Origin of the sequence: Dehalogenimonas sp. THU2, from assembly GCF_039749495.1 — a bacterium.
Classification (GTDB): Bacteria; Chloroflexota; Dehalococcoidia; order Dehalococcoidales; family Dehalococcoidaceae; genus Dehalogenimonas.
In genome coordinates this window covers 111,545-156,832 of sequence record NZ_JBDLLU010000004.1, presented here as the reverse complement: position 1 = coordinate 156,832, position 45,288 = coordinate 111,545, and the positions used below count along the sequence as shown (strand labels likewise).

Annotated in this window: 50 protein-coding genes (1 of these 50 running past the window's edge); 30 read left to right on the top strand and 20 right to left on the bottom strand. The window is 56.4% G+C overall.

All coding sequences use genetic code 11. The features are described 5' to 3' along the window. The 6 genes from ABFB09_RS03580 to argH all read left to right on the top strand — a co-directional run. Nucleotides 1-1,189, top strand: a 1,189-nt coding sequence (locus ABFB09_RS03580) for an RHS repeat-associated core domain-containing protein (RefSeq protein ID WP_346999929.1), incomplete at its 5' end; no start/stop codon positions are given. 23 nt (nucleotides 1,190-1,212) lie between these two features. Next, on the top strand, nucleotides 1,213-1,578 hold the full coding sequence (locus tag ABFB09_RS03575) for a hypothetical protein (RefSeq protein ID WP_346999927.1): 366 nt from the start codon (nucleotides 1,213-1,215) through the stop codon (nucleotides 1,576-1,578). Between the two features lie 345 nt (nucleotides 1,579-1,923). After that, nucleotides 1,924-2,118, top strand: coding sequence for an RHS repeat domain-containing protein (locus ABFB09_RS03570; RefSeq protein ID WP_346999926.1), 195 nt, complete (start codon nucleotides 1,924-1,926; stop codon nucleotides 2,116-2,118). A 916-nt stretch (nucleotides 2,119-3,034) separates the two neighbouring features. Beyond that, nucleotides 3,035-3,784, top strand: coding sequence for an isoprenylcysteine carboxylmethyltransferase family protein (locus ABFB09_RS03565; protein ID WP_346999925.1), 750 nt, complete (start codon nucleotides 3,035-3,037; stop codon nucleotides 3,782-3,784). Nucleotides 3,785-3,932: 148 nt separating this feature from the next. Then, nucleotides 3,933-5,141, top strand: a complete 1,209-nt coding sequence (locus ABFB09_RS03560) for an argininosuccinate synthase (protein WP_346999924.1) — start codon at nucleotides 3,933-3,935, stop codon at nucleotides 5,139-5,141. Between the two features lie 102 nt (nucleotides 5,142-5,243). Further along, nucleotides 5,244-6,611, top strand: coding sequence for an argininosuccinate lyase (gene argH, locus ABFB09_RS03555; RefSeq protein ID WP_346999923.1), 1,368 nt, complete (start codon nucleotides 5,244-5,246; stop codon nucleotides 6,609-6,611). An 87-nt stretch (nucleotides 6,612-6,698) separates the two neighbouring features. Here the strand turns inward: argH and rpmB are convergent, their stop codons facing one another. Beyond that, nucleotides 6,699-6,881 (bottom strand): 50S ribosomal protein L28, encoded by a 183-nt coding sequence (rpmB, locus tag ABFB09_RS03550; RefSeq protein WP_346999922.1) that lies wholly within the window; start codon nucleotides 6,879-6,881, stop codon nucleotides 6,699-6,701. Between the two features lie 138 nt (nucleotides 6,882-7,019). Between rpmB and ABFB09_RS03545 the strand changes: the two genes are divergently transcribed. The 6 genes from ABFB09_RS03545 (at nucleotide 7,020) to ABFB09_RS03520 (ending at nucleotide 15,431) form a co-directional block, all read left to right on the top strand. Next, entirely contained in the window at nucleotides 7,020-8,651 is a 1,632-nt protein-coding gene (locus ABFB09_RS03545; protein WP_346999920.1) for a DAK2 domain-containing protein, read from the top strand. A 166-nt stretch (nucleotides 8,652-8,817) separates the two neighbouring features. Then, on the top strand, nucleotides 8,818-9,660 hold the full coding sequence (locus ABFB09_RS03540) for a DegV family protein (RefSeq protein WP_346999918.1): 843 nt from the start codon (nucleotides 8,818-8,820) through the stop codon (nucleotides 9,658-9,660). Between the two features lie 61 nt (nucleotides 9,661-9,721). Beyond that, nucleotides 9,722-10,576, top strand: coding sequence for a DegV family protein (locus tag ABFB09_RS03535; protein WP_346999917.1), 855 nt, complete (start codon nucleotides 9,722-9,724; stop codon nucleotides 10,574-10,576). 80 nt (nucleotides 10,577-10,656) lie between these two features. Continuing rightward, nucleotides 10,657-13,140, top strand: coding sequence for an ATP-dependent DNA helicase RecG (gene recG, locus ABFB09_RS03530; RefSeq protein WP_346999916.1), 2,484 nt, complete (start codon nucleotides 10,657-10,659; stop codon nucleotides 13,138-13,140). Between the two features lie 99 nt (nucleotides 13,141-13,239). Beyond that, nucleotides 13,240-14,913 (top strand): arginine--tRNA ligase, encoded by a 1,674-nt coding sequence (gene argS, locus ABFB09_RS03525; protein ID WP_346999914.1) that lies wholly within the window; start codon nucleotides 13,240-13,242, stop codon nucleotides 14,911-14,913. Nucleotides 14,914-14,990: 77 nt separating this feature from the next. Further along, entirely contained in the window at nucleotides 14,991-15,431 is a 441-nt protein-coding gene (locus tag ABFB09_RS03520; RefSeq protein ID WP_346999913.1) for a flavodoxin family protein, read from the top strand. 81 nt (nucleotides 15,432-15,512) lie between these two features. Here the strand turns inward: ABFB09_RS03520 and ABFB09_RS03515 are convergent, their stop codons facing one another. Then, a complete protein-coding gene (locus ABFB09_RS03515; protein WP_346999911.1) occupies nucleotides 15,513-17,795 on the bottom strand; it encodes a hydrophobe/amphiphile efflux-3 (HAE3) family transporter in 2,283 nt (760 codons plus the stop codon). Between the two features lie 193 nt (nucleotides 17,796-17,988). Here ABFB09_RS03515 and ABFB09_RS03510 point away from each other — a divergent pair, with 193 nt between their 5' ends. Continuing rightward, complete coding sequence (locus tag ABFB09_RS03510) at nucleotides 17,989-19,137, top strand: acyl-CoA dehydrogenase family protein (RefSeq protein ID WP_346999909.1); 1,149 nt, start codon at nucleotides 17,989-17,991, stop codon at nucleotides 19,135-19,137. Between the two features lie 152 nt (nucleotides 19,138-19,289). Here the strand turns inward: ABFB09_RS03510 and purF are convergent, their stop codons facing one another. From purF to ABFB09_RS03480, 6 genes are all read right to left on the bottom strand, one after another. After that, complete coding sequence (purF, locus tag ABFB09_RS03505) at nucleotides 19,290-20,777, bottom strand: amidophosphoribosyltransferase (RefSeq protein WP_346999907.1); 1,488 nt, start codon at nucleotides 20,775-20,777, stop codon at nucleotides 19,290-19,292. Nucleotides 20,778-20,965: 188 nt separating this feature from the next. Beyond that, nucleotides 20,966-21,700: a hypothetical protein gene (locus tag ABFB09_RS03500; protein ID WP_346999906.1), complete on the bottom strand. Its 735-nt coding sequence runs from the start codon at nucleotides 21,698-21,700 to the stop codon at nucleotides 20,966-20,968. A 92-nt stretch (nucleotides 21,701-21,792) separates the two neighbouring features. Beyond that, nucleotides 21,793-22,389, bottom strand: coding sequence for a DUF1508 domain-containing protein (locus ABFB09_RS03495; RefSeq protein ID WP_346999904.1), 597 nt, complete (start codon nucleotides 22,387-22,389; stop codon nucleotides 21,793-21,795). A 48-nt stretch (nucleotides 22,390-22,437) separates the two neighbouring features. After that, nucleotides 22,438-22,587, bottom strand: coding sequence for a lmo0937 family membrane protein (locus ABFB09_RS03490; RefSeq protein WP_346999902.1), 150 nt, complete (start codon nucleotides 22,585-22,587; stop codon nucleotides 22,438-22,440). 170 nt (nucleotides 22,588-22,757) lie between these two features. Then, on the bottom strand, nucleotides 22,758-22,931 hold the full coding sequence (locus ABFB09_RS03485; RefSeq protein ID WP_346999901.1) for a DUF5670 family protein: 174 nt from the start codon (nucleotides 22,929-22,931) through the stop codon (nucleotides 22,758-22,760). Between the two features lie 38 nt (nucleotides 22,932-22,969). Then, nucleotides 22,970-23,215 (bottom strand): hypothetical protein, encoded by a 246-nt coding sequence (locus tag ABFB09_RS03480; RefSeq protein WP_346999899.1) that lies wholly within the window; start codon nucleotides 23,213-23,215, stop codon nucleotides 22,970-22,972. A gap of 474 nt (nucleotides 23,216-23,689) precedes the next feature. Between ABFB09_RS03480 and ABFB09_RS03475 the strand changes: the two genes are divergently transcribed. From ABFB09_RS03475 to acpP, 7 genes are all read left to right on the top strand, one after another. Next, nucleotides 23,690-24,418: a response regulator transcription factor gene (locus ABFB09_RS03475; protein WP_346999898.1), complete on the top strand. Its 729-nt coding sequence runs from the start codon at nucleotides 23,690-23,692 to the stop codon at nucleotides 24,416-24,418. A gap of 170 nt (nucleotides 24,419-24,588) precedes the next feature. Further along, nucleotides 24,589-25,020: a DUF177 domain-containing protein gene (locus tag ABFB09_RS03470; protein ID WP_346999896.1), complete on the top strand. Its 432-nt coding sequence runs from the start codon at nucleotides 24,589-24,591 to the stop codon at nucleotides 25,018-25,020. A 134-nt stretch (nucleotides 25,021-25,154) separates the two neighbouring features. Next, entirely contained in the window at nucleotides 25,155-25,376 is a 222-nt protein-coding gene (gene rpmF, locus ABFB09_RS03465) for a 50S ribosomal protein L32 (RefSeq protein WP_346999895.1), read from the top strand. A gap of 41 nt (nucleotides 25,377-25,417) precedes the next feature. Then, nucleotides 25,418-26,350: an ACP S-malonyltransferase gene (fabD, locus tag ABFB09_RS03460; RefSeq protein WP_346999894.1), complete on the top strand. Its 933-nt coding sequence runs from the start codon at nucleotides 25,418-25,420 to the stop codon at nucleotides 26,348-26,350. Then, complete coding sequence (fabG, locus tag ABFB09_RS03455; protein ID WP_346999892.1) at nucleotides 26,341-27,093, top strand: 3-oxoacyl-ACP reductase FabG; 753 nt, start codon at nucleotides 26,341-26,343, stop codon at nucleotides 27,091-27,093. The genes fabD and fabG overlap by 10 nt, the downstream gene beginning before the upstream one ends. A 21-nt stretch (nucleotides 27,094-27,114) precedes the next feature. Then, nucleotides 27,115-27,525 carry a transcription antitermination factor NusB gene (nusB, locus tag ABFB09_RS03450; protein WP_346999890.1) on the top strand — a complete coding sequence of 137 codons (411 nt, stop codon included), beginning with the start codon at nucleotides 27,115-27,117 and terminating at the stop codon, nucleotides 27,523-27,525. 20 nt (nucleotides 27,526-27,545) lie between these two features. Then, a complete protein-coding gene (acpP, locus tag ABFB09_RS03445; protein ID WP_346999889.1) occupies nucleotides 27,546-27,803 on the top strand; it encodes an acyl carrier protein in 258 nt (85 codons plus the stop codon). An 11-nt stretch (nucleotides 27,804-27,814) separates the two neighbouring features. Here the strand turns inward: acpP and ABFB09_RS03440 are convergent, their stop codons facing one another. From ABFB09_RS03440 to proB, 3 genes are all read right to left on the bottom strand, one after another. Beyond that, complete coding sequence (locus tag ABFB09_RS03440; RefSeq protein WP_346999888.1) at nucleotides 27,815-28,210, bottom strand: hypothetical protein; 396 nt, start codon at nucleotides 28,208-28,210, stop codon at nucleotides 27,815-27,817. Beyond that, nucleotides 28,207-28,479: a hypothetical protein gene (locus ABFB09_RS03435; protein WP_346999886.1), complete on the bottom strand. Its 273-nt coding sequence runs from the start codon at nucleotides 28,477-28,479 to the stop codon at nucleotides 28,207-28,209. Before ABFB09_RS03435 ends, ABFB09_RS03440 begins: the two co-directional genes overlap by 4 nt. An 85-nt stretch (nucleotides 28,480-28,564) precedes the next feature. Then, the gene (gene proB / locus ABFB09_RS03430) at nucleotides 28,565-29,689 is read right to left on the bottom strand and encodes a glutamate 5-kinase (protein ID WP_346999884.1); all 1,125 of its coding nucleotides are present in this window, start codon (nucleotides 29,687-29,689) and stop codon (nucleotides 28,565-28,567) included. 134 nt (nucleotides 29,690-29,823) lie between these two features. Between proB and ABFB09_RS03425 the strand changes: the two genes are divergently transcribed. Then, on the top strand, nucleotides 29,824-31,086 hold the full coding sequence (locus ABFB09_RS03425; protein WP_346999942.1) for a glutamate-5-semialdehyde dehydrogenase: 1,263 nt from the start codon (nucleotides 29,824-29,826) through the stop codon (nucleotides 31,084-31,086). A 140-nt stretch (nucleotides 31,087-31,226) separates the two neighbouring features. Then, nucleotides 31,227-31,946 carry a ribonuclease PH gene (gene rph, locus ABFB09_RS03420; protein WP_346999882.1) on the top strand — a complete coding sequence of 240 codons (720 nt, stop codon included), beginning with the start codon at nucleotides 31,227-31,229 and terminating at the stop codon, nucleotides 31,944-31,946. 60 nt (nucleotides 31,947-32,006) lie between these two features. Here the strand turns inward: rph and ABFB09_RS03415 are convergent, their stop codons facing one another. Next, on the bottom strand, nucleotides 32,007-32,489 hold the full coding sequence (locus ABFB09_RS03415; protein WP_346999881.1) for a nicotinamide-nucleotide amidohydrolase family protein: 483 nt from the start codon (nucleotides 32,487-32,489) through the stop codon (nucleotides 32,007-32,009). Nucleotides 32,490-32,681: 192 nt separating this feature from the next. Here ABFB09_RS03415 and ABFB09_RS03410 point away from each other — a divergent pair, with 192 nt between their 5' ends. After that, nucleotides 32,682-32,954: a DUF167 domain-containing protein gene (locus tag ABFB09_RS03410; protein WP_346999879.1), complete on the top strand. Its 273-nt coding sequence runs from the start codon at nucleotides 32,682-32,684 to the stop codon at nucleotides 32,952-32,954. Here the strand turns inward: ABFB09_RS03410 and ABFB09_RS03405 are convergent. Further along, entirely contained in the window at nucleotides 32,951-34,468 is a 1,518-nt protein-coding gene (locus ABFB09_RS03405; protein ID WP_346999877.1) for an ATP-binding protein, read from the bottom strand. The two genes, ABFB09_RS03410 and ABFB09_RS03405, sit on opposite strands and share 4 nt — an antisense overlap. A gap of 42 nt (nucleotides 34,469-34,510) precedes the next feature. After that, nucleotides 34,511-35,050: a response regulator gene (locus ABFB09_RS03400; protein ID WP_346999876.1), complete on the bottom strand. Its 540-nt coding sequence runs from the start codon at nucleotides 35,048-35,050 to the stop codon at nucleotides 34,511-34,513. Nucleotides 35,051-35,291: 241 nt separating this feature from the next. Between ABFB09_RS03400 and ABFB09_RS03395 the strand changes: the two genes are divergently transcribed. Further along, complete coding sequence (locus tag ABFB09_RS03395) at nucleotides 35,292-35,918, top strand: DOMON domain-containing protein (protein WP_346999874.1); 627 nt, start codon at nucleotides 35,292-35,294, stop codon at nucleotides 35,916-35,918. A 96-nt stretch (nucleotides 35,919-36,014) separates the two neighbouring features. Next, nucleotides 36,015-37,100 (top strand): dienelactone hydrolase, encoded by a 1,086-nt coding sequence (locus tag ABFB09_RS03390; RefSeq protein ID WP_346999873.1) that lies wholly within the window; start codon nucleotides 36,015-36,017, stop codon nucleotides 37,098-37,100. Here the strand turns inward: ABFB09_RS03390 and ABFB09_RS03385 are convergent. The 3 genes from ABFB09_RS03385 to ABFB09_RS03375 form a co-directional block, all read right to left on the bottom strand. Further along, entirely contained in the window at nucleotides 37,076-37,420 is a 345-nt protein-coding gene (locus tag ABFB09_RS03385) for a DUF190 domain-containing protein (RefSeq protein WP_346999872.1), read from the bottom strand. The genes ABFB09_RS03390 and ABFB09_RS03385 overlap by 25 nt on opposite strands. After that, nucleotides 37,420-37,806, bottom strand: a complete 387-nt coding sequence (gene crcB / locus ABFB09_RS03380; protein ID WP_346999870.1) for a fluoride efflux transporter CrcB — start codon at nucleotides 37,804-37,806, stop codon at nucleotides 37,420-37,422. The genes ABFB09_RS03385 and crcB overlap by 1 nt, the downstream gene beginning before the upstream one ends. Nucleotides 37,807-37,894: 88 nt before the next feature. Next, complete coding sequence (locus tag ABFB09_RS03375; RefSeq protein WP_346999868.1) at nucleotides 37,895-38,200, bottom strand: zinc-ribbon domain containing protein; 306 nt, start codon at nucleotides 38,198-38,200, stop codon at nucleotides 37,895-37,897. Between the two features lie 254 nt (nucleotides 38,201-38,454). Between ABFB09_RS03375 and ABFB09_RS03370 the strand changes: the two genes are divergently transcribed. Continuing rightward, nucleotides 38,455-39,066 carry a hypothetical protein gene (locus ABFB09_RS03370; protein ID WP_346999866.1) on the top strand — a complete coding sequence of 204 codons (612 nt, stop codon included), beginning with the start codon at nucleotides 38,455-38,457 and terminating at the stop codon, nucleotides 39,064-39,066. On the opposite strand, the gene ABFB09_RS03365 is transcribed toward ABFB09_RS03370, so the two are convergent. Further along, complete coding sequence (locus ABFB09_RS03365; RefSeq protein WP_346999864.1) at nucleotides 39,063-39,707, bottom strand: nucleoside monophosphate kinase; 645 nt, start codon at nucleotides 39,705-39,707, stop codon at nucleotides 39,063-39,065. The two genes, ABFB09_RS03370 and ABFB09_RS03365, sit on opposite strands and share 4 nt — an antisense overlap. Before the next feature lie 148 nt (nucleotides 39,708-39,855). On the opposite strand from ABFB09_RS03365, the gene ABFB09_RS03360 reads away from it, so the two are divergent. After that, the gene (locus ABFB09_RS03360) at nucleotides 39,856-40,962 is read left to right on the top strand and encodes an aminopeptidase (RefSeq protein ID WP_346999863.1); all 1,107 of its coding nucleotides are present in this window, start codon (nucleotides 39,856-39,858) and stop codon (nucleotides 40,960-40,962) included. 82 nt (nucleotides 40,963-41,044) lie between these two features. Here ABFB09_RS03360 and ABFB09_RS03355 read toward each other — a convergent pair whose 3' ends face one another. Continuing rightward, nucleotides 41,045-41,242 carry a hypothetical protein gene (locus ABFB09_RS03355; RefSeq protein WP_346999862.1) on the bottom strand — a complete coding sequence of 66 codons (198 nt, stop codon included), beginning with the start codon at nucleotides 41,240-41,242 and terminating at the stop codon, nucleotides 41,045-41,047. A 155-nt stretch (nucleotides 41,243-41,397) separates the two neighbouring features. After that, on the bottom strand, nucleotides 41,398-42,693 hold the full coding sequence (locus tag ABFB09_RS03350; protein WP_346999861.1) for a phosphoglucosamine mutase: 1,296 nt from the start codon (nucleotides 42,691-42,693) through the stop codon (nucleotides 41,398-41,400). A gap of 164 nt (nucleotides 42,694-42,857) precedes the next feature. Between ABFB09_RS03350 and ABFB09_RS03345 the strand changes: the two genes are divergently transcribed. From ABFB09_RS03345 to ABFB09_RS03335, 3 genes are all read left to right on the top strand, one after another. After that, nucleotides 42,858-43,367 carry a hypothetical protein gene (locus tag ABFB09_RS03345; protein WP_346999860.1) on the top strand — a complete coding sequence of 170 codons (510 nt, stop codon included), beginning with the start codon at nucleotides 42,858-42,860 and terminating at the stop codon, nucleotides 43,365-43,367. A 131-nt stretch (nucleotides 43,368-43,498) separates the two neighbouring features. Beyond that, nucleotides 43,499-44,182, top strand: coding sequence for a response regulator transcription factor (locus ABFB09_RS03340; protein WP_346999941.1), 684 nt, complete (start codon nucleotides 43,499-43,501; stop codon nucleotides 44,180-44,182). Continuing rightward, a protein-coding gene (locus ABFB09_RS03335) for an ATP-binding protein (protein WP_346999859.1) crosses the window boundary here: on the top strand, nucleotides 44,179-45,288 show its 5' portion. It continues 291 nt past the right edge of the window; 1,110 of the gene's 1,401 nt are visible here — the first part of the coding sequence; its start codon is at nucleotides 44,179-44,181; its stop codon lies beyond the right edge, outside the window. Before ABFB09_RS03340 ends, ABFB09_RS03335 begins: the two co-directional genes overlap by 4 nt.

The following is a 45,288-nucleotide window of genomic DNA, read 5'->3' as shown; positions in this document are numbered from 1 at the left end:
GTCCGGGGCTTCGGCCACGGCCACACTGACAGCTATCGCCCCATATCAAACCCTCACCTGGGATGTGGAGAACAGGGTAGTGTCCATCACCGGCAACGGCGCCGATGCCCAGTACGTCTACGACGGCGATGGCAAACGGGTCAAGGAGATAGAGAACGGGGAGACCATCCTCTACATCAACCAGTACTATGAGAAGAACCTGACCACCGGGGTGTTTACTACCTACTACTATCTGGGAAGCAAGCTCGTTGCCGAACGCGAAGGCACAACTCTAAGTTTCCTTCACCAGGACAGCTTGAACAGCACTTCTTTAGTCACGGACAGCAGCGGGGGCTCTTTAGGCTCTACGACAACCTATCCTTACGGTGACACCCGCACTGGTTCAGTTCCAACGGACGAGAAATTCACCGGCCAGAGGTTAGACTCCACCGGGCTGTATTACTACAACGCCAGATACTATGACCCGGCTATTGGGCGGTTTATTAGTGCGGATACGGTGGTGCCCAGTTTTTCGAATCCCCAGGCTCTGAACCGATATTCCTATGTGTTCAACAATCCGCTCAAGTATATAGACCCTAGTGGTCACAAGCCTATTTACGATGCCGATGATCCCTGGACAGGGGCCGGGACCCAACCGTCGAATCCTCCAGGTGGCTCCCAACCTGATCCGGGTGATGATTTGCCGATTGCCCCTTCACAGTCGGTTACCCCGGAAGCGCCGCAGCCTGGTGGTAATAATCTTTCCTATACGATACTATGGGGATACTCTGAAAATGTTGGTTTGTTGATCACTTATAATCATACAAAAATTGTCGTTAAGCGCTCAGACGGCAAGCATTATATAATTGAAACCCACGGTGGTGGTCTCACCTTGGGTTTAGGTGGGACTTGGAATGTGTTTTCACCTGATCAACCATTAGATATAAATAGTATTGATAACTGGACGGCGGAAGCCTCTTTCGTCGTGACCCTTTTCGATACAGAAATGAAGGGGTCGTTAGGGTTATCTTCGCAAGGCCCTATAGGTGGACTAGGTCAAAATGATATTTATGTTGGGTTTGATTTGGGATTGTCAATTGATTTTGGTAAAACGTCAATAAAAGAAATTTCAAGTATCAATGCTTATGACGCCATGCCCGGTTGGGTCGAAACCGCATATAGGCGCGGAAGGGACAACGATTGGCCGTAATTATCAACAGAGGAAATGCTCATATGAAGTTAAATATCTTCGCTAGAATTGTGTTAGGTGTATTAAATCTATTGCCATTTATCCTGTTTTTGCTTCTATTGGTATTTGTGGGTGAAGGAGTGAGAGCCACAAGCCAATTCTGGGTAAACTTAGGGTATATCACATTCATTTCTATTCCAGTTATGGTTATTTTCAATATTGTTCACTTGTTAAATAATAGACATATCATGAATAAGAACCAAAAACGACTTTGGATATTTGGCCTGATAACTGGGAATTTTGGAATTAATCCTTTCTATTGGTATTTTCATATTTGGCGCGAACGTAAATACAATTATGAAATAATGCCTAATAATATCGCACAAGACCATGGAAATAATAAACTATGAACAAATTTTTCAAACTTATCCTCGGAATTGGGAGTGTTTTGCCCTCTATTCTTTTATCAACATTAATAGTTACTGTTGTAATAATGGCTATTGATCCATATGAAAACATCTTCATCATGGGGTTTTATTGGGTCACACTTATCACGATACCCCTTTTACTGATATTCTATATTATTGATGTACAAAATAATCCATCAATAGCCAAAGGTAATAAAACCATATGGACCATCATTCTCATTTTAGGTAATGCTGTAGTGTTCCCAATTTATTGGTTCATTTACATCTTACATAGGCCTAAGATCATTCCAGGTTAAAAATACTTAAAGCGCAATGTCACCTTAACAATTGAATTTCCAAACCCTCGAATGGGACGCCGAAAACCACCTGATCTCCATCAGCGACGGCACCGGCGTCATAGCCCAGTACGTCTATGACGGCAACGGCAAGCGGGTCAAGGAGATAAAGAACATGGAGGACACGGCTCGCCGTGTCCCTACACGACCCGGGAGAATATCGTCAGGAAAACCCATTTTGGACTAGAGCGCCCGTTTCCGGGTTTAACCGTGTCTGTCAGGTGACTCCATCGTTTCATAGGAATATATATTTCTAAAACCCGCCAAATCCCCTTGACAACCTACGAGTGACGGTATGGTATCATATGTTCTCCTTGGTCAAACCCCAGTCTGCCCTATGCCTGTTCGCCTCACTCCGTAGCGGTTCCAGGCAAGGCTGATAGTGGAAAACGGATTCGTTTCCTTCGTTTTCGCAAAGCATACGAATCAGGCAGCCCGGTTCCCCGCTGAAGCGTTGACCGTTGCCTGGCTGACTCGCACTGAGCGGAGCCGAAGTGTTCCCTGCTCTTTTAAAACTGAATAACGGGAATTGAATTCAAACAATTCCGAAACAATACCCCCCGGCGGCCTTTGGCAGCTTTGACCGGAGGATAATTGTTTTTTGATTCAATTATTGTTTTGGAACAATCTCACGATTGGACACCCGGGTGCCTAATCGTGAAAACGGAGATTGTTTCCAAAAAATGCATTGTGAAAAAACAAAAAACAATTCCGGGCGGCCTTCCTTCATTCTGCTCATAGCGGCATTGAGATCGTTTCGCCGTAGGCTCACGATGACGGTTGATTTATGTTGGGAAAGCCGCCGTGGAATCCGCGCAGGTGGCGATGAGATTGCCATCCATTCGACTTCGCTCAGGACAGGCTAAGCTTCGCTCCTCGCAAAGACGGTTAAGGGTTGGCTCCCGCTTCGTCGGGACAAGCACGATGACGGTTTGTGGGGGGGGGATAGGACCCTGAAAGAGAATGACAACCCGTAAATTACTATCCAAACGGCCAGTCAATTTCCCGCCAGATGCCGAGCGTATATCCTATAGCCAGGGTCTATGATGGGTCCGTAAACACCGGAAACCGTTCCGGTATATCACTGAACCGGGAGGATCATCATGGACGAGCATTTCGGGCACTGGTGGGCGGTTATCGCCTGGATCGTAACTTTCGGGCTGTTCCTGCTCTTCATTCCCTTTTATAAGAAAAGCCAGCGCAAACCGGCCAGTGTTTATCTGGCATTTGTCGTCGCCCTGGCACTGGAGATGTTTGGTGTGCCGCTGACGATGTATATCGTTTCCGGGGTTATCGGCGCCTCGCTGCCGGAGGGGGTGCTGTGTGGTCACACGCTCGTTTCCCTGATCGGCGAATGGGGCATGCTCGCCGGTATCTTCTGCTATCTCATCGGCATCGGGCTTATCGTCTGGGGCTGGCGCGACATCTACAAGCACTACTGGAGCAAGGAAGAAGGCAAGGGCGAACTGGTGGACAAGGGCCTGTACCGGTTCATCCGTCATCCGCAATACACCGGCTTCCTTCTGATCACCCTCGGCATGCTCCTGGAATGGGCCACCCTGCCGATGCTCGTCATGTGGCCGATGCTGGTGGTTCTCTACTACCGGCTGGCCAAACGGGAGGAGAAGGAGATGGAACTGCACTTCGGCGATCGTTATGTAGCATGCCGGCAGCGGACATCGATGTTCCTGCCTGTGGCTGCGGTTAAAAGGCTGTTCTCCGGCAAAAAGACCATGCCCGCCGCGGATATCAAAACCACCGATCCGGCACTTCGAGGACATACCGGGGCGGGCGGGTCTGAGACCCGCCCCTACAGCGAAACCCTCCAACAAGAACCGGTGAGGTTTTCGTAGCAAAGGCGGGGCAGGCATCCCTGACTGTTCTGGTACGGGCAAGACGCCCGGACTACCGCGGGGAATGCCTCCGAAGCCCCGCCCCTAGCATCCCCACCCCTCTTTGTAGCATAATATAGCTACTTCTCGATTATAAGAAAGGCCTCCTATGACTGAAAAAGTTGTCCTGGCATATTCCGGCGGTATCGATACTTCCGCGGCCATCCCGTGGCTGAAGGAACATTACGGCATGGACGTCATCGCCCTCACTATAGACGTGGGCAACGAGCGTGATTTCACCGTCATCCGCAATAAAGCGCTCAAGGTAGGCGCCATCGACGCTATCGTCATCGACGCCAAAAAAGAGTTCGTCAACGATTATATCTTCCCGGCGCTGGCAGCCGGCGCGCTGTATGAGAACGAGTACCCGCTGGCCACGGCGCTAGGCCGGCCGCTGATCGCCAAGCTGATGGTGGACGTGGCCCTGGAAAAGGGCGCCACCGCCATCGCCCACGGCTGCACCGGCAAGGGCAACGACCAGGTGCGCCTGGACGTGGCCACCGCCGCCCTGGCGCCGCACCTCAAGGTTATCGCCCCGGCGCGGGAATGGGGTATGACCCGGCAGGAAACCATTGAATACGCCAAAAAGTTCAAGATCCCCCTGCCGGTAACGGCCAAGAGCCCCTATTCCATTGACGAGAACCTGTGGGGCCGGTCCTGCGAGTGCGGCGTGCTGGAAGATCCATGGGTGGAGCCCCCAGCTGATGTTTTCGCCTGGACACGTGAGGTCAAGGACACGCCGGAGAAGCCGGCCTACGTCACCATCGGTTTCCGCAAGGGTGTGCCGGTGTCCTTGAACAACCACCGCATGGACGGCATCACTCTTATTTCTACATTGAACGAGATCGCCGGGGCGCACGGCATCGGCCGCATTGACCATGTGGAGAACCGGCTGGTCGGTATCAAATCCCATGAGATCTACGAGGCCCCGGCCGCCGTGGTGCTCCTCAAAGCCCACGCCGCCCTGGAGTCCCTGACCCTGGCCAAGGACCAGGCGCGGTTCAAGGCAAAGATCGCCCAGGAATACAGCGACCTGGTTTACAACGGTTTATGGTTCTCCGCCCACAAAGCCGACCTGGACGCCTACATCAAGAGCACCCAGACCTACGTCACCGGCACGGTCAGGCTCAAGCTGGAACGCGGCGGATTCCGGGTGGTGGGGCGCAAGTCCCCGTATTCCCTTTACGCTCACAACCTGGCCACCTACGAGACCGGAGATCAGTTCGACGCCTCGGCGGCGGTGGGGTTCATCAAGCTGTGGGGACTGCCGGTCAGGACGCAGGCGAGGGCACAATTCTTAAAAAAAGAAAACAAGTAAGGAAGAGTTGGTAGCCCCCTCACCTTTCATTCCTCTCCCCTCGTGGGGAGAGGAGAATAGGACAGAGGCGATAGTTCGACGATTGGGAGAATAAAACACTCGATGAGTCATGTGAGAAGCCGTTTCGACAAGCCCGCGGATGAACTGGTGATCAAGTATACCACGTCATTGCCATTCGACTCGCGGCTTTACCGTGAAGATATCCGCGGTTCCGTGGCTCATGCCAGAATGCTGGCGAAGCAGAGTATCATCGAATCGGCAGACGCCCTGGACATTATCAAAGGTCTTGTCGAGATCGAACTTGAGATCACCGACGGTAACTTCGCCTTCAAGCCGGAGATGGAAGACATCCACATGGCTGTCGAAGCCCGGTTAAAGGAGAAGATCGGAGAGGCGGGGGGTCGGCTGCATACCGCCCGGTCACGGAACGATCAGGTGGCCACCGACCTGCGGATGTATATGAAGGATGTCATCGCCGAGACAGATGCGTCGCTCAAAGAATTGCAGACCGCACTGGTCGAACTGGCTGAAAAGCATATCGACGTGGCTTTACCCGGCTACACCCACCTCCAGCCCGCCCAACCGGTACTGTTAGCCCATCATTACCTGGCCTATTTTGAGATGTTTCAGCGGGACCGGGAACGCCTCAGCGACTGCCTGAAGCGCACCGACGTTCTGCCGCTGGGCAGCGGGGCGCTGGCCGGCGTGGCTTACGACACCGACCGGGAATTCGTCGCCCGGGAACTGGGCTTCGCCGCCATCAGCCGCAACAGCCTGGACGCGGTATCCGACCGGGATTTCGTCGTCGAGTACCTGGCGGCGGCGGCGCTCGCCATGATGCACCTGTCCCGGCTAGCCGAGGAGACCATCATCTGGAGCGGCGCTGAGTTCGGTTTCATCGAGATCGACGACGCCTACGCTACCGGCTCATCGATAATGCCCCAGAAGAAAAACCCTGACGTGGCCGAACTGGGCCGCGGCAAGACCGGCCGGGTTTACGGCCACTTAATGGGGCTGCTGACGACACTGAAGGGGCTGCCGCTGGCCTACAATCGCGACCTCCAGGAAGACAAAGAAGGTCTTTTCGACGCCGTCGATACTCTCTTGCTGTCGCTAAAGGTCTTCGCAGGTATGATGCGGACTATAAAGGTCCGGCCGGAGAAAATGCTCAGGAGCGTCGATAAAAGCTACCTGCTGGCCACCGACCTGGCGGACTACCTGGTGAAAAAAGGGGAGAGCTTCCGGAACGCCCACGGAGTCGTCGGACGGCTGGTCAGCCACTGCGCCAAAGAGGGCAAAACCTTCCCGGAACTTTCCATCGAAGAGTACCGGGAATTCTCGCCGTTGTTCGGCAGCGATGTTTTCGAGATCACCGTGACTTCGTCGATCGACTCGAAAAACAACCCCGGAGGCACGGCGCGGCGGCGGGTGGCGGAAGCGCTTGCGACAGCCAAATCGTCGCTGGCCTGATCACAGACGAAGACCCACATAAAAAGAAAAACTACCGCCGAAATCGGCGGTAGTTTCTAAAACCAGTTTTCGAGATCCGTAAAGGGTTTATGCTGGTGTGCGGGCTAGTGTGCGGATGCAGCGGGTGCACAGAGACAGCCGGGTCGACTTGCCGTCCAAGAGAACCCGAACCGGATGACAATTGGGCTGGGAACGTTTGTTGGTAAGCCGGTGAGAATGGCTGACGTTATGGCCGTATTGAGGGGTTTTACCGCAATAATCGCATTTCATGACCTTGGATCGGGACTCCTTTGACTATTCGTTTGACGATAATATACAATCCATCGGTAAATATAGCACAACGGCCCCTTCGTGACAAATTGGTGAACTACAGCGCCGGCACCCGGTGCTCTTTTTGAGGTGTGAAATATGTCTGCTCAAACAACCATGACCGGTCAGGAGATGCGCGACATGCTCGCCGCCACCGCCGCCTGGCTTGAAAAAAGTGCTTCCGATATCGATGCCTTGAACGTGTTCCCGGTGCCCGACGGGGACTGCGGCACCAACATGCTGCTGACCCTCCGATCCGCCGTGGAAGAGTCCTACCGGGTCACCGTCAACAATGCCGGCGCCACAGCCGCCGCGGTGGCCAAAGGGGCGCTCATGGGCGCCCGCGGCAACTCCGGCGTCATATCCTCTCAGATCTGGCGCGGCGTCGCCCAGATCTTCAAAGACAAAGAGACGGTCTCAGCCGCCGACTGGGCAGATGCCTGGACGCAGGCGGTGGAAACGGCCTACAAGGGGCTCTCAAACCCTGTGGAAGGTACTATTCTGACCGTTCTCAAAGATGTAGCCGCCGCGGCCCGGACGGCCGCCGATAATGAAGCCTCGATCCCTCAACAAGTTGAGGCGGCCATGAACGCCGCCTCGGAGTCGGTGGCGCGGACGCCCAGTTTGCTGCCCACCCTGCGCGATGCCGGAGTGGTGGATGCCGGTGGACAGGGCCTCTTCACCATTTTAGAAGGCATGCTCCATTATCTTCGCGGAGAAACGGAGCAGATGCAGTTCAAGAAATCCCGGGTTATCGCCAGCACGGTGCCGGTGACGGCCAAATCAGCCCGGCTGTCAGCCACCGATGAGGAACCCTTCGGTTACTGCACCGAGTTCTTGCTCAAAGGCGAAGACCTTGATCCGGAGAAGATCCGCGCCCGCCTCAAGCGCAAGGGTGAGTCCCTGATCGTGGTCGGCGACAACACGACCATCCGCGTCCATATCCACGCCGTGGCCCCGGGCAGGGTGCTGAACTACGCCACCCGCCTGGGCACCGTGCATAAAGTCAGCATCCGCAATATGGATGAGCAACATGAGGATTTCCTGGCACTGCAGAAAGACCGCCAGCCCACTATGGACATTGCGATCGTGGCAATCGTGGCCGGCGACGGCTTCGCCGATGTTTTCTGTTCGCTCGGCGCCGCCACCACCGTTCCCGGCGGTCAGACGATGAACCCCTCCACCAAGGATATTTTACAGGCGGTGGAACACGCCGCCTCGGATAAGATCATCATCCTGCCCAACAACAACAATATCGTCCCGGCGGCGGAGCAGGTCAAGCACCTCACCGGCAAGACTATAGCCGTGATCGCCACGGAAACGTTGCCACAAGGTGTGGCGGCGCTGTTGGCCTTCGACTATGAGGCCGACTTCGAGACCAACGTCCAGCGTATGACCGACGCCGGGGCGGGCGCCCGTACTATCGAGATCACCCATGCCGTCCGAGACACCAAGATCAATAAACTGGTCATCAAGAAAAACCAGGCCATAGGCCTCCTCGACGGCCACCTGGCGGCGGTGAATGACGATTCGGACAAAGTACTCGCCGACCTCCTGGAAAAGACAAATCTTTCCAAGGTAGAGGTGATGACCCTATATTACGGGGCCGATACGACAGAGGATACGGCCAGGGCTCTGGCGGCCAGCCTCAACGCAAAATATCCTTCGGTGCAAATAGAAGTGGTCAACGGCGGTCAACCGCACTATGATTACATCGTTTCACTGGAATAATAGATTCCAAGATACAAGATACAAGACACAAGATACAAGATACAATTACCAAACAGAAACCAATAACCAAATTCGAATGACCAAACGTTTGGGTATTGGTGATTAGATTTTGGGATATGTTTGGTGCTTGTCTCTTGGTCATTGGTTATTGTAGAAGGAGACCATCATGACCGTCCGCATAGTCACCGACTCCACCTCGGATCTCACGCCGGCGCTGGCCAAAGAGTTCGGTATCAGCGTGGTGCCGCTTACCGTTTCTTTCGGACGTGAGTCTTTTCTCGATCGAGTTGATATCTCCACCGACGAGTTCTACAAGCGGCTGGCGACGCAGGACATCTTTCCCACCACCACCCAGCCCTCGCCCAACGCCTTTTTGAGCGTCTACAAAAAACTCAGCCGGGAAACCTCCGAGATACTGGTGATCGCCATCTCCAAAAAGCTCTCCGGGACCTATGACTCCGCCCTGGCGGCGGTGCAACTACTGGAGAGTCCCAAGTGCCGGGTGGAAGTGGTCAACTCCGAGACCACCGCCGCGGCGCTGGGACTGCTGGCCATCTGGGCAGCCAAACAGGCGGCCACGGGACTGTCGCTCGACGAACTCAAAAAAGAGGTCGAGAGCCGCGTCCCGGACACCCGCCCGGTCATGGCCTTCGATACCCTGAAATACCTGGCCAAGGGCGGCCGTATCGGCCGGGCGCAGGGGCTTGTCGGCTCCCTGCTCTCCATCAAGCCCGTGCTGACCATCAGGAACGGTGAAGTGGCGCCGCTCACCCGGGTCCGCTCCATGGCCGGGGGCATCGACGTGCTGTACAACTTCGCCGCCGATCACAAGAGCATCGACGAGATGGCGGTGGAGCACGCCACCACCCCGGACCTGGCCGACGCCCTGGTGGAACGGCTGGCCGCCCTGCATCCGGCGAACAAGATCTACCGCACCACGGTCAGCCCGGTGCTGGGCGCCTACATGGGCCCTAACGTGCTATCGGTATCGGTGCTGGGAAAAACTTAGCCTCCGAGCTTCGCACCCTGGCGCGACGGCGTCCGGGTTTTCGTGATTTTGATAAGCTATTATGTCAATTATAATCGTCACCGATTCAACCGCCGATATTCCGCCGGAGCTGGTGAAAAAGCTCGGCATTACCGTCGTGCCGGTGTACGTGCGCTTCGGCGAGGAAGTATTCCGGGACGGGATAGATATCTCCCAGGATGAGGTCTACCGGCGCATGCTTGTCGAAGGCGCTATTCCCGCCACCTCCCAGCCCTCCCCCAGCGACTTCGCGGAAGTGTATCACGAACTGCTCAAGAACGATGATGAAATTGTTTCCATTCATCTTTCGGGCAAGCTCTCCGGCACCTATAACTCGGCAATGAACGGGCGTGATCTAATCGCCGAGAAAAACCGCATAGTGGTGATAGATTCTATGTCCATTTCCATGGGCCTCGGGCTTAGTGTGATGGCCGCGGCGCGGCTAGCCCAGGCTGGCGCCGGAACGCAAGCAGTTATTCAATCGGTTAACGAAGCTCCCGCGGCAACGCGCATCGTCGCCGCTTTCGACACCCTGAAATACATCCTCCGTAGCGGGCGGCTGGGGGCGGCCAAATCCCTTATCGGTGGCATCCTGAACGTGAAACCGATGCTGACGCTGAGAGACGGAGCCTTCTGGCCAGCGGGTATCGCCCGCACCCGTAGCCGGGCGCTGGATAGCCTGGTGGAGATGGTAAGAAAAACGCCGGATGTCGAAGAAATCGCCATCGTCTACAATACCGTGCCGGAGGAAGCCCAAGGCCTGAGAGAGCGACTGAGTGAATTCGTCGACGCCAGCAGGCTCCACGTCTCACGCCTCGGTCCGGCTCTCGGCGCCCACGGTGGACCCGGCGCCATCATCGTGGCCTTCCGGCAAAACCTGTCCCCAATCCGTCACTGAACCGGCACCGGCCGTCGATTCGCGCCGCGGGCGACCTCATTCCGTGTTTAGAACGCCCCTTTTGAGTTATAATCTAAACGATGCCTCTTGCTTTAGATAAACTACGCGCCGTCGTCGCGCTTGAGCGTCAGAAACTTTTTCAGAACACCGCCGTCATCGGCGGGCTGGATAAGTTCCTGTCCAATTGGGCTGTCGAAGCCACGGCGGGAATAACTGATAAAAGCCGCCTGGCCAAATTCAAAAAATTCACGGCCTCTTTCAACTATGCGGCAGTGCCAATGGCGGAGCGCACCGCGGCTCTCGACAGGTTCGTTGCCGCTGCCGAAGCCCTCGAAGCACCTGATGTCACATCGACTCCGATAGTCGCCGAGGTATCTGACCCGGGGTATTCTGTGGCAGCATCGTCGCCAAAGAGATCCACGCCCAAACCCAAAATAACCGCCCCCCTTCGCCCCGGCTCCCTCGAACTCCCGGTCACCGCCTTCAAAGGCATCAACGATACCACCGCCGTCAAGTTTAAAAAACTCGGCATAGAGAACGTCCGCGACCTGCTGTACCACTTCCCCGCCAGGCACGTGGACTACTCCCGCACTAAGCGGATCGCCGATCTGTCGCCCGGCCCGGAGCAGACCATCGTCGCCAACATCTGGGAGGTGCGCCTGACCACCCCCGGCGGCCGCCGCTCCACCGAAACGGTGCTGGGCGATGAAACCGGCAACATCCGCGCCGTATGGTTCAATAATCACTTCCTGGCCAGGCAACTGCACACCGGCGACCGGCTGGTGATCTCCGGCAAAGTGACGGTCTTCAGGAACACGCTGGTCTTCGAATCCCCCGAGTGGGAGAAACTGGAAGACAAGGAACTGGTGCACACCGGGCGGCTGGCGCCGGTCTATCCGCTGACCGCCGGACTCTATCCGCGCGTCGTGCGCAAACTGATGAAAGAAGTGGTAGACGGCTTCGCCCCATCGCTGCCCGATTATCTCCCCGAGGAGATACGGCAAAGGCGAGGTCTCATCGACCTGCCGCAGGCCGTCACCCAAGCCCATTTCCCGTCTGACGAGGCATCGAAAGACGCCGCGAGGGTGCGCCTGGCCTTCGACGAATTATTCTTCTTGCAGCTCGGCGTGCTGGCCCGCAAGCGCGCCTGGCAATCATCCCAACCCGGCGCGGCCATACCCACCGACCAGGCGCTGCTCGATCGATTCCTTAGGTCGCTGCCTTTCCAGCTTACCAAAGCCCAGGAAAAATCGCTCAACGAGATACTCTCCGACCTGAACCGTACTGAGGCCATGAGCCGCCTGCTGCAAGGGGAAGTCGGTTCCGGTAAAACGGTGGTGGCCACCGCCGCCATCATTATGTCCATTGCCGCCGGGTTCCAGGCGGCCTTCATGGCGCCGACCGAGATACTGGCCGAGCAGCACTTCCGCTCCGTAACCCGCATGCTGGAACTGCTGGCGACTGAGACACAAGCGGGCGACAAGACGGTCAGCCACCTCGGCATCCTGCCCGACCGCCCGCTGACCGTCGCCCTGCTCATCGGCGACGCCAAGGAGTCCGGCAAGACGGTGACCCGCAACCGGGTGAAAGGCGGCGAGATTGACCTGGTCATCGGTACCCATGCCCTCATCCAGAAAGCAATGAAGTTCAAGAAGCTGGGACTGGCCGTCATCGACGAGCAGCACCGTTTCGGCGTGGAGCAGCGGCAGAACCTGCGGCAGAAGGGCACCAATCCGCATATCCTGGTCATGACGGCAACGCCGATACCAAGGACGCTGGCGCTGACCCTCTATGGCGACCTCGATCTCTCCGTCATCAACGAACTGCCCCCCGGCCGCCAGACCATCAAGACCCGGTGGCTCAAGCCGGAACAGCGGGGCAGCGCTTACAATTTCATCAGAAAACAGGTCGAACTGAAGCAACAGGCCTTCATCATCTGCCCGCTGGTCGAGGAATCGGAGACGGTCCAGGCCAGGGCGGCCATCGCTGAATATGAGTCACTGAAGCTGGAGACCTTCTCGCAGTACCGCCTGGGACTGCTGCACGGGCGCATGTCCGCCGCGGAGAAGGACTCCGTCATGGGCGCGTTCAGCGCCGGCACCCTCGACATACTCGTTTCGACACCGGTCATCGAAGTGGGCATCGACGTACCCAACGCCACGGTCATGCTCATAGAGTCCGCCGACCGCTTCGGATTGTCGCAGTTGCACCAGTTTCGGGGCCGGGTGGGGCGGGGCAAAGAACAGAGCTACTGCATGCTGCTAGCCGAAAACCCGTCAGAAGTGGCCAATGCCCGCCTGTCAGTCATCGAAAGCACCCAGGACGGTTTCATCCTAGCCGAAGAAGACCTGAAACTCCGCGGCCCCGGCGAATTCTTCGGCACCCGGCAAAGCGGCCTGCCGGATCTTAAAATGGCTAAGCTCTCCGATGTCCCGATTCTGGAAATGGCCCGCGAAGAAGCCACCCGCCTCTTTGCCGATGATCCGAAGCTGAAGAAACCGGAGCACCGGGCGCTGTACGAAGAACTCATCCGCGTCTGGCCGCAGACGGGGGAGTGGAGTTAGGGCTGTCCGGCGTTCGGAAGATACCTAAAAACATCTCAACTAAACCCGACTATGCTATAATCTAGCCTATTCAAACGACTCAAACTTGGAGTAGCCGACTTGAACGGAATTCTATCTGTTAAAAAAGTAATTATCGACCTTTTGGCCAAAGCCGCCGCACAGGCGCAGGAAGCCGGCAAACTGCCGGCCGTCAGCCTGCCACCCATCATCATCGAGCACCCCCAGAACACTGCCCACGGCGACTACGCCGCCTCCCTGCCCCTCAAAATGGCGCGTTCCACCGGCATGAAGCCCCTGGATATCGCCGCGGTGCTGGTTGAATTCATCCCGCGGATACCGGAGGTCAAGAGCGTCACCGTGGCGCCGCCCGGATTTATCAATTTCACTCTGTCCGATGCCTGGATCACCGAGCAGGTGGAAGCGGTTATCGAGTCAGGTGAATGCTACGGCAACATTGACACCGGTGCCGGAAAGAAAGTCCAGATAGAATACGTCTCCGCCAATCCCACCGGCCCCATCCACGTCGGTCACGGCCGCGGCGCCGTTCTGGGCAGCGCCCTGGCGGCAGCGCTAAAAGCGGCCGGCTTCGATGTTCAACAGGAATATTATGTCAATGACGCTGGCAACCAGGTCATGTCCTTCAAGCGGTCGCTGTATACCCGCTACCTGCAGCAGTTGGGCAAGGACGTTGAGATGCCGGCCGAGGGTTACTTCGGCCATTATATGAAAGACCTAGCCCGCGACATCCTGCAGGAAGAGGGGGAACGATTCCTCGACCTGCCGGAAGCCGAGGCGCTGGAACAACTGGGGTTGGTCGGTCTGAAAAAGATGTTGGATGTCATACGTCAGGACCTTTCAAGCCTGGGCGTCAGCTTCGACCGCTGGTTCTCCGAGCAGAGCCTGTACGATAGTGGTGAATACGACGCCGTTATCGAAATGCTTAACAAAGCGGGTTTTGTCGTGGAGAAGGAAGGCGCCGTGTGGTTCACCTCCACCGCCCTCGGCGAGAGCAAGGATAACGTCATCGTCCGCTCCGACGGCACGCCGACCTATTTCGCCTCGGACATCGCTTACCACTACGACAAGTTCGTCCGCCGCGGCTTCGATAAGGGCATCAACATCTGGGGCGCCGATCATCAGGGTCATATCTCCCGGATGAAGGCGGTGCTCCAGGCACTGGATATCGACCCGGCACGCCTCCACATCATCATCTCTCAGCTGGTGACGCTGCGCCGCGGCGAAGAGATGGTCCGGCTGTCCAAGCGCACCGGTGAGATCATCACCCTACGGGAAGTCCTCGACGAGGTCGGCGCCGACGCCTGCCGCTTCAATTTCCTGGCTCGCAGCGCCGATTCCCAGATGGACTTCGACCTGGAACTGGCCAAGAAACAGTCCGCGGAGAACCCAGTGTACTACGTCCAGTACGCCCACGCCCGAATCTGCTCCATCATCGGTCTGGCCCGCGACCGGCAGATCGATTACTCCGACGGTGACGTGACCAAACTGGTCGAACCGGCGGAACTGGAACTCCTGCGCAAGATGCTGCTTCTGCCGGAGATCATCGCCCAGGTGGCTGATACCATGGAACCGCACCACCTGGCCTATTACGCCCAGGTGCTGGCTACCGCCTTCCACTCCTTCTACAAAGACTGCCGCGTCGTCTCAGCGGACGAGTGCCTCAGCAAAGCCCGATTGAAACTCTCGGTGGCGGCTCGCACCGTACTCGCCAGGACGCTGCACCTGATGGGGATGTCTGCGCCGGAGTGTATGTAGCTTAATATACTCGCCCAGCTTCCCCTCTCCGTTGTAACGGATTCGGTTTAGGCGTACACTCTCCGGAGAGGTGTGCTATGAATGTCTTGGTTGTCTATGATTCCTGTTACGGCAATACAGAGGCTGTCGCTCGCGCTATCGGCGAGAGTATCAGCGCCAGGGTCCTTCGGGCAAGCGAAGCTAGCCGCGACGATGTGAGAACCTGTGACCTCCTCATCGTCGGCTCCCCGACCCAGGGCGGCCGCCCAACCAAACCGTTGCAGGCATTCATCGATGAAATACCCGATTCCGCCCTGGGTGGCATAACCGTCGCGACATTCGACACCCGTTTTTCAACTAAATGGGTTAAAATGTTCGGCTACGCCGCTGAAAGAATTGCCGCCAGTCTGCAGGATAAAGGCGCCAAACTGAAGTCACCGCCCGCCTGCTTTTTCGTGAATAGCGAAAAGGGTCCGCTCAAAGACGGTGAACTGAAGCGTGCCGGAGAATGGGCTAAAGAGCTAACCGGTGTGATTTGACATCATGTAGTTGTTCTAAAAGAAAAAGGGCTGGCAAATTCCAGCCCTTTTTCTTCTATTCGCTGCCGGTTAAGTCTTGACTCAGGCCAGCTTCCGTTCTTTCCTCATATCGATCGCCACGATGATCGTCGGTAAAACCACCAGACTCGACACAAGTGCGAAGCCGACGTTGATCATGGTCACCGCGCCGAAATCTGTCAGAATGGGGAAGTCACGGGCGAAGAGCAGCGCCCCGAAACCGCCGACCACTGTCAGACCGGAGGTGATGACCGCCCGGCCGATCTTGGTCATGGCGGTGGTCATGGCCACCGCCGGATTTTCACCCTTTTTCCGCTCCTCCTGGTAACGCATCATCATCAGGATGGTGAACTCCACGCCGATGCCGATGATCAGTGATCCCAATGTGGCGGTCAGGGCGGTGTATTTTATATCCCCAAGGTACATCACCACGCTCGACCAGCCGATGATCATGGCGATCGGCAGCGTGGCAATAAGCGCCCTCACCAGATTCAGCCTGAAAAGAACGAACAATCCCAGAAATACCAGGCCGATGCCGAGAAGCGTCATCTCGACCCGTCCTGACGTCAATGAGTTCATGAGTTCGATACCGATGACACCCTGACCGGTAACCGTGGCCGTCACCCCTGCAGGCGGCGAAGCCAGGTAACCTTCGACCACCGTCTTTAAAGCTTTGAGATCCTCGGTGTTGAGCCCCGGACCGGTGAGAACGGTGATGTTAGCCATCGATTTATCATCGGTCAACAGATTTGCCTTGAGGAGTTCCGGCACGAAACCTAGCATCTGATCGATGGCTTCCTGATTCGGCGGTATCTGGCCCTGGCCGATCTGGGCCACGGTATCGGCGATGCCGGTGACCCCCACCACCGGAATGACCGACTGGGTCAGCATTCCGCCCTGGGCTTCCAGCATCCAGGTGAGCACTTCCGGGCGGGTGACGTTGTCGGCTTTCACCAGTACATTGAACGCCGCGGAGCCGCCGGAAAGAGCTGCCAATTCGTTGAAGTCCTTCATCAACGGTAAGTCTTGAGATATATACTTATTTTCGTCGGTTTCCGTCTCGATACGGCTGTCCAACCCCACGCCAATGATGGTAAAGACGGCGGCAATGGAGATGATCAGCACCGGATTGCGGATGACCCATGGCGCCAGTTTCCCCAACCATCGTTCGACGATACCGGTTCGATTATCGACGATGACGGAATTCTTGCCCGCGGCAGCCTTGATGTGCTTGCGGCGGTCATGAGCATAGAGTACCGGAAGCAGTATAAAGAGCGACACCAGGTAGCAGGCGATGACGCCGATGATGAGAATAGTGCCGAATTGCCGGATCATCGGCACCGGAGAGAGGAACAGGGCGGCAAAACCCAGGCCGGCGGCGATAATGGCGATGAGAATGGCCGGGCCGATGTGGGTCACGGAGTCGATGATGGCTGCCGCCACCGTCTCCCCGCGACGGGCTTCTTCATCATAACGATTGTGGAACTGGACGGCGTAATCGACACCCAGACCGATGAGGATAGGCAGGATGGCCATAGTAACCATGGTGATCGGTATCGATATCCAGCCCATCATGCCGAAGGCGTAAACACTGCCGATAACGACCGCCCCCAGCGGCAGCCACCGCCAGACGAAGAAGCCGCGTACCGAAAAAACAACAGCCAGGATAATGAGCATCAATAGCATGGAGATACCAATCATGGTACTCATGCTTTTACTCATCAATGTCTGCATCTCGGCAAAGATAACCGATGCCCCGGTGACCGAGGCCTGAATGCCATCGAAGGAGACACCGCCGATAGATGTTTTGGCGGCATTGACCGTTTCGGTGACCTGCTCCGGCGTCACCCCACCCTCCATGGTGATGATGACGATGCCGAAGGTGTCGGAAGGGAAGAACGGCTTCATCTCTGAGCGCACGGCGCCGTTATCGAGGAGGATGGCTTCCAATGTAGCCTGATCCGGTGGCAACACCGCAGAGCCGGTCATCTGTGCCATTGCCTGCCTCAGGGCGAAACCGGGACCAACCACAGACAGCACACCGTCCGCGGCACTCATTTCCTGTTCAACCGTGTCCAGGGCAACGATATTATCCAGGTCGACCAGATTCGACAGGTTGTCCGCCCGCGCCAGGACGATGACCGATTCAGCACCGAAGTGTTCATTGAATTCCTGGAAATCCTGATAAACCTGGGAATCGGTGGACATCATCGTCTCGATGCCGGTAGCCCAGGTCAGCCGGGTTGCCCCGAACATGGCGCCGACCAGCAGCAAAACACTGAACATGATGACCAGTCCGCGCTGATCCTCGATGAAATGCCCCAAACGCTTAAAAATATTGTTCACTTACACCTCGCTTAGCTGAATAACGATATATCGTATAACGCCGCCGGGTGACTGTCAATCAAGCTCCGATAAATGCTGGTCCCAGCCTGTAAGATTGCCAATCTCAATATGACTTGAACAATCCTTCAACGAAAGCCTATAATAGCCCCAATTCGTTGAACCTCCGCTCAACAAGACCTGACAAGGAGTAATCGTGGAATATTTTTTGAATGAACTTCAAACCACCGTCCAGGACCTGGCCCGCACCATCGCCGAGGAAAAGGTTCTGCCGGTCCGCGCCGAGCTGGATGAAAAAGAGCAATTCCCCACCGAGATCATGAAGGAGATCGCCGCTTCCGGCCTGTTCGGCATCGCCATCCCGGAGGAACTAGGCGGCATCGGCGGCGGCGCCTTTGAGTTGTGCCTGGCTACCGAGCAGTTCGCCCGCGTCTGCGGCGGCGTGGCCGTGTCCTATGCCGCTAACTTTCTGGGTTCCGATATCCTCATCGACAACGGCTCGGCGGAACAGAAAGCCCGCTTCCTGCCGGATATCGCCTCCGGCGCCAAGCTTTGCGCTTTCGCCATCACCGAAGAGACCGCCGGCTCCGACGCAGGCGCAGTCAAGACCACCGCGGTCAAGACGGAAAACGGCTACCTAATTAACGGGAGCAAGCGTTTTATCACCAACGGCGGCGACGCCGACCTTTACACCCTTATCGTCCGAACCGAACCCGGTAAAAGCGCCCGCGGCCTTTCGGCCATTATCGTGGAAAAGGGCACGCCCGGTTTCAGCTTCGGCCGCAAGGAAAAGAAGATGGGCATCCGCGCCTCATCGACGCGGGAACTCCTTTTCGACGACTGTCTGGTGCCCTTTGAGAACCTTATCGGCAAAGAAGGCATGGGCTTCTTCTACGCCATGAAACTTTTTGAGAAATCCCGGCCGGGCATCGGCGCCCAGGCCGTCGGTATCGCCCAGGGCGCCTTCGAGGCGGCAATGGAGCACGCCAAGAACCGTGTCCAGTTCGGTGAGCCGGTTTTCAATTTCCAGGCCGTCCAGCACATGCTGGCCAATATGGCCATGGACATAGAGGCCGCCCGCGCCCTCATTTACGCCTCCGCCCGCACCGTCGATTCCGGCCTGCAGAAGAGCGCCAACATGGAATCTTCCATGAGCAAGGTGTACGCTTCTGATGTGGCTATGCGCGTCACTACCGATGCCATCCAGGTCATGGGCGGCGTGGGCTACATGCGGGATTATCCGGTGGAAAAGATGATGCGGGACGCCAAGATCACCCAGCTCTACGAGGGCACCAACCAGATCCTGCGCAACATTATTGCCGGAGAACTGCGCAAGCGGTATTAGGTTTTTCTGACGATCAAACAAAAGGGGCGGTTAAAACCGCCCCTTTTTTATTTCGCCGCCATTCACCAGTTTCCCCGAACCCACCCCAGACAACAAAAAAAGCCCCGTTCTTCGACGGAGCTGAAAACTGATAGCTGAAGGCTGACAGCTCGCTAGTAATTCACCGCCGGCACTTCCTCTGCATCGAACTCAGCGGTGATACCCGGTTCGCAATTATTCGTCGCCAGTCCCTCCAGAGCCAGCTTGTCCATCTCCAGTTGCACCGGTACCGGATAATCGCCAGTGAAGCAGGCCAGGCAGAAATTGTCTCTCGGCGCGCCCACAGCCCGGATAAGCCCCTCAACGCTGAGATAACCCAGCGAATCGGCACCGATGTAATCCTTGATTTCCGGGACGCTCATGCGCGCGGCAATCAGTTCACGCCGGGTGGCCATGTCCACCCCGAAAAAGCAGGGGTGGCAGATGGGCGGGGCGCAGACGCGCATGTGGACTTCTTTGGCCCCGGCGCGTTTCAACAGCTTGATCACCTGCGGCGTGGTCGTGCCGCGGACGATGGAGTCATCCACCAGGACGACCCGTTTGCCTTCCAGCACCGACTGAAGCGGGTTGAACTTGAGCTTCACTCCCAGGTCGCGGATGCGCTGGGTGGGTTCGATGAAGGTGCGTCCCATATAGCGGTTCTTGATCAGGCCTTCGGCCGGGGGAATGCCGCTGGCCAAGGCGTAACCCGCGCCCGCCGCCGTAGCCGAATCCGGTACACCGACCACCAGGTCCGCCTCAACCGGATGCTCCCGGGACAGTTCGGCGCCCATGGCCTGGCGGGCGGAGTAGAGAAGGCGGTTGTTCATAATGCTGTCGGGGCGGGCAAAATAGATATATTCAAAAATGCACAGGGCGCGCCGGCCGGAATCTTCTTTATAACTCTCGACGCCGTTGGCATCGATCCGGATGATCTCGCCGGGTTCTATCTCACGGACGAACTCGGCGCCGATATGCCCCAGCGCGCAGGTCTCCGATGCCACAACCCAGCCGCCATGGCCGATAGTCCCCAGGCACAGAGGTCGCACTCCAAGCGGGTCGCGCATGGCGTAAAGAGTGTCTTTGGTCAGGAGAGTGGCCGAATAAGCCCCGCGCAGCCGGCCCATGGCATGGCGGATGCGTTCGGTCAGTGTGGAGAACGGTGCGGACATGATGAGGTTGGCGATGACCTCGGAATCGGTACTGGTTCTGAAATGGTAGCCCAGCGCGTCCAGCTCCCGGCGCAACTCTTCGGCATTGGTGATGTTGCCGTTATGCGCCAGGGCGATCTGATTGTCCCCTTCGCCGACGATAAGCGGTTGTGCATTGTTGGAGCAGCTTGAACCGGCGGTGGAATAGCGATTGTGACCGATTGCGGTATGACCCTTGAGCGAGTTCAACGCATGCTCGGAAAATACCTGGGACACCAGACCCATACGGGCGTAATGATGGATGATGCGGCCGTCGGCGGTGGCGATGCCTGAAGATTCCTGACCGCGATGTTGAAGGGCGAAGAGGGCAAAGAAAGAGATCCGGGATACATCTTCGGCGGGGGCGTAGATACCGAAGACACCGCATTCCTCTCGCGGTGAATCACTCCTCGGGATTTTCAGCCCTGTCACTTAACTAATTATAGGTGAAGATACCCGTTTGGTCAATCGGACGGCCTTCCGCCAATTGATCTTAATACCGCCATGAGTAGCGTGCTACTCTTATAATCCTCCCCCAGCATCGTTTTTACACCCCCTATATTCGCGCTCTGTCGCCATCTCAATTCCGGCGCTTGATGGCGTGGGTTTGTGACCCAACATCATTCGACTGCAGCTGAGGTGCGCTTACGCCGTACCGGGGGAATCTCCTCGAGAACGAGATCCTTTTTACCGGTATCCAGCTTCAACCCGAAATACTGGGAACGTTCGATGAAATTCTCTTCCGATTCATCTTCCCATGGGATATATTCCAGCGCGGCCGGGCTGCGGAAAGCGTAAAGCAGCAGATCGATAACTTCCCGCGACGAATTAGCAAGTTTCATGACCGTGTCTTTCCGGGCGGCGTAAACCTGCCCGGTAACCAGGGTGGGCACGTTGGGATAATAGACGTTGATAATCGGGAATAATGCTTTCTGATTGCTCAGTTTGACCTTCTCTTCCGAGAGTATCCAGCCGTAAGAAAGGCAGGTCGGTGAATAAAGGAAAAGACATGGCTGCATGTTGGACAGCCTGCCGATGGTCATTATCTCGCCTTGTCCGAAGAACAGGCCTACCACGGGCACCTTGGACAGCACTTTCCCCAGGTTGGTCGTTTTCAGTACCAGACCGGTGAAATACACTATCAGGAAGCAAAAGATAATCCCGGAACCGAATACCAGGTAGTTATCAGGTACCACCGCGCCTAGAATACCGCGTCCGACGCTTTCGGCACTCCCGGCCAGCAGGTAAGCAAAATAAAGACCGATTACCAACGGCACCCAGAAGATGATCCCATACAGAATGAATGTGGATTGGTTTTTAACGAATTTCTGGCGGTTAGTCAATTTTTTCTTCATTGGTTCTTCCTTGTTTTGGCATACAGGGATGGGAGCGCTGCAAGTCGCGGCAGCTCCCATTCCTGCTTTGCATGAGATATGACCAGGTGAGACTAGCCCGTCTTGTCGTCGATCAGGGCATCCGGTGCGTTATTCCTGACAGACTCGATGCCGTTCAGCACACCGGCTTTGGCGTTGTAACCCTCGGAAACCGCAATAACCTCACCATTGGTGGCGATCAGCTTGAACCGGAACTCGCCCGCCACATCCTTGTTGATTTCGAATTTAGCGTCCACCACGCGCCGGGCTCGCTTTACGTTCACCGACTGGACAACACCCAGGTACGACCTATACCCGTGGCGGGTATAATAACGGTCGATATCCGCCATATCTTCATCTTTCTGCCACTTCTCTATCTCTTCCAGCCAATGATCCTTGTCCATGCCGGGAGCTTCCTGCAGTACTTCCGCCGGCATATCCAGGACGAATTTCATATCTTCCGGACGCCACTTCAAAGCCTCCCAGGGCAGGGCGAACCACTTGTCGCTGATACCCAGGGTGCCTCCGAAAGCCACCAGCGCAAACGCGATCAATCCCTCGTTCATATCCACGACGAAGGTTTGGATCTGACCCATGTCCTCGTTCTTTTTGTTGATCACATCGTACTGTTCCAGTCTTATAGTAGGTACGAACCTCGATGATTTATTCATTTTTTTATCTCCTCGAAGAATTCCTATTTTTTACCGGTGCGACGTTGACTAAAACGCCCTGAAAACGCTTTTCAACAGCCAGACGATTATAAGTATCACCGCCAGGACAAGCGCGATATTGACCAGCGCGCCCAGGCTGAAGGCAAACAAACCTAGCGCCCACAGGACTATGAGTATGATTGCGATTAGAAGCAGCATTATGTAACCTCCTTTCCTTGCAGATTACCTCGTTATTCGAGGTCGTGTCCGTAGCCAGATCGGTTCGATGCCCCGATCGCCGGTGTTGCCAACAGCGAAAGGGCGACGATGAACAGCAACAGGACAAAATCAACCATGATACAACTTCCGATACACCCTGAACCTAACATTTAGAAAATGTTCAACACCGCTTTCAGCAGCCAGACGATCAGGATTATCACAGCCAGAACCAAGATGATATGGATCAGTCCCTGGTTGGAGGAACCACCTCGTCCCCACCCTCCACGCCACCCCGTGAACCAGAGTATGAGCAGGATGACCACGATGAGTAATAAGAGATCCATTTTGCCTCCTTAACCTTTTGTTTCGTTATGCCTTAATATCAGTGAGATTTGAAAACCTTCATCAAACCTATTATCAACAGGATGGCGCCTACTACCATTCCGGCGATCCCGGCTATCTGGAGCAGTGTGGCGTCATCCCGGGTCATATCGGAAAAAAACCACCCGAAGCCGAATATGGCATCACCTTGTGATATGATTTCGTTTGCCCGTTGAAACGCCGCAAAACCGATCACGCCGATGATGCCACCCAGTATTGCCAGTAAAGTTCCACCATTTGTCTTCATCGATAGCCTTCTTGGAGAGCATTCAATTCCAGTATTTCCATATCGCCACAATGTCCCCGCTGCTCTTAACAGGGCTTGTTCTTTTAATGTATCTCTTAATTATCAAACGGCAGTCCCTTGCCGTACAAAAGTAAACTTACCTAAAAATGGAACCTTCAGTACCTATTTTCCCTTAGTATTCCTCGCCGGATGCGCTATGCGGAGTTTATTCCTTATCCTTGATGGCCGCAGGGTTCGCCTGTTTTTCCGTGAGGGTTGCAGAGCGGAATTTCCCTAATTTAAGTATGTGCCCTGCATTACATCCACACAACCCGCTCCGGAGGTTAATCGGAGGGCATCAAGGTGCGGCCGATACGCAAAAACAACGGTAACCGTCAGGGTACTGCAAATAGCGTTAAAGGGGGGTATAATGGTACCCTAAGGCCACCCGAAGTGGTGTGGGCTCGCCCGACAGAGTCACTGAGGAGACATATCATGGCGGTCAAACAGCAAACGGGACCTGAATCCTTGATAGTATTGATGATCGGGTTCAACCCGGTGGTCCGTGAAGGTTTGCAGGCTATCCTCTCCAAAGACCCGCGGATTACCAGGGTTGACGATGCCGCGGATGAACGTCAGGCGCTGCAGTATATAAAATCTGCCCGGGACCGGGGCAAGCCGGTCAGGGTGGTGTTGACCGAAACCCGGAATGACAAAGTTGACGGCGTGCAGATCACCCGCCTCATCAAGGAAGAATTCCCTGAGATAGCCGTCTTGGTGCTTACGGAAAATCTCAACGATTCTTACGTCATCGACGCCATCCACGCTGGCGCGGGCGGATACATCTTCCTTAAGGATATGACCCCGGACGCCTTGATTCAGAGCATTCTCCGGGTGATTCAGGGCGACGCGCAGGTGACCACGGTGCTGCTGCGCGCTGCGGTGGAAAATTTACTGCAAAACGGCCGCAAGACCCTTGCCGAACGCACCGCCGAAGCCGCTCACCTCACCGCCAGGGAAGTAGATGTGCTCCGGCTTATGGGCAACGGGGATTCCAACAAAGAGATATCCGCTAATTTGAACATTGGTATGGATACCGCCAAAAAACATGTGCGCAACGTCATCGACAAGCTGCAAGCCCGCAGCCGCACCCACGCCTCCATCATCGCCGCCCAGGCTGGCATCATAGGCAAACAACCCATCACGCCATTAATCGAAGGCTAGCCGGTACCCCGACGTTCACTCCGTCGGTGTTATTTGGTATTATTAGTACTAACGGAACCGGTTCAGAGGTTCCTTAGACATCCGGATTTCGGGTTCCACCCCTTGCGTAGCGATTCTCTTGCTTAAACGCAGTCCGTTCTTTATAATAGACCACTTGTGGAGGTGGTGACGTGCTTATATTCAACGTGGCGCAATTGGAAAAGTCGCCTGTCGGCACCACCAGGGAATACCAGGTAGACGACCAGGTGGACATCGACGGTTACATGGTCACCGTCAAGGGCGAGGTGCAGTTGATCCGCACCAACCTATCGGTGCTGGTGAAAGCGAACCTGGAAACGGCCCTACCGCTTGAATGCTGCCGCTGCCTGAGAGATTTCGACTGTGCGCTGAAGGTGACGTTCCAGGAGGAATTCCTCCCGACGCTGGATGTGATGAGCGGCCTGCCGGTGGATGTCGAAGATCCGGATGAGACCTTCACCATCGACGAGCACCACGATCTGGACCTCAGGGAGGCGGTGAGACAGTACGTCATCCTATCTCAGCCGATGAAGCCTCTCTGCCGGATGGATTGCCCTGGTATCGCGCCCAAGTTCGCGTCGTAGCCGCCGGGCGGATCAATGGCAGCAAGTTAATTGAAGCTCCTCCCGCTTCTGAACGGGAATATATATGACTAACTATGATATAGTTAGAGTCGATAATATGGTCAAGAAATAATTGAAAATGGAGACCCTGGAAGATGCCCGTACCCAAGCGTAAAACTACCCCCGCCCGCCAGGGCGAGCGCCGCAGCCACCTGCACCTTGAAGAACAGCAACTGGTGGAGTGCAAGCAATGCCACCAGCCGAAGCTGTCGCACCGGGCCTGTCCCGCCTGCGGCGACTATAACGGCCGCCAGGTCCTCGACATAGAGGGTAAGGCGCAGAAAAAAGCCGAAAAGGCCAAGAAAGAACAAAAATAGTTCTTTCGCCTTCGGCATATTAAAGCTCAGGGGGAACTCAGGTGGATAATCCCAAACTGGCTTATGTCTTCCCCGGTCAGGGCGCCCAGGCGCCGGGCATGGGGCAGGACGTTTATGATGAGTTTGACGCCGCGCGTGCCGTTTTCAAGGCCGCCGACGAAAGGCTCGGCTTTGCCATTTCCGAGTTCTGCTTCGAAGGTCCCGAGGAAAAGCTCAGGGAGACCGCCATCGCCCAGCCGGCCATGGTAACGGTCAGCCTTGCCTACCTCGCCGCCGCCCGCGATATGGAAGTGTTGCCGGAGCCGGATTTCGTGGCCGGGCACTCGCTGGGTGAATACACTGCTTTGGCTGCCGCCGGCGCCCTTGATTTCACCGATGCTATCCAGTTAGCTTCCCTGCGTGGCCGGTTGATGCAGATGGCTGCTCAGCAGTCGCCGGGCTCGATGGCGGCAGTGCTGGGAATGGATGAAGCCGGGCTCGCCGAGATCGCCGCCGCTAACGGCGTCTATATCGCTAATTACAACAGTCCCGGCCAGCTGGTGCTCTCCGGTGCCAGAGAAAACATGGTGAAGGCTGTCGAATCCCTCGCCGCCAAGGGCGTCAAAGTGGTGCCGCTAAACGTTTCCGGCGCCTTCCACACCCCGCTCATGGCTTCCGCCGCCGAAGGCCTGGCCAAAGTGGTCGAAAGGCTCAATTTCACGGACGCCAAGATTCCCATCATCGCCAATACCACCGGCCTGCCCATAACCGCAGCTGAGGATATCCGGGCGGAACTGCTCAAGCAACTGACTGAGAGCGTTTACTGGCAGAAATCGGTGGAATACATGTCCGGCGCCGGCGTCGGCACCGTGATCGAGATCGGCCCGGGCAAAGTACTCACCGGTCTCATCCGTCGTATCAACCGGGATCTGAAAACGATGAATATCTCCGACGCCCAGACGATCAAGAACCTGCAGGACGTCTCATGGGGTTAGATAAGCGGCTCGAAGGTAAAGTAGCCGTGGTCACCGGCGCCGGGCGCGGCATCGGTCGCGCCATCGCCCTCAGGCTGGCAGCCGACGGGGCATCCGTGGTTCTCAACAGTCTGTCGGAGAGCGCCGAAAAAGTGGCGGCGGAGATTACCGCCGCCGGCGGTCAGGCGATCGCCGTCCGGGGCGATGTTTCCAAATCCGAGGACGTGGCCCGGTTGATCGAGTCCGCCACCGCCGCCTACGGCCGGCTGGACATCCTGGTAAATAACGCCGGCGTCACCCGCGACAATCTCCTGCTGCGCATGAGCGAGGATGACTGGGACACGGTCATGGACACCAACCTGAAGAGTGTTTATCTCTGCTGCCGCGCCGCCGTCAAACCGATGCTTAAAAGCCGCGCCGGCGGACGCATCATCAACCTGTCAAGCATCGTCGGCCTTACCGGCAACGCCGGACAGGCTAATTACGCCGCTTCCAAGGCCGGCATCATCGGCTTTACCAAGGCGTTAGCCAAAGAACTGGCATCACGCCAGGTAACGGTCAACGCCATCGCCCCCGGCTTCATCGTCACCGATATGACAGCAGGCCTGTCCGAGGAAGCGAACCAGGCGCTGGTCAAGCGCATCCCGTTGGGGACTCTCGGCACTCCGGACGACGTGGCGGCGGTAGCCGCCTTCCTCGCCTCCGATGAAGCGCGTTACATCACCGGTCAAACGCTGACCGTCGACGGCGGAATGACACTATAGACAACTTGGTTTTTTCTGAGCATGACTAACCGCCACGACGCCCGCGTGCTTTCCCTCAAGTCCCTCTATGAGTTGGACATGACTCACCATTCGATGGATAAGGTTATCGAGCTGCAGGTCGCCGCCGTCGCCCTGCCAACCGATCAGGAAACCTTTGCCCGCGCGGTGATCTCAAGTACTCTTCAGAAGCAGGAAGAGATCGATGAACTGATTCACCGGCTGGCTCCCACGTACCCGGTCCTTCAGATGGCCCCCATCGACCGCAACATCCTGCGGCTTGCAATCTACGAGATTTTACACGATAATAGTGTCCCGGTAAGGGTAGCTATTAACGAAGCGGTGGAACTGGCCAAGGAGTTCGGATCGGACAGTTCCGCCAAATTTATAAACGGGGTGCTGAGCACAGTGGCAACGCTGGCCCGGCGCGACTAACAAAATTCGGAGGAAAATGAATGGCCACAGTTTTTGATCGCGTTAAGAAAATCGGTATCGAGCAGTTGGGCGTCGAGGAAAAAGACATCGCCATGGAATCCAGCTTCGCCGATGACCTGGGTGCCGATTCCCTGGATCTGGTCGAGTTGATCATGGCCCTGGAAGAAGAATTTAGCACCCCGGATTCCAAACTGGAGATCCCGGATGAGGATGCCGAGAAACTGCTCACCGTTAAAAACGTAGTGGAATACCTCAAGGGTAAAGGCGTAAAGGACTAAGTTCCCTTTTTTTAGACCTTTTCGCTGGTCGTGCGTTCATTCAAAGTTAGCGGCATAGGGCAGCCGGGTGTCGCCTTAATTCTCAGTCTTCCGCCCGAATGGCTGCCGCAGCCGCGCAGTCCGGACAATCGTCCGCGGCCGTTGAACGAATACTGGTAGCGGCCGGACTTGCTCTGAGGCGCCCCTCCGGTATGAACGAAGACCTCACCCCGGCTGCCGTCCTCGAACTCCATGATGAACTCTCCAGTGTTCTTGAGTTCTTTGCTGGCGTAGAAATCCCCCCACCACTTCATCCGGGTGAATTTCGTACCCTGGGTAAACATCATCTGGTAGCGGACATCGGCCACCGGCTTTTCAATATCTTTGGCATAGAGCCGTGCCGTGCCACCGCTGTACCTGACAGTCATCTGGCTTCCAGGCGACTCACACCACGGAAATAGTAATAGTAGCGCGGCGGAATGCCATGAACCGCTTTGTTGACCCGTTTTTTAAGCGAACATGCGGCGCGGCGACCGTCACTCAATTCGATGTAATAGCCGGTTCCGTCCTGGATGCGGATGAATTCCAAGAAGATCAATTCGCCCCACCAGCCGCTTTCGTCGTTGCACTGGAGGCGGTATTCCACCTCGCCCAGGCATTCCTCGCCGCCGTGGTTATACACTTTACCTAATTCCATCTTAAAATAAACCCCTTCTCCCTAACCGGTGCTATCATTACTATCCTGAACCAGAGGTCCGGACATCGATATGCAGATTTCGAATTTACGCTTGACAATTCGCCAGATTATTATGGTGTACCACCTCGTCGCCGTAACTATGTCCCAGCGTGTCTGCGATGCGGTCGGAATGCAGTCCCTTGATCAGGTCCACCTCGCCGGCATCGTAATTGGCGATGCCGTAACCCAGTTGTTTACCATCGGCTCCAATGAGGCGGACGATATCACCCCGCTTGAAAGCCCCCTCGACGACCGTCACCCCTGCCGGCAGCAGGCTGCCGCAGCGCCGGACCGCACGCGCAGCGCCTTCATCGATGACAATGCGTCCCCGCGCCGCCAACCCGGAAAGCAGCCACCTTTGGCGGGCGTCAGGCTCGGCCTGGGGCAGAAAATGAGTCCCCAGGCATTCCCCGCCGGCGACGCGCCCGATGACATCCGGTTCCCCTCCGGAGGCGATGACGACCCTCACCCCGGAAGCAGTGGCCAGTTTGGCCGCCTCCAGCTTGGTCACCATACCTCCGGTGGCGGCGGCGCTCAAGGTGCCCCCGGCCAGGGATTCGATCTCCGGGGTGATCTTCTCCACAACCGGTATAAGCCGGGCGTTTCTATCGACGCGAGGGTCCGCGGTGAAAAGGCCGTCGATATCGGTCAGGATCAGCAGCAGGTCGGCATCGACGAGGTTGGCCACCATGGCCGACATATTATCGTTGTCGCCGAACTTGGCCTCCTGGATCTCATCCACCGCCACCACGTCGTTCTCGTTGACGATGGTGATAACCCCCAGTTCCATGAGGGCGAGTAAGGTGTTTCGGGCGTTCAAGTAGCCGGACCGGTCATTGAGGTCAGCGCGGGTTAAAAGCGCCTGGGCCACGGTCAGGCCGTGAGCGCTGAAGAAGCCGTCATAGAGGTTCATCAGCCGGCTTTGCCCCACGGAGGCCAGCACCTGTTTGTAGGGAATATCCCGGTTCTTCTTGTACAGTCCCAGCTTCTCTTTACCGGCGGCGATAGCCCCGGACGTGACGATGACCACCTGGCCGCCCCTGCCGGCCAGAGCCGCCACCTGGGCCGCCAGACCGGCCATGACCGCGTGATCCAGCCGGCCACTGCCCCCGGTCAGGAGGTTAGTGCCTAGCTTGATGACGATGCGCCGGTAGCAGAGTTTTTCAGTCATGTTCGGTAGCTGATTTGCCCGTCATTATAACAGCGGCGCCATATCCGGACAAGGAACACCCACGCCTTGCCTCTGCCGCCCGGCTTCAACTATACTTGAACCATAAACGCATCGCAGGTGAAGATATGGACGCCGTGACCGACCTGGAACTCAAATGCCGCAGCGCCAAGACGGCAAGCCGCCACTTGTCCTACAGTCCCACCACGGTGAAGAACGCCGCTCTATCGAACATCGCTGACGGTTTGATGCTGCACGCGTCCGGGATCCTCGAAGCCAACGCCACCGACCAGGCCGAAGCCCGCGCCTCAGGCATGAACACCGCCATGCTGGACCGGCTCATCCTGACCGAAAGCCGGCTTGAGGCCATGGCCGCCGATGTCCGATGTATCGCCGCTTTGCCCGATCCGGTCGGAGAAGTGTTCGATATGCGCACCTCGCCGAACGGGCTCATCATCGGCAAGAAACGGGTTCCGCTGGGCGTCATCGCCGCGATCTACGAATCCAGGCCGAATGTCACGGTGGACATCACCGCCCTGTGTCTGAAAGCGGGTAACGCCGTCATCCTGCGCGGGGGCAAGGAGACCATCCACTCGAACAAAGCCCTGGTGACCGTCATCCACGACGCCATCGAACAGGCGGGCCTGGATCGTGACTCCGTGCAATTCATCGACAACACCGACCGGGCGCTGGTGCCGGAACTGCTTCACATGTGCGACTTCATCGACTTGGTCATCCCCCGCGGCGGCGCCGGTCTGATCAAGTTCATCAAGGAAAACTCATCCATTCCGGTGGTGGCCGGGGGCATCGGGGTCTGCCATACGTACATCGACGCCTCGGCCAAACTAGACGACGCCGTAGCTATCGCCTTCAATGCCAAGGTGCAGCGGCCGACCGTCTGCAACGCCCTGGATACCCTGCTGGTGCACCGGGGCATCGCCGCGGTTTACCTGCCGAGGATCGCCGCCGAATGGGCCAAAGCCGGTGTCGAGATGCGCTGCGATCCGGCTGCCCTGGCCATTCTGGCGGGACAATCCGGTATAGTTGCCGTTCCGGCCGCTCACGATGACTGGGGCCGGGAGTTCCTGGCGCTCGTAGCCGCCGTCAAGGTCGTCGATTCGTTCGATGCCGCGCTCGACCATATCGTAACCTTCACTTCAGGCCACTCCGAGGCCATCATCACGGAAGACTACTCCGCCGCCCAGCGCTTCATGAACGAGGTCGATGCCGCCGCCGTTTACGTCAACGCCTCCACCCGTTTCACCGACGGCGCCCAGTTCGGTCTCGGCGCGGAGGTAGGCATCTCCACCCAGAAAATGCACGCCCGCGGCCCCCTGGGACTCAAAGAGATCACCAGCTACAAGTGGCTGATCTATGGGTCGGGACAGGTGCGTCCTTAAGTTTAGCGAACACAATAAGCCGCAATATAATCGTTAACGCCCGGTTTATACCAATCAAGACAACCAGGCTGGATGATCGATTCTAGGGATCGTCCACACTTCATATCGCGAGTATCAGTAGTTTTAGAAAGGCAATATCAATGTCCCGAATCGACAACCGCGCCCCCGATGAGCTTCGAGCCATCAAGATAACCCCCGGTTTCCAATCCTTCGCCGAAGGCTCGGTGCTCATCGAGCAAGGCCAGACCCGCGTCATCTGCTCCGTTTCCATGGAGGACCGGGTCCCCGCGTTCCTCAGGAACTCCGGCACCGGCTGGGTGACCGCGGAATATGCCATGCTGCCGAGGGCGACTTCGACCCGCACGCCCCGGGAATCAGCGACCAAAATATCCGGCCGCAGCCAGGAAATCCAGCGTCTGGTCGGCCGCTCGCTCCGGGCGGTAACCGATATGTCAGCCCTTGGCGAACGCAATTTCGTCGTCGATTGCGATGTCCTCCAGGCCGACGCCGGCACCCGCACCGCCGCGATTACCGGCGGCTATGTGGCGCTCTTTATGGCCTTTAACAGACTGCTGCAATTAGGCGTCATCAAGAAAATGCCCCTGAAATCCCAGGTGGCCGCGGTGAGCGTGAGCATGTATAAGGGAGAGATATTGCTTGATCCGTCCTTCGAGGAGGACTGCAACGCCGACTCAGATTTCAACCTGGTGATGAACTCGAACGGGGAATTCATCGAAATACAGGGAACCGCGGAGAAGCGGGCTTATAGTCGCGGGACCATCGACTCAGTACTGAGTTTGGCCGATAAAGGCATCAGGCAGATCTTCGAGATTCAGGCGGCAGCGGTAGCAAGTTTGTAACTTCGTAACCTTTTAACTAACTCGTAAACAGAAACCGGTGATCGCTTGGCATCGATCATTTTACGTGGGCTGAGACAGGATCTCCGCCGCCCATTCCAGCGCTGCTGTCACCGCCGTTTCCCGTGTCTGCTGTCGGTTCTTGCCCTTGAAGACGAATTTCCGGGTCCAGACACCGTCGGGCGTCGCCAGTCCGATGTAATAGAGCCCAACTGGCTTATCTTCGGTAGCGCCCCCCGGCCCCGCGATGCCTGTGTCTGAAAGGCAGATATCCACCCCTAGGGCGCGGCGACCGCCAGCGGCCATCTCTTCCGCAACCTGGGGACTGACGGCGCCGTAAGCTAACAGAGTGGCATATTTGACACCGGCTAGTCTCATCTTGACCTCATTGTGGTAGGCGATGATGCCACCCTTGCAATAGGAGGACGCGCCGACCACGGAAATAATCCGCGCTGCGATCAAGCCGCCGGTGGCTGATTCGACCGTGCCGATGGTCAATTCTTTGCGCAATAATAGTTCGCCGAGTTTCTGTTCGAGTGATGCCACCGGTGACCTCGTTTTTAAAATGGTATTCTATTATAGCAAAGAAGTCCCTTCTAAAGGATAAGACCTTGGGATGATCAATAGATCGGACTGCTCCTTGCGACTTTCACAGTGGTGTTATAATATCCACGTTGCCATTCGAGGCTGGCCACAAAGACCAAGGACGCGAAATGAACGATTGAACAGCTGCTAATTGTGAATCAAGCGATTATCATAGTCCGCATCCAGCCCGGCGCCGGTAAAACCGGGGTAGTCGGCCGCCACGACGAGGGCGTTAAAATACGGGTTGCCGCGCCGCCGGAAAAAGGAAAGGCCAACGCCACACTGATCGAGTTTGTCGCGGAACGTTTGAGTATCAGTAGAGATGCAGTCGAAATACTGAGGGGGCACACCAGCCGCAACAAGGTGCTAAGAATTACCGGGATGGACCAGGCGGAAGCCCTGCGAAGGATGCTCGGGGAAGATTAGGCTTCCGGGGAGGGGCAACTGCCGCCCTTCAGCGGAATGGACACCGTAAACGTGGTACCTTCACCCAGTTCACTGGAGGCGCTGATTCGGCCGCCATGCTCCATGACGATGCCGTGGCAGATGGACAACCCCAAGCCAGTCCCCCCATCGTCGGCGCGAGTGGTGAAAAAAGGATCGAAAAGTTTGTCGAGATGCTTAGGTTCGATGCCCGGGCCGTTGTCGGTCACCGTGATCACGATGTAGCCGTCCAACTCACCAGTGGTAACGATGAGTCTGTCGCCTTTGCCGGATCTGGCCATGGCCTGTTCGGCATTGATGATCAGGTTGACCAGAACCTGCTCTAACTGGTAATAATCCGCCATGAGGCAAGGTAGTTCACCCAGGTGGGTGATAACCGTGATCCCGCGCTGGCGCAATTCGTACTCCCTCAGCTCCAATGACTCCGAGACGATATCATTGACATCGACCGGTTCTTTCTTCGGCTGGCGTTGCCGGGCAAAGGTCAATAGATTCTGCACCACCTTGGCGGCACGCTGAGCCTCGGAATGGATGCGTTTCAAATCGGTGGTCATTTTCTCGTCGGCACATTTTCTGAGCAGCCGTTCCGAAAATCCGATGATCCCTGTGAGAGGGTTATTGATCTCATGGGCTACCCCGGCGGCCAACTCTCCCACCGACGCCAGCCGCCCGGACAGGTTGAGCTCCGATTGAAGCTGCTTTTCTCGTACGTCGGCCTGCACCCGATCGGAAACATCCCGGGCAAACACCCAATAGTAATGCTTGTCGCCCAACTGGATAAAACTCAGTATCGTTTCAACGGGCAATACCCGCCCGTCTTTCCGTCGGTATTCTGATTCCCAGGTTGAGGAACCGGATTGCTTAAGTTCCGTGAGCCGCTTTTTCCATTCCTTCCGGGGTGTCCCGATATCTATGTCCTGAATGGTGAGTGACATGATGCCTCCAAGGTTATACCCCAGGAGCCGGCTGGCGGCGCCATTGGCATAAAGCACCGCACCTTTTTCATTAAGCCAGAAAATAGCCTCACCAGCGTTTTCCACCGCGAACCGGGTCAGTCTTCCCATCTCCTGGGCTGTTTTTAGATGAGTCACTTCGATGAGCGATAGTAGCGAGAGATCGGTGCCGGGGAAAACCGCCACGTTGATCTCTATATCGTGTGAGCCGCCATTCTGGTCGACGAGTGTGAATTCGTACCGCTCCGGCGCCAGCCCCGGGTGAGAACGGCGCAAATTATGGTAATCCTGGGCTTTCTTCCGATCGGTCTCGGCCACGAACTCGAACCAGGAATGCTTGCCTTCGATCTCGCGGACATTCATGTCGACGAGCCGAGCCAACGCCTCGTTGGCCATGACGATGATACCGCTCTTGTTGAGCACTGCCTTACCGGTACCGCTGCGCTCGAACATCGTGCGGAAAGTCGAAGCAGCGTCATCGAGTAACTGCCGCTCCACTACCTCACGCATCGGCTGCTGGCTGTCAGTCTCCCTGGCAGGCATAGATTATCGCATTCCCAACGTCGAAATCTGAACCTGAAGCACTTAGCTGCGATCGATACGGATGAAGCTTTTGACGGCGTTTAAAACGTCAGCTTCTCCGAACGGTTTGTTCATGACGCCGAAAGGTCCCTGGGAAAGAGCCTGGGCCATGCTCTCGCTGTCAGGGAAACCGGTGATGATTGTAACTGGCAGTTCCGGATCTATGACCCGGATTTTGCGTAACACATCGGCGCCGCTCATGCCCGGCATCTTAAGGTCCAGGAAAACCAGGGCAAAATCCTTGGCCTTGATATACTCAAGTGCCTCGGCCCCGCTGCCGGCGGTGATGACCTTATGCCCCGCATCTTCCAGAATATCGCGAAACAGATCTCTGATCGTCTGATCGTCATCCACCACGAGTATGGTGGCTTTTGCCCCGACAGCCGTGGACTTCAGCCAATCATCTATGGCCGCTCTGTCGAAACGCCAGCTGTGACTCACCTTGAGTGCCGGGATTGTCCCCTTTTGTAAAAGACGATAAATCGTTTTCTGGGTCACCCGCAGGTAATCAGCTACCTCACGCACAGTCATCAGCTCAGGCATAACATATTTCTCCTCGCGCCCTGGAGCGCTCAAATTACAAAATAATTTTCAGCATACTATTTTAGACATTTTGAGTCAAGTTCCAGACGGTTCTAGTACACCGGACATGCTGGCGCAATTTTTCCATTAAAGCGTCTGTGAAGGTTTGCTCCCACCATTTCAAACCCAATTTTGAGTTGCCGGACGAACACGATATACTTCTATCATGAACGAACTCAAAAATACTGCAGGAGTAAAAAGCATGAAATCAGCAATCCCCCGACTGGTACCCCTGGTAGCTCTGACACTGGCTCTAATTTCCTCAGCCGCCTGTTCATCCGATGGAACCACCCCCACCACTTCTGCGCCGACCACTCCAGCTGCCACCACCCCCTGGGCAGCCGACGGCATTATCTCTACCGGTGAATATACCTCCTCCCAATCTTTCACAAGTGGTGTTACGACCTTCAATCTGCACTGGAAAACCGACGCACAGTTCATTTACGTGGCTATGGAAGCGCAGGTAACCGGATATATCGCTGTTGCCCTGGACCCTGACATCATCGGAGGTAAAACAAATACCGATATGCTCTTCGGTTATGTCGCCGGCAGCCAGGCATTTCTCTTCGACCAATGGGCTAGGACAGAAGCCGGTGAATCCCATCCAGATGATACGGCTCTTGGTGGTGTAAACAACATTACCGAATTCGGCGGCCGTGAAACCGGCGGTAAAACCATAATCGAGTTCAAACGCCTGTTAAACACGGGGGATCAGTATGACCACCCGTTTGTTACTGGCGCTAACCGCATCATGTGGGCAGTCCACAACACTTCCGATGATCTCCAGGTCCACACTGCTTTCGGCCGGGGCAGCATTACGATAAGTTAAACCAACCACAATCGAAATTTAAGCCGGGTAATGTCAGTCGACGTTGCCCGGCTTAATATTATGTCTAATAATCGATCAGTGTTATAATGGAATTTCATGAAACTGAAATTCTTCCTGGGACTGGCCGCCACCGAACGCCTGGCGGTAATCGCTCTCGTCCTGTTGTTGCCCCAGTTCAGCCCGGTAGCACTGGCATACCCGACGCCGGAGCGCACGTATGAGGTCGGTCTTCATACCATCACCCTGGACTATATCGACCCAAGCGGTGGGACGCAATTCGTAGAAGCGGCTATCTGGTATCCGACTGACGACAAGGCGTCCATTTACACCTATAGCGACGGTGCCCGGAGCTATTTGGCGATCGATGGCGAACTGTCGCAAACCGGCACCGCCTACCCGCTGGTTATCTTCAATCATGGTTTCAATGCTTCGGAGATGCAGTCGTTATTCCTCAAAGAAACGCTAGCCAGCGAAGGTTATATCGTGGCTTCCGTACGTTTCAGCGATAACATCTGGGGCGGGATCACCGAATTTCTTAGCTTTGCCGACCATCAGATCGGCGATGGCATCGACGGTTACCTGCGGGATGTATATGAAAACTACTTCGACACCTATCGCCTTCCGGCGGCTGAGGCACTGCTCGATTACATGATCTCAGAGAGCGACCGGGCAGGATCGTTATTTCAAGGCGGCATCGACATCTCTGCCATCGGCATGGGTGGGCACTCTTTCGGTGGCTTGACCACCCTAGGACTGATCGGCGGTCATTCCGACCCGGCTCAGGAAGACCCCCGCATCAAGGCAGCCCTGCTGCTCTCATCACCGTCCTTCCCCTTCGAGAAAAACATCGGCAACATCGATGTCCCCATCATGGCCATGCGCGGGGATTATGACCTGCTGCTGAACCGGCCTGAGGACGCCTTCTGGTATCTGGGCGGCGAGGTCCAGCCGCCGTATTATTACCTGGTGCTCCGAAACGCCGACCATTTCGTCTTTTCAGAGTCTGATGCCGATACCGGCTGGGTACCGGCCGCCATCGCCGAAGATGAACGGCTGAAAGCTATCGACCTTTACGCCCTGGCGTTCTTTGACCTCTACCTCAAAGGCGACGCTTCAGCGGCAACAACACTATCCCAGACCTCCACGGCGCTCCTTAGCTACGACTGGCTGACCGCCCCATAGCGCAGAACCCTGACCTTCTCCATGGTGATGAGCCCATCACCCATCATCCCCTCCACCTCCGGCAGTACCCCGTCAAGATGCTCCTGGGAGTCCACGATCTCGATGATCACCGGCAAATCCTGTGACAGCCGCAGCAGGTGCGTCGAATGTATCCGGCTGCGAGCACCAAAACCGGTAATGCCCCGCAGCACCGTCGCCCCAGCCAGTCCACGCTCTTTGAATAGTTCGACCAACTTCATATGAAGAGGTTTTCCGTCGATAACGTCGGACTCACCGATGAAAATCCTCATGAGAACCTGTTCGCCTTCGATTTTACGCATTACGCTCCTCCTGCGATGAGTCTCCCGGCAAAAATGCCGGCGAACACGGCGGCGATACAGACCATCACGCTCACAATAATATTCAAAGCTGCCGTCCCCCACGCCCCTTCCTGTAACATCCTCACTGTCTCATAGCTAAAGGTGGAAAAGGTGGTGAAAGCTCCCAGGAACCCAATGGTCACGGCAGTGCGCATATGCGGTGGTACCAGGTCTGTCGAAAGGCCGACTTGCATAATAAGGCCGATGAGGAAACTGCCAAGAACGTTAACCACCAGTGTACCGTAGGCAAAGCCGCTGCCCAATGCAGCGTAAACGGCGCCGGATAGCGCGTAACGTCCCAGCGACCCCAACGCCCCGGCCGCGGCGATCAAGAGCAGTAAATTCATGTGACTATCTTAGCGTCTTCAGAAAGTGAATACAAAAACAGAGAGCCCCGGTAAAGGGGCTCTCTGATCGATTAACGAGTGTTGGGGTTTAGTAGGCGCTCTTGGATTTGGCGAAACAATCGCTGCAATAAACCGGGCGACCGTTGCGGGGTTCGAAAGGAACTTCGGTCTCCCTGTTGCAGGAAGCGCACACCGCGGGGAACATCTGACGGGGTCCACCGCTCATGCCACCGCCGCCACCACCACCGCGGGTCTGCTTGCGAGCCTGGCGGCAGGTCGGACAACGCTTGGGCTCGTTGGTGAAGCCCTTGGAAGCGAAGAATTCCTGCTCTGAGGCCGTGAAGGTGAAGTCGGCGCCGCAATCGGCACATTGGATGGTTCTGTCTTGGGCCATGGGATGACTGCTCCTTTTTTGATTATACTTTGGTCTCCGGTTAGGTCATCCGGACCATGGCAAGAACCACCTTGGGCTGGGATACCAACTTTCAACCGCCCTAGAGTATGCCACTACGATGGACTCACTGTCAACTGCGATGCATATACGTCGTCGCGATACCTGCGTCCAGGACTGAATGCTTGCCGAGACAACGGGTCTCATATATCATTAGGCGCACAGGGAACCATACAAACGACGATCAGGAGGCTGTCATGCCCTCTAATATCGGCACCAACTTGAAGACCAGTCTCAAAATGGGACCTTATCTCCTGAAATGGATCTTCCAGCGTCTGAAGATCGGACCCGGCGAATACAGCTATCACCAGAGATCCGCCGCCATGGCCATGACCTTCATCCTAATATTCGTGGTGCCCGCCTCGATATGGCTCCTGAGCCTCATGTTACCCTGGGCTTGGGTGACCTGGGTCTTGAGCCTGTGGGCAGTCTACGGACTGTACCGGGTGATGGGGCTTTACGCCTCGATGGTGGGACTGCCGCATAAACTCGATGAATCATGTCTGCTGGTAAGATACAGTTTTCTGGTCAGCGGCTGTATACCTTATGACTCGATCGAATCGGTCGAACTCAGTAGGGAAGGTTGGGGCCAGGGCGGGGACGGCCTCAAACTGGATCTGGAAGAACCTATCGCTTATCTGAATGTCGGCAGCGCCAACAGCATCAAAATTGGACTGCGGAACCCGGTAACACTCGAGGCAGAGGGCATGCCGACACCACCGGTCAGCACCATCTTCATCCACGCCGACCATCCGGATCTGCTGGTTGATGCGCTGCAACAACGCCTCGGCATGGCGCCGGAGGTCTAAAGCCCGGACAGCCGCCCGGCGAGGGTTTTTAAAGCTTCTTCCGCCGTCGTCGAGGACCCGATATCCAGGCATATCGACGGTGTTCCCCGCCGTTCGTAATAAGCCGTGAGGGGCTGAGTTCTTTCAGCAAACACTTTCAGACGCCGCTTCACCTCTTCTATCGTATCATCCACCCGGCCGGTCCGGTCGCCCCCGGCATCGGAGCGGATGCGTTCCAGCACCGTCTCCGGAGTGCATTCGAGGACCACCAGCGCCTTCATGTCAATCATCCCCTCCAGCGCCAACGCCTGCCCCGTGTGCCGTGGCAGACCATTCATTACAATGAGATCGTTCGGACCCGGGTTGCTTTCCCTGATGAATCCAGCCAGGAGTTTCTCGGCAATGCTGAAATGTTCATCTTCCAGCAGGGCGCCGGTAAGGAGCGATCCCCTGACCACCTCCAGTTCACCGGATGTGAGCAGTCCTGTTGGTTCACCGGTATACCTGCGCAACCGACTGCCGAAATCGAAATGAAAACACCTGCGTCCCCCCAGCCCCGCCCGTTCCAAGGTCTCTCCAAGAGGAGTCTTGCCGGAACCGGTCGGTCCCAGCAGGAGAATTGCTTCGGGAAGTTCCTTATTGGATATGTGAATCTGATTCATGGCTCAAGTGTAATTGATGACAAGGAAAGTTAGCAACAGTCGATCCTTACTCAAGATTTTCAATTTTGAAGTTCCCCTGCCCCTTGCCCCACCGCCTCCCAAGGAATAGAATACATAGAACACAACTACTTACAAAGGAGAGACACCCATGCCCGATCCCCGCGTCCAGAAACTGGCTGAACTCCTGGTGAAATACTCCACCAAGGTTAAACCCGGCGACAAGGCGGTCATCAATACACCCTCGGCGGGATTGCCGCTGGCGCGGGCCATCTACCTTGAGGTCTTAAAAGCCGGTGCTCACCCGGTGGTCATGCCGCGCGGTGACTACGAGGACCTCCTTTATCGCCACGGTACCGACGAGCAGCTTCAGTTCATTCATCAGCCGCAGCGGCACATCACCGAGAATTATGACGCCCGTTTCGCCATCCTGGCCGACGACAACACCAAGAAACTCTCCACCGTCGATCCGGACCGCATGGTCGTTTATGACAGGGCGCGCACCGACCTGATGAAGACGATGATGAAACGCTCTGCGTCAGGCGACCTGAAATGGGTCGTTGCCCCGTTCCCCACCTCCGCCATGGCCCAGGACGCAGAGATGAGCTTCGAGGAATACGAAAACTTCGTCTATAGCGCCTGTATGCCGGACCTTAAGGACCCTATCGGCTACTGGGGCACCCAAAGCGCGCGGTTGCAGAAAGTCATTGACTGGCTGAAGTGCCGCAAAGAAGTGCACATCACCGCGCCGGAGACCGACCTCAGGCTTTCCATCGCCGACCGGAAGTTCGTCAAATGTGACGGCCAGTTCAACATGCCCGACGGCGAGGTCTTTACCGGCCCGGTGGAGAACTCAGCCAACGGCCACGTCTATTTTTCCTATCCGGCGATCGAAAGCGGCCGCGAGGTCACCGGTGTCAGGTTATGGTTCGAGGACGGCCGGGTGGTCAAGGCTACCGCCGAGAAGAACGAGAAGTTCCTGCTGAAAACCCTGGACACCGATGAAGGCGCCCGCCGCCTGGGCGAGTTCGCCATCGGCACCAACGAGGGCATCACCAAGTTCACCGGCGAGATCCTCTTCGACGAGAAGATCGGCGGCAGTTTCCACCTGGCGCTGGGCGCCGGCTATCCGGAGACCGGCTCGGTCAACGAGTCCGCCATTCATTGGGACATGGTCTGCGACCTGCGCCGCGGCGGCGAGATCCGCGTCGACGGCGACCTTTTATATAAGGATGGTAAGTTCGTTATCGATGTCTAAAAAGCCCAATCGAAATTTCGAACCCAATCGAAAAGCCCCCTCTGGCGAGGGGGCTTTTTTCAATATCGCTAGATTAGATTTATTACTTGTGGCGGCGGTCTCGTTTCCCGCTGGCGCCTACCGGCTCGCCTTTTTCGGCCTGGGCTTCTTCCTGGGTCAATTTCCGGTCCGGATAATTGGTCCAGCCGCACTGGAAACACTGCTCATACTTGCCATATTGATCGCTGTCGCCGTAAACATCACCGAAATGACAACGGGGGCAGCTTTTAATTTTATACATCTTGGATTCCTCCGTTCACCGATTCAATCAAGACACTGACATTTTATAACTTTATGCAAAGTTTGTAAGTAACTTATGTCACCTGAAAAAGGCGCACGATTATGATCAATGAGGTGGCGGATACAGGAGGAACTTAGCGCGAGTGTTAGATACGGTCAACGTCCAGAAATAAGGCTATCGACCGCCGCCGCCGCCCGGGCGTACAGGCGCCGGGCATCCTGTCCGGTGCGGGCTTCCACGGTGAAACGGAGCTTCGGTTCGGTACCGGAAAGCCGGACCAGGAGCCAGCTATCCGGAAAAACGAGCTTCAATCCGTCGGTGCGTTGGATCGAATCAGGTTGCAACGACGACAGCCGATTTTCGATCGCCGCCACGGGCGGCGGTGTTTTGAAAGTTATCGCGCCGCGAACGATGGGATACTCGGGAACACCATCCAGCAACCTGTCGAAGTCGGTTTGCGTGGCAATAGAGCACAAAACCGCCGCGGCATGAACCGCGTCTGGGCAATACGACAGATCCGGAAAGATCCAGGCGCCGCAAGGCTCACCGCCGAACTCACCGCCGCCGATTTTCAGTTCAGCGGACACGGCGCTGTCACCTACCCGGGTGCGCCGTACGGCGAACCCGGCTTCTTCGACTGCCATCGAAGTTTCGACGGTAGTAACAACCGACCGCGCCCCCAGGCTCCGCGCCAGCACGACCATCAATTTGTCACCCGATACGATTTGCCCGCGTGAATCTACCGCCACCAACCGGTCGGCATCCCCATCATGAGCCAGACCCAGCCGGGCGCCGCTGGATACGACCGTATTGATGAGTTCGGAAAGATTGGATTCGATGGGTTCGCTGTCTCTCGGAAAATCACTGGAAGTATCACAAAATACCGGTATCACCTCTGCGCCCATCAACCCGAGTATCTTCGGTGTGATGACGCTGCCCGCCCCGCCCCCGCAGTCCAGCGCCACTTTAAGTCCGTCCAACCGCCCGGGACAAAGTTTCATGATTCGTTCGATGTGTTCACCGATGGCATCCGGATAATCGACTGATATCGCGATTCCATCACCGCTCGGTTGATTCCCCGCTATCGACGTCTGATGTTCGAGTTCAGCCTCCTGAACCGCGTCGAAGGCCGATCCGTCCGGGTTCCAGAACTTCAAACCGTTATACTCCGGCGGGTTATGAGAGGCGGTCACCATAATTCCGGCATCGAAATGCCGGGCGGCATAGGCCAGTGTAGGCGTCGGCGCCAGTCCGGTGTCGAAAGCCGCGGCGCCGCCTTCACCCAGACCGGTGAACAAAGCTGCCTTAAGCGCCGGCGTGGATAATCTATGATCGCCCCCGACCACAACTCGTTTTGACCCCATCGCCACCGACCGCCCCAGCCGTCCGACCAGATCGACGAAAGGCGCATCAACCACGCGTCGAATACCGGAGCTGCCGAATAATGTCATCGCTATAGCATTTCTCCCGTCGCTTCCATTCACCCCAATTATCATATGATGAACTCCCGCATGCAAACTCCTCTAAATCGCCAAACTCAGTCCATATTCTCTCCACAATCGGTTGCTATGATGGAACTATAGTAAAAATCCAATATGAAAGGTGGTGACAACTTATGAAAAAGAATTGGAAAATTGCTGCGGTGGTCCTAGCGGTGGTCGCCCTGGCTACCGGCTTCGGTACCGTCGCCTTCGCTGCGGATGAGCCCACAGTAACTCCCGGTGCCTGCGGTGGACCCGGTTTGGGCGGATTCGGCGGCTTCGGCGGCAACTCCACTGTGATTACAGACCTGCTGGGTCTGACCGCGGAAGAGCTTTACGACCTCCGCGCCGGTGGTAAAACCCTGGCTGAGATCGCCGCCTCCAAGGGCGTGAACGAGAACGCCCTCGTCGCCGCTCTTATCGAAGCCCGCCAGGAGATCCTCCAGGCTGCGGTGGCAGCCGGCCGGCTCACCCAGGAGCAAGCCAACCTCATGCTTCAGACCATGGAGCAGAACATCCGGGTAATGGTGACCTCCAATACGGCTCCCAGGGGTCTGGGTGGTTGTAGCGGTGCGGTCGGTGATGACCTTGCCCCTGCCGCGGGTTTCGGCGGGATGCGTGGATTCGGCGGTATGCGCCGTTAAATCCAACACACTCCCTTTCCTTGTTGATAGTCGAGAGGCAGGCATAAACCGCCTGCCTCTCGACATCACTAGATCCAGTCCCCGATACTTTCTCATTGCGCCCGCCCGTACAACAAGGCTATATTATGAATATGACCAAAAAGATATTGGTGATTGACGACGAAGTGAAGATCACGGACATCGTCCGGGCATATCTGGAGCGGGAAGGTTTCCGGGTGGTAGTCGCCTATGATGGCGAGGCTGCCCTTCAGGTCTTCCGCCAGGAAAAACCGGACCTTGTCGTCCTCGATCTGATGCTGCCCAAGCTCTCAGGCAACGAGGTATGCCGGGCAATCCGCAAGGACCATGACACTCCCATCATCATGCTCACCGCACGCGATGAACTGACCGACAAGATCGTCGGACTGGAACTGGGTGCCGACGATTACCTGACCAAGCCGTTCGAAGGCCGGGAGCTGGTGGCCCGCGTAAAAGCCATCCTCCGGCGCGCCGAACCACGACAAACCACTAAATTGATCAGAACAGGTGACCTCAGCGTGGACGCCGAACGGAGGCAGGCGACGGTAGGTAATCAGCAGATCGAATTGACGACAACCGAATTCGATCTGCTGCGGCTTTTGGCCGCCAATCCTGGGCGAGTTTTCAGCCGCGGCGAACTGCTTGACCGTCTTCAGGGAGACTCATACGAGGGTTACGAACGGACCATCGACAGCCATATTAAAAACCTGCGTCGTAAAATCGAATCCGATCCGGAGAAACCGGCTTACATCCACACTGTCTACGGGGCTGGTTACAAACTGGAGACACCGCGTTGAAAAGCTTGGCGCTTAAACTCGGAAGCGCGCTGGTGCTGGTGGCCGTCATCGCTGTGGCGGTAATGGCGGTGCTGACCAACGCCGGTACTAGCCGTGAATTCCGCAGCTACGTTGACACCAACCCTGTAATTGCCGATGCCATCAGTCAGTCGTTGGTTGTCTTTTATATGCAAAACCAGGGCAGTTGGACCGGCGTCAACAACATTCTCCCCCAGTTGCTAGCTTTCGAGAACGATCGGCTAGTGGTGGCTGATAGCGAAAATACCATCGTCGGCGATACGGCGAATCTTCTTATCGGACAGACCGTAAGCCAGTCCGGCCTGACCGGAGGTCATCTTATTCGAATCAGGATGGGCTTCCAGGGTGGGGGGAGCGGGCAAATGAGCGGCCAGGCAATCGGCCAGTTCTTCTATCTCAGCCAGACAGACGTACTGAACGCGGAACAGGATTTCCTCGACCAAGCCAATCGCTGGCTGTGGCTGTCCGGCGGCATCGCCGCCACCATCGCCGTAGGTTTAGCCGTTGTCCTGGCAATCAATTTCATTCGCCCGCTGAAAGCCCTCGATACCGGCGCCAAAGAGATCGCGGCGGGCAACCTCGGCCACCGGGTCGAGGTCAGGTCACGTGACGAGACCGGCCGCCTAGCCGCTTCCTTCAACGCAATGGCCGGAAGCCTGGAACAGAGCGAGGCAGCTCGAAAACGCCTGCTGGCGGACGTGGCCCATGAGTTGCGTACACCGCTGACTATCATCAACGGTACGGTGGACGCCATGCTGGACGGCGTACTGCCGACGGAAGAGCGCCAATTGCATCTGATCAAGGAAGAGACCGTCCTTTTGACCCGTCTCATCTCCGACCTCCGAGACCTGTCACTGGCAGAAGCCGGCAAGCTTCACCTCGATCTAGCACCCATCGATTGGACCGATCTAGCCCGGCGTAAAATGGACCAGTTCCGGCCGCTGGCCGATGCTAAAGGGATAACACTATCATTCAAAAGCGGCAGTAACTTGCAACCCGTGCCCGCCGATTGGGTAAGGTTGGAACAGGTCTTAGCTAATCTCTTATCCAATGCCCTGCGTCACACACCAGAGGGCGGGCAGGTTGCC

Excerpts from the sequence above, each read along its gene's own strand:
- ABFB09_RS03385 (WP_346999872.1), bottom strand. The coding sequence starts at position 37,420 with ATGCGTAAAATCGAAGGCGAACAGGTTCTCATGAGGATTTTCATCGGT.
- ABFB09_RS03365 (WP_346999864.1), bottom strand. The coding sequence starts at position 39,707 with ATGAATCAGATTCACATATCCAATAAGGAACTTCCCGAAGCAATTCTC.
- ABFB09_RS03340 (WP_346999941.1), top strand. The coding sequence starts at position 43,499 with ATGACCAAAAAGATATTGGTGATTGACGACGAAGTGAAGATCACGGAC.
- ABFB09_RS03490 (WP_346999902.1), bottom strand. The coding sequence starts at position 22,587 with ATGCTGCTTCTAATCGCAATCATACTCATAGTCCTGTGGGCGCTAGGT.
- ABFB09_RS03435 (WP_346999886.1), bottom strand. The coding sequence starts at position 28,479 with ATGGAATTAGGTAAAGTGTATAACCACGGCGGCGAGGAATGCCTGGGC.
- ABFB09_RS03545 (WP_346999920.1), top strand. The coding sequence starts at position 7,020 with ATGTCTGCTCAAACAACCATGACCGGTCAGGAGATGCGCGACATGCTC.
- ABFB09_RS03565 (WP_346999925.1), top strand. The coding sequence starts at position 3,035 with ATGGACGAGCATTTCGGGCACTGGTGGGCGGTTATCGCCTGGATCGTA.
- rpmF (WP_346999895.1), top strand. The coding sequence starts at position 25,155 with ATGCCCGTACCCAAGCGTAAAACTACCCCCGCCCGCCAGGGCGAGCGC.
- ABFB09_RS03495 (WP_346999904.1), bottom strand. The coding sequence starts at position 22,389 with ATGAATAAATCATCGAGGTTCGTACCTACTATAAGACTGGAACAGTAC.
- ABFB09_RS03500 (WP_346999906.1), bottom strand. The coding sequence starts at position 21,700 with ATGAAGAAAAAATTGACTAACCGCCAGAAATTCGTTAAAAACCAATCC.
- crcB (WP_346999870.1), bottom strand. The coding sequence starts at position 37,806 with ATGAATTTACTGCTCTTGATCGCCGCGGCCGGGGCGTTGGGGTCGCTG.
- ABFB09_RS03520 (WP_346999913.1), top strand. The coding sequence starts at position 14,991 with ATGAATGTCTTGGTTGTCTATGATTCCTGTTACGGCAATACAGAGGCT.
- ABFB09_RS03575 (WP_346999927.1), top strand. The coding sequence starts at position 1,213 with ATGAAGTTAAATATCTTCGCTAGAATTGTGTTAGGTGTATTAAATCTA.
- ABFB09_RS03475 (WP_346999898.1), top strand. The coding sequence starts at position 23,690 with ATGGCGGTCAAACAGCAAACGGGACCTGAATCCTTGATAGTATTGATG.
- ABFB09_RS03405 (WP_346999877.1), bottom strand. The coding sequence starts at position 34,468 with ATGCCTGCCAGGGAGACTGACAGCCAGCAGCCGATGCGTGAGGTAGTG.
- ABFB09_RS03540 (WP_346999918.1), top strand. The coding sequence starts at position 8,818 with ATGACCGTCCGCATAGTCACCGACTCCACCTCGGATCTCACGCCGGCG.
- nusB (WP_346999890.1), top strand. The coding sequence starts at position 27,115 with ATGACTAACCGCCACGACGCCCGCGTGCTTTCCCTCAAGTCCCTCTAT.
- fabG (WP_346999892.1), top strand. The coding sequence starts at position 26,341 with ATGGGGTTAGATAAGCGGCTCGAAGGTAAAGTAGCCGTGGTCACCGGC.
- rph (WP_346999882.1), top strand. The coding sequence starts at position 31,227 with ATGTCCCGAATCGACAACCGCGCCCCCGATGAGCTTCGAGCCATCAAG.
- ABFB09_RS03480 (WP_346999899.1), bottom strand. The coding sequence starts at position 23,215 with ATGAAGACAAATGGTGGAACTTTACTGGCAATACTGGGTGGCATCATC.
- ABFB09_RS03560 (WP_346999924.1), top strand. The coding sequence starts at position 3,933 with ATGACTGAAAAAGTTGTCCTGGCATATTCCGGCGGTATCGATACTTCC.
- ABFB09_RS03355 (WP_346999862.1), bottom strand. The coding sequence starts at position 41,242 with ATGTATAAAATTAAAAGCTGCCCCCGTTGTCATTTCGGTGATGTTTAC.
- recG (WP_346999916.1), top strand. The coding sequence starts at position 10,657 with ATGCCTCTTGCTTTAGATAAACTACGCGCCGTCGTCGCGCTTGAGCGT.
- ABFB09_RS03485 (WP_346999901.1), bottom strand. The coding sequence starts at position 22,931 with ATGGATCTCTTATTACTCATCGTGGTCATCCTGCTCATACTCTGGTTC.
- ABFB09_RS03360 (WP_346999863.1), top strand. The coding sequence starts at position 39,856 with ATGCCCGATCCCCGCGTCCAGAAACTGGCTGAACTCCTGGTGAAATAC.
- rpmB (WP_346999922.1), bottom strand. The coding sequence starts at position 6,881 with ATGAAATGCGATTATTGCGGTAAAACCCCTCAATACGGCCATAACGTC.
- ABFB09_RS03375 (WP_346999868.1), bottom strand. The coding sequence starts at position 38,200 with ATGGCCCAAGACAGAACCATCCAATGTGCCGATTGCGGCGCCGACTTC.
- proB (WP_346999884.1), bottom strand. The coding sequence starts at position 29,689 with ATGACTGAAAAACTCTGCTACCGGCGCATCGTCATCAAGCTAGGCACT.
- ABFB09_RS03345 (WP_346999860.1), top strand. The coding sequence starts at position 42,858 with ATGAAAAAGAATTGGAAAATTGCTGCGGTGGTCCTAGCGGTGGTCGCC.
- ABFB09_RS03535 (WP_346999917.1), top strand. The coding sequence starts at position 9,722 with ATGTCAATTATAATCGTCACCGATTCAACCGCCGATATTCCGCCGGAG.
- argH (WP_346999923.1), top strand. The coding sequence starts at position 5,244 with ATGAGTCATGTGAGAAGCCGTTTCGACAAGCCCGCGGATGAACTGGTG.
- acpP (WP_346999889.1), top strand. The coding sequence starts at position 27,546 with ATGGCCACAGTTTTTGATCGCGTTAAGAAAATCGGTATCGAGCAGTTG.
- ABFB09_RS03370 (WP_346999866.1), top strand. The coding sequence starts at position 38,455 with ATGCCCTCTAATATCGGCACCAACTTGAAGACCAGTCTCAAAATGGGA.
- ABFB09_RS03395 (WP_346999874.1), top strand. The coding sequence starts at position 35,292 with ATGAAATCAGCAATCCCCCGACTGGTACCCCTGGTAGCTCTGACACTG.
- ABFB09_RS03400 (WP_346999876.1), bottom strand. The coding sequence starts at position 35,050 with ATGCCTGAGCTGATGACTGTGCGTGAGGTAGCTGATTACCTGCGGGTG.
- ABFB09_RS03350 (WP_346999861.1), bottom strand. The coding sequence starts at position 42,693 with ATGACATTATTCGGCAGCTCCGGTATTCGACGCGTGGTTGATGCGCCT.
- ABFB09_RS03390 (WP_346999873.1), top strand. The coding sequence starts at position 36,015 with ATGAAACTGAAATTCTTCCTGGGACTGGCCGCCACCGAACGCCTGGCG.
- ABFB09_RS03440 (WP_346999888.1), bottom strand. The coding sequence starts at position 28,210 with ATGACTGTCAGGTACAGCGGTGGCACGGCACGGCTCTATGCCAAAGAT.